Here is a 57,671-nt window from a genome sequence, read left to right as displayed (position 1 = left end):
CACGCGCAGAGGCGACACCATGTGGGTTCCGCCCCGCGGCATCCGGTCACAGCGCCGCGACTCCCACGCGATCGCGGCCACGCTCGACGAACTGGGCCTGGCCGAGAAGACGATCGGCGTGGTCGGGTTGGACGTCTACCCGCCCTGGCACCCCGAGGGCATCGTGCCCTACGGGCTCTGGAACAACATCCTGGAGAGGTTCCCCGGCGCCGACTTCAGGCCGGTGGCCCTGGCCCTGTCGCGGGTCGTCATGCCGCTGGGTCCCGAGGAGATCGCCGTCGTACGTCACTCGGCGGGCATCGGCGACGCCATGGCGCGTGCCATGGTCGGGACCGCCGCTGCCGGTGTCTCCGAGAGCGAGGTGTACGCGGCGGGCATGCACGCGGGATACGCGCGCGGAACCGTTCCCGCGGCCATGCACTTCTGGTCGGGCCCCGCTCCGCTGGCATCCGGGCTGCCGCAGTGGGGCTACCGCCCGCAGGCCCCGCGCATCCTGCGGGACGGTGACGTCATCTCCGCCGAGGTGTTCTGCAACTTCGGCGGACGTCACACACAGCACCAGGTCACGATCACCATCGGCGAGCCGCACGTGAACCTCCTGCGCGCCGCCAAGGTCGCTCGCGCGGCGTACGACGCGGGCCTGGCCGCGCTGCGCCCGGGACGGACGTTCGGCGACGTCGTGGACGCCATGCGTGAGCCGCTGGACGCGGCCGACGGCTGGGAGTTCGGCCCGTCGGTGCACGCGCTCAATCCGGCGGTCACGCTCAGCGGCTTCCCGGCGGACGCCGGCCGGAACATCGCGGGATCCGAGGCCTACCCGCCCGAGGCGGACCACCCGACGATCAACGGAGATCTGGAACTCCGCCCTGGGATGACCTTCGCTTTCGAGCCCAACTACGCCTTCGGGCAACACCTGGCCTACATAGGAGGGACGGTCGTCGTCGGCGAGGAGGGAGCGGTCGAGCTCAATCCCTACACGGCGCGGATTCTGCGAGCTGCAGGGGCAGTGACTCCCGCGGCGTGAGTCGACGCCGTCCTCGCGGGCGCCGGTCGGCCCGATCGCCCTGCCTGGCCGGCCGGTACCCTTTCGGAATGAGCCAGCCCCTTCTTCCGGACGTGAGACGGCCCGCGAACGGCGGTCCGAAGGTCGCCGCCCGCAACCGTGCCGCTCTGATCGCCGCCGCCCGGGAGATCTACGCGGCACAGGGACTGGACGCCCCGCTCTCCGCGATCGCACGGCGGGCAGGGGTCGGGCAGGGCGTTCTGTACCGGCACTTCCCCGACCGGGACGCGGTGGCGACCGCGGTCCTGGAGGAGAACGTGCGGCAGATCGAACAGGCCGCCGCGGCCGAGGACATGCTGTTCGCCGACGTCCTCGGCGTACTGACCTGGCACCTGACGGAGTCGGCGGCCTTCCTCGGCCTGCTGCACGTGCGCGGGTCCGTCGCCCGCTCCGAAGCACTCGCACACGCCCTGACCCTTTCGGACCGGGTCGAGCGTGCCCTGCGGGAGCGCCTCCCGGACGGGCACCGGCTGAGCGCGCGGAACGATCTCATGCTCGCCGTGGCCATGGTCTCCGGCGCCGCCAGCGGTCCCGCACGTGAGGTGCGGGAGCGCCGGGCGGCGGCGGCCTGGGGGCTGCTCGGCGTCGAGGTGGGTCCGGTACGGCCCTTCGACGCCTGAGGGCGGGGCGTCAGCCGCCGTTGGACTGCCGCACACCCTCCGCCAGGGCGTCGAAGGTGTACAGGTAGCCGCCGGCGGGTCCGCTGACGGTCATGTACGCCTTCGTCCCGCCGGGGGTGATCGCCACGTTCGTCGCCGACTCGAGCCCCCGGGCGCCGGCCGGGATCTCGATCGTCGCGAGCCGCTCGCCGTTCCTGTCGTACACGGCCATGGCGGCGCGGCCGTGCAGCGCCTGGTAGAGGTTGCCGTCCGCGTCCACGGCGATCGAGTCGGTCTGGGCGATCCCGGCGTCCACGCGGATGGCGGTGTGCCGGGAAGCCAGCCCTCCCTTTCCGTCGAGACGGAGGTAGGAGATCCGGTTCTCCGTGAGTTCGCTGATCCACAGGCCCTGGTAGCCCGTGTCGAACGAGATCCCGTTCACCGAGGCCAGCCCCCCGGCCAGGACGGTGGCCTTCGCTCCGTCGCGCCCGATGCGCACCACCCGGGCGTGGGCGTCCCCGGCGGACAGACTGCGTGAGTCGCTGACGTACAGGTTGCCCTCCTCGTCGAACGCGATGTCGTCGGGGTTCATCCGCGCACCGTCCACCTCGCCGGTGAAGAAGGTCCGCTGGTCGCCGCCGCCCGGGGCCAGGCTGACGATCTCGCCGTGTGCGTAGTCGGTGAGGTAGAGCCGTCCGTCGTACGGGCTGAACTGGGCCGAGGTGTAAGCCCCCCGGCCGTCCGTGTGGAACGCGTGCGCCTTCTTCTTCCTCACGTCGACACGCATCACCTTGGGCTTCCCCTCGGGTGCGGTGACGTCGACGACCAACAGGTCGCCGTTCTCGTCGAAGGTCGGGCCCTCAGGCAGGGTCATCCCGGTCTCTTCGTGCACCTTCGTCAACTGCATGACCTGGTGTGCGCGGATGGTGCTGTCCGAGCCGGCGGGGCCTTCGCCGCCGGCGGAGGCACTCGTCTCCGTACCGCATCCGGTGAGGGCGAGGGCGCCGACGGTGGCGAGTACGGCAAGGGACCGGACCGGAGATCGTCGCATGGGGGGATCACTCTTCCTGTCTGCGGGGGGGGGAGGGGCGCCGGCGGCCGAGAGGCCGACGGGCCCGAGCAGGGGTGCCGACACGCCCCGTACGGGTGCTTCCGGCCACCCGCACAGGCAACCGGACATTGTTGTCCGGTCGTTGCTACGGTAGCTGATGGCCGTTCAGCCGAGGGCGGCTGACCGATTGGAGTGAGACCCCCACATGACCACCACTCAAACGCCGGCCCCCGACGGACTCGCGGCACTGAGGCAGCGCTACGACCTGGAGCGCGAACGGCGCGTACGGCCCGACGGAGCGCGCCAGTACCTCGGCACGGACGCCGAGTTCGGCTACTACGCCGCCGATCCGTACGCGGGGGAGCCGGCCGGGCGCGAGGCGCTCCACGACACCGTGGACGTCGCCGTGATCGGCGGCGGGTTCGGCGGGATCCTCGCCGGGGCGCGGTTGCGGCAGCAGGGCGTGGAGCGGGTCCGCATCGTCGAGGCGGGCGGGGACTTCGGGGGCACCTGGTACTGGAACCGCTACCCGGGCATCCACTGCGACATCGAGTCGCACGTCTATCTGCCGATGCTCGACGAGACCGGCTACGTACCGGAATGGAAGTACTCCCCCGGCGAGGAGATCCGCCGCCACGCCGTGCGCATCGCGCGGAAGTACGACCTCTATCCGGACGCCCTTTTCTCCACCGCGGTCACCTCGCTCACCTGGGACGCCGCGTCCGAGACGTGGATCGTGGCCACCGACCGCGGCGACGCGTTCCACGCCACGTACGTCGTCACCGCCACCGGCACGCTGACCGAGCCGAAACTGCCCGGGATACCCGGGATCGAGACCTTCCGGGGCCACACGTTCCACACGTCTCGCTGGGACTACGCCTACACCGGCGGCACCCCGGACGGCGGCCTGACCGGGCTCGCCGGCAAGCGCGTGGGTATCGTCGGCACCGGCGCCACCGGCGTCCAGGTCATTCCGATGCTGGCCGAGGACGCCCAGCACGTGTACGTCTTCCAGCGCACCCCCTCCAGCGTGGATGTGCGCGCCAACCGCCGTACCACCGCGGAGGACGTGGGCGCCGACCGTGACGGCTGGGCCCGTGAGCGCCGCGAGAACTTCCTGCGCATCGTCTCCGGCGAGGCGGCCGACCGGGACCTCGTCGCCGACGGCTGGACCTCCTCGGCCGGACTCCTGGAGAAGCTCGTACCGAGCTACCGCCGCAAGGGCGACGTGGCGGCCTTCGAAGCGGCGTACGAGGTGGCCGACGCCGCGAAGATGAACGAGCTGCGCACCCGTGTCGAGCAGACCGTCACCGATGCCGGTACGGCGGAGAAGCTCAAGCCCTGGTACCGGTACGCCTGCAAGCGCCCCACCTTCTCCGACAAGTACTACTCGGCGTTCAACCGCGACAACGTCTCCCTGGTCGACACCGCGGACACCCACGGCATCGAGCGCGTCACCGAACACGGTGTCGTCGTCGGCAGCGAGACGTACGAACTCGACTGCCTGATCTTCGCCACGGGATTCTCCGTCGGGGTCTCCGGCATCCACTCCGGCAAGCTCCCCGTCCACGGCCGGGACGGCACCCAGCTCCTGCACGCGATGGCGCAGGAGGGCCCGCGCACCCTGCACGGTTTCACCAGCAACAACTTCCCGAACCTGATCCGGATGGGGTCGCTGCACAACGCCAGCAGCGTCAACTTCACGCACGTCCTCGACGAGCAGGCCGTCCACGCCGCGGCCCTCGTGGCGGCGGCCGAGGCCGGGGACGCCCTGCTGGAACCCTCACGCGCGTCCGAGGACGCCTGGACCTCCGTCATGGCCCAGGGCGCGCCCGACCACGAGTGGTTCCACGCCGGGTGCACCCCCGGCTACTACAACCGTGAAGGCCTCGGCCGTCCGAACTCCCCGAGCGCCTACCCTCATGGCGCCGTCGCCTTCCACGAACTGCTGAAGCAGTGGCGCGAGGAGTCCGTCGACGAGGTTCTGCGGCCCAGGACCGCCCCCCGGCCGGTGACCCGCACCGAGAGCCTCGTCCCCGACGGGAGCAGCAGCTGACGGAATGAAGCCGGCTGCCGGGGCGGGAGGCCTGTCCCGCCCCGGCGGTCCGGGAGCAGGCGTTCTCAACTCCGGCGGTCACGCTCCTGCTCCAGCAGGGCGTCGAGATCGCGGAGCCTGTCCAGCCCCCGCACCGCCTGGGTCATCCGCGCGTTGCGTTCGAACCGGTCGCGGTGGCGGTGCAAGAGATTCCAGTACCCGGCGGTGAAGGGGCATGCGTCCTCACCGACCCGTACGGACGGCTTGTACCGGCAGGAGCCGCAGAAGTCGCTCATGCGGTCGATGTACACGCCTCCGGACGTGTACGGCTTGGTGGTCATGCGGCCCCCGTCCGCGTACTGCGACATGCCCACCACGTTCGGGACCATGACCCAGTCGTAGCCGTCGACGAAGCTGCGGTGGAACCAGTCGGTGACGGCCCCGGGCTCCCACCCTCGCTGCAGGGCGAAGCTGCCCAGGATCATCAGGCGTGGAATGTGGTGCGTCCAGCCGGTCGTCCTGACCTGCTCCAGGACGTGGGTGAGGCAGTTCGCCTCCGTGCCGTCCGGGGACAGTTCCGTGAACCAGTCCGGCAGCGGCTCGTGGTGGCGCAGGGCGTTGCTCGCGCGGTATCGCTCGCCGAAGTACCAGTAGAGGTGCCACACGAACTCGCGCCATCCGGCGATCTGTCGCACGAATCCCTCGGCGCTGTTGAGCGGCACATCGCCGGACCGCCACTGCGCCTCCGCCCGTTCGACGCATTCCGCGGGGTCCAGCAGGCCGAGGTTGAGCGACGAGGAGAGCAGGCTGTGGCTCATCGTCGCGTCCCCGGCGAGAACCGCGTCCTCGTACGCGCCGAACGTGGCGAGCCGGTGCTCCACGAAGCGGCGGAGTGCGGCCAGCGCCTCCCGGCGGGTGGCGGGGAACGTGCGGGGTGCGTCCTCACCGACGAACTCGACGTGCCCGTCGCGCGACCAGCGGTCGAGGTCGGACCGCACCTCGGCGTCGATGTCGCTCTCCCGGGGGCGGTAGGCAGCCGGCACGCCCAGGTCGCTGACGCCGCGCGGCGGGGGCTGCCGGTTGTCGTGGTCCAGGTTCCACCGGCCGCCGACGGGGCGGTCGCCCTCCATCAGCAGGTCGTGCGTCCTGCGGACCCACCGGTAGAAGTCCTCCTGTCGGAGGTGCTTCTCGCCATGGCCGTCCGCCCAGCCCTTGAACTCGTCGTGCGTCACGAGAAAGCCGCGCGCCGGCAGAACGCTCACGGAGGGCATCGCGCGCACGAAGGCGTGGGCCGCGTGGGACGTGGGATGGTGCACGGTCACCGGGCCCTCCCCCACTGCCTCACGCAGGCCCTGACGGTAGGTGTCCGCCTTGACGTACCGCACACGGTCACCGAGCTCGGCGGCCCGATGGCGCATCGCGGACAGCACCAGGTGGGCCTTCGCACGGTGGAACCGCCGCCGTCGGAAAACGCCGCGGGCCTCGATCATGAGCAGCGGCGCGTTCCGCTGCGGGCCGCCCCGCGCCGGATCGACGAAATGGGGACCGAGCTGGTCGCCGAACAGCCAGTGGGTGGCGCCGGACTCTTCCTCAGCCATTCCGAGCGCTCCCTCGACGAACTGTCGCCCGGCCGCGGGCGGCGCGACGCTTTCCCTCACAGATCAAAACGCACGCCGGCGCGGGTGGCGCCCGGCACACGCCGGGGCGCCGCACTTCGCCATGGCGAAATCCGGCAGCCGGCATCCCGATCGAGGTCATCATGAGGGAGACGCGGGCACGCAGTGAGGGAGTACCGCGCCGTCTTCCGGCCCGAAGCTCAGGCAGAGGCCGGGACGAGTGCGCTGCGTACCGCTCGGCTCACCGGGCCGGATCCTGACCACCTCAGGCGCGTCTCAGCGCCTGAGGATCACGGTCCGGCCGTCCGAACCTGACGCCGGAGTCTCCTGGGACCGCTTGCCCTGGCGGAACTGCTGCGGGCTGACGCCTCGTTCTCGCTTGAACGCGGTGCTCAGCGCGAACGGCCCCGAATATCCGACCCGCTGAGCGATGCCGGCGATCGACAGGCCGGGGTCGCGCAGCAACTCCGAGGCGAGCGTCAGCCTCCATCCCGTCAGGTAGGACATCGGCGGCTCGCCGACGAGTTCGGCGAAGCGCCGGGCCAGCACCGCCCGGGAGATCCCGACGGAAGCCGCGAGCGAGGCGACGGTCCACGACTCGCTGAACCGTTCGTGCAACAGCTGCAGCGCCCGGCCCACCACAGGGTCGCTCTGCGCTCGGAACCAGAGCGGCGCACCCGTGCCCGGCTCCATGAGCCAGGAGCGCAGTACGTTGATGAGCAACAGGTCGAGCAGCCGGTCGAGGACGACCTCCTGGCCGATGTCCTCCCTGTCCATCTCGACGGCCAACATGCCGATCAGCGGGGTACGCGCGGCGGACGCAGGCTGGACGAGCAGTGCGGGCAGACAGGCGAGCAGCCTGCGTCCGACCTCGTTGGGTGCCTGGTAGGTGCCGCTGAGCATCACGGTCGACCCGGCGCGACGTGGCTCGCCCCAGGTGCGCACGCCCAAGGACATCGTCTCGGTGACATCCTCGCCGGCAGTGGTGTTACAGCGCTGATCGCTGTCCACGGTGATGCCCGGGGAGGTGGACGGGTCATCGACGAGCGTGTACGGCTCAGGGCCGCGCAGGACCGCCACGTCCCCCGCAGCGATCCTCACCGGGTCGGCGCCCTCGCGGAGCACCCATGCCGAGCCGTGCAGCATGATGGCGAGCGACAGGGGAGCACGGTCCTCGATGCGCAGCCCCCATGGCGGGTTGAACACCGATCTCAGCAGAAACGCGCCCCGCGCCTTGGGACTTTCCAGCAGACCGCTGAGCGCATCCACAACCTTCTCCTCGCACCGTCTCGCCGAGTCTGTCGCGGGGCGCTCGGCCCCGGCCGGCCGTACCCCTCCCCGCCCGGGGCCGGGCCCAGTCTGTCAACGCTTCCTGCCGACGCGCGGGGCGGCCGGCCCGGTCGGCCTCCGTGCCATACGGGCGGTGCGGTGGTCCAACGTCCGGGTAGCCCGGTCCGGCGGACCACCGCTGCGGAACACCCTCTCGTCAGGCGTCCCAGACACCGGTGGGCGCGGTCTCCTTGACGTAGTCCGCGAAGTCCTTGGGCTCCCGTCCCAGCGCATCCTGGACGCCGCGCACCAGGTTGGCGTTTCGGCCGTCGACGATGAGCGTGAAGAGGTCCGCGAACTCCTCCGGCTCACCCAGCTCGCGCAGCCCCGCGCGGTAGTCGTCCACGCTGACCGGGACGTAGGTGATGGTCCGCCCGGTGACCGCCGACAGCTCACGGGCCACGTCGTGGAAGCTCAGCAGCCGCGGCCCGGCCAACTCGTACGTCTTGCCGATGTGCCGGTCGTCGGAGAGGGCGGCGACCACCACGTCGGCGATGTCGTCGGCGTCGACGAACGGCTCGACGGCGTCGCCGGTGGGGAGCGCCAGCTCGCCGGAGAGGACCGGGTCGCGGAAGAAGCTTTCGCTGAAGTTCTGGTTGAACCAGCTGGCGCGGACGACGGTCCAGTCGCAGCCGGACGCCTTGAGGGCGTCCTCACCGGCGACGGCACCCTCCTCGCCCCGGCCGGAGAGCAGCACCAGGCGGCGGACGCCCCGCTCCACGGCCAACGCGGCGAACCGTCCGACGACTTCCTTCGCGCCGGGGAAGCCGAGGTCCGGGTAGTAGGTCACGTACGCGGCGGAAACCCCGTCGAGCGCGGCCTCCCAGGTGCTCTCGTCCTCCCAGACGAAGGGGATCCCGCTGCTGCGCGAACCGCTCCGGACCGGACGGCCGAGCCCTTGCAGACGCTCGACGACGCGTCGCCCGGTCTTACCGGTGCCGCCGATGACGAGGATGGGTGCGATGTTCTGTCCCTGAGTGCTCATGACTTCATTGAAGTCTCTGCGCCGCAGACGGTACATGGCTCTCAGGCTCACTTTCATACGCGATCGTCTCGACCTGTGAGCGCGAGGCACAGGCCCGCACCACCCTTCCCGCTCGGCGGGCGGGGCAGAATAATCCATGGCGCACGGGCCGACCTGCAACGAGACTTCACAGGTGAGCGACTCGTTCGAGGGCCCGGCAGCCGAGGCCCGCGTCCCGTGGCCCGGCGACCACTTGGTGCTCAGCTGGTGGGTCCCCGCCCTCTGGCGCCGCGACCACTCGGCGCCATGACGGTTACCTTCGTCATGCCCACCTGGATCGGCCATACCGACCTGCACCCGGAGAGGTGACCCATGCCGTTCCAGCACCCCGAGGAGATCGGCTACGGCTACGTGATCGAGCGCTACGTGACGCGGAAGGACTCGGACCACGCGCGCTACCGCGACCTGAAGAGCGGTCGCGCCCTGCGGCCCGGGTGGCCGCACGCCGAGCGCTTCACGCGTCAACTCGTCGACGACGCAGGCACGATCACCGACGCCGAGCTGGAGGCCCTCCTCGGCTACGAGTGGCGCTCACGCCTCACCGCCGCCTGGCTGATCGGCGTAGGCCGACGCGCCACGTTCCGCGAACGCATCGGCGACCTCCTCCTGGCCAGCGAGTTCTGCTTCTCCGGCGGCGCCTACTGCTTCGCCCTGGCCCGCTTCGGCACCCACGCGGACGCCGAGATTCTCGCCTCGTACCTGGACCGCTACCTCCCCCGCACCGACCTCCGATACGACCAGCCCGCAGCCCTCGGTGCCCTCCTCCGCCTCGACGCCCACCTCGGCACCCGACACGCCGACCGCTTCACCCAGCCCGACGGCCTCTGGGACCAGTGGGTCAACGCCCTCACCCACCTCCGGGGCGACCCCGGACACACCCCCGGCGCGCAGCGCCGCCGGACCGATGTCCAGTGCGACTTCGCCGACGGCTGGGTGTCCGTGACCTGAGCCCATGCCCTGCTTCCGCATGCTCATGGGGCGGCTACGGCTGTGGCGAGTGTCGCGGCGGACAGGCCCAGGAACAGCAGCGCACCGCCGAGCTGATGGTCGCGCACGCGCAGGTGGGTGATCACCGCGCCGATGAAGTACAGGACCAGGCCGGCCGCAGCCGCGATCCCGAAGGGCCGTACGACCAGGCCGGCCAGCAGGCCCAGCGAGCCCGCAGCCAGACAGGCGCCGAGCGGGTACATCCAGGACACCGGCACCTGGAGCCGCTCCGCAATGGCAACGATCGCGGGATGTCGGGTGAAGTCCATACAGGCGCCGATGCCCGTCGCGATGGCGGTCAGCAGGGTCAGGACGAGATACGCGGGATACATGGTGGTCCTTTCCGAATCACCTCCACCCTCGTGGGCCCCAACCGTGGCGGTCCAATACCTGCGTCCATAGCCTGATGGCATGGATGTGGACACCCGCCTGCTGCGTTACTTCGCCACGGTGGCCGACGAAGGCAACATCACCCGTGCCGCAGAACGCCTGTTCATGGCGCAACCGTCGCTGACCAAGCAGATCAAGCAGCTCGAGACGAAGCTGGGCGTGCGGCTCTTCATCCGCTCCCGGGCGGGCATGACCCTCACCGAGCCGGGCCGGGCACTGGCCGACCGTGTGCCGGCCCTGCTCGACGCGCTGCACGAGGCGGTACGGGAGACCAAGGCTGCCGCGAGCCGGGCGGAGCGGATTCTGCGGGTCGGCATCATGGGCAGCGGGGCCAACGAGGCGACCCCCGCGATTATCGCCACGTTCGGCGACCGCCGGCCGGGCTGGCGGGTGGAGCTGCGGCAGGGCGTGTGGTCCGAGCCGACGGCAGGGCTGGCGGACGGCGGCGTCGATGCCGCGCTGCTGTATCTGCCCTTCCCCGGCCAGGAACGCTGGCGGGTGACCGAGCTGTTCACCGAGCCTCGCTGCGTGCTGCTGCCATCCGGTCATCGGCTGGCGGACCGGGCGTCGATCGCCTTCCGGGAGCTCTGGGACGAGCCGTTCGTAGCGACCCCGCCGGAGGCCGGCGAATGGCGCGACTGGTGGCTGGCGACCGACGCACGCGAGGGCCACCCGCCCCGCATCGGCGCAGAGACGCGCCACCCGGACAACTGGCTGAACGCCATCGCCAACGGCTACGGCATCGCACTCGCCCCATCGGCGGCCGCCCGCTACTACCCCCGCCCCGGCATCACCCAGCGCCCCGTCACGGGCGTCGCCCCCTGCACGGTCGCCGTGGTCCGGCCCCCGGCCGCCGACGACAACCCGCTTACCGAGGACTTCGTCGACTCATGCCTGACCGTGGTCCGCCCACAGTGACGACTCCGATCCGGGACGAGCCGCGGTTCCGGCCCTGCGGACTGGCTGCGGACTGGCCCCAAGTGCCGAGACAGAGAAATCCATGGCACACCGGCGGGACCTCCAACGAGACCGCGCGGGTGAGTGGTGTCCTCCGACGAGGTGAGTTCCTGATGAGCGTGCAGCGCAGGCACGGTCGGAGGGCCCGCGTGCGAGTGACGAGGGCGGTTCTCGTTTCCGCCGCCGCCGACCTCGTGACCTGGATCTCACTGAGTCGCTACGGTTGAGCCATGACCGCACTGCCCGACTGGATGCGCCCGCCCCGCGCGGAAGGCTGGTTCGCGGAGGACCTGGACCGCCTCCCGGAAGCACCGCGCCACACCGAGCTGATCGACGGCGCCCTCGTATTCACGATGTCTCCGCAGCGGTAGTGGCACGGCCATCTCGTCACGATGCTCACCGTGGCTCTCATGGAGCAGGCGCCGGCCGACGTAAGGGTTGGACGGGAAATGACCATCAAACTCGATCAACGCAATCGGCCCGAGCCGGATCTGCTGGTGACGACGGCCGACTTCGACGGTGACCGCACCTGGCTCGCCCCGGATGAAGTACGACTCGCCGTCGAGGTGGTCTCCCCCGAGTCCGCACACCGGGACCGCACGGTAAAGCTCCACAAATATGCAGAGGCCGGCATCCCGCACTACTGGCGCATCGAGGACGAGGCCGGAGCACCCATCGTCCACGTCTACGAACTCGATGAGCCAACCGCCACCTATGTGCCCGTTGGCATCTTCAGGGGCACGCTCAACCGCCCGGTGCCCTTCGAGATCAACCTCGACCTGGAGAAGCTCGCTCCGCCCCGTCGCGACTGAGTCATCACCAAGTCAGCACGGAAACGCAGTCGGGGCCGGACTCACCCAAGTCCGACCCCGCTGGCCAGCATTCTTGACGAGACTGTCCAGCTTGCAGTAACCAGCCCGCTACACGTTGAACCTGAACTCCACCACAACTACTCTGACCTGCGGTTATGCGGGCGCATCCCAGCACCATCCCAGCACGAGATTCACTGCAAAGTACAAGAAGATCCAGGAGCGTCAAGATACGCGTCGACGCCCGCCTCGGATACAGGCCGCGCAGCGCTCAAGACGCTGTAATAGTTTCTGTACTAGACTTGTGGCCATGAAGTCACCCCGCCCCGGCGGCACGGAGAACCTCTCCGTGTCAATGCCCTCCGAACTTCTCGGTGCTCTGCGTACCCGTACCGGTAAGCGCGGCGTGTCCGCATACGTGACGGCGGCGGTCCGGCATCAGCTCGCCATGGACGGCCTCGCCGAGATCGTGGCTGCCTACGAAGCCGAGCACGAGCCGCTGAGCGAGGCCGAGATCCAGGCCGCGCGGAGCGAACTGTTCGGTGACGCTCCGGCGCCCTACGCTTCGAACGACAGCGCCGCATGAAGGAGCCCGCGGCCAGGTCCCTGGTGCTCGACTCCCAGGCGCTGTCACTGCTGTTGCGCAACGACCGCCAGATGATCACCCGGATCGAGGCCGCTCGGCGCGTGGGCGTGCCCGTCCTCGTATCGGCCCTGACCGTAGTGGAGGCCGTCTACGGGAAGACAGATACCGCCCGGCTGCGCTGGGTGCTCTCCCGCCTTCAAGTCCAAGAAGTCACCCAGGCGGACAGTCTCACTGCGGTGCAGCTCCTGAGCGACGCCGGCGGCCTGCACGGCCACAAGTACGCCATCGACGCCCTCGTAGCCGCGATGGCGCTCCGCTCCCCGGCACCCGTCCTCGTAATGACCTCGGACCGCGACGACTGGTCGAAACTGTGCGGCGACGGAGTACAGATCAAGGATGTCTGACCTTGGCGTTCACTCAGCTTGACTCGCACTGTCTCGCCAGCCCCGTGGCTAGGCCCAACGAACCCCGTGGGGCCATTTCGAAGGGCCCGGGAGGGTCAAGGTTGAGTGAGCGGTGCCACGGTCGGCTGCCCTAGGAATAGCGGATGAGCGGTGGCGGCGTACACGGGTTGCGCGAGGGTGCAGTCCTCTGGCATTGAGGGCCTTGGACAGTCGCCTCAGCGCGAGTAGTCCGCGAGGGTGAGTAGCAGGTGTGCCGACTCAGCGCGCACGTGATCGGAATGGGCGCCTGCCGGATTGAGGTGGCGCCCGCGAACATACACGTGGGAGGCGTCGATGTTGACGAAACGGTGGTCGAGCGCGGAGTGCGGGTACCGCTCGGCGAGTGGCAACAGAGGTGTGGTGAACACGGGCGCTGGCACCGGACCAATTCCGGAGTGTCCCCCGCACCCCCGTCATCCCGCCGCTCACCGCCCGCCTGCGAGCCACCGCCGCGGACAACGCCCCTGGCTGGCCCTCGACCCACTTCACCCAGATCATCAACGACCTGGTCGATCACTCCCAGGTGATCCGCTACTCCCAGTTCTGGCGAGTGGACGCCGGCCGCACGTACGGCATCGCGGACAACGGCCTGGACTGGCAACTCGACTGGAGTGTGCCCTGGGAGCACTTGGTCGAAGAGTCCCGCACCTGGTCCCTGCTGGAAGCCTCCGAAGCCCCGGTCGGCGACAACATCGTCGTCGCCCCCACCTGGATCGACCGCACCGACCTGTACCCGGAGAGGTGACCGATGCCATTCCAGCACCCCGAGGAAATCGGCTACGGCTACGTAATCGAGCGCTACGCGGCAAGGAAGGACTCAGGCCACGCGCGCTATCTCGTCCTGCAAAGTGGTCGGTTCCTACGGCCCGAGTGGCCTCACGCCGAACGTTTCGCCCATCACCTCATCGACGACTCGGCCACGATCACCGATGCCGAGCTGGAAGCCCTCCTCGGCTATGAGTGGCGCTCACGACTTACCGCCGCCTGGCTGATCGGCGTAGGCCGACGCGCCACGTTCCGCGAACGCATCGGCGACCTGCTCATGGCCAGCGAGTTCTGTTTCTCCGGCAGCTCCTACTGCTTCGCGCTGGCCCGCTTCGGCACCCACGCAGACGCCGAGATCCTCACCGCCTACCTCGACCGCTATCTCCCCCGCACCGACCTCCGCTACGACCAACCCGCAGCCCTCGGTGCACTCCTCCGCCTCGACGCCCACCTCGGCACCCACCACGCCGACCGCTTCACCGAGCCCGACTGCCCATGGGACCAGCGGGTCAACACCCTGGCCCACCTCCGCGACCACCCCGCTTACACCCCCACCGAGCTTCGCCGCTGGACAGACCTCCACCTTGGCCTCGGCAATGGCTGGTCCCGCGCTTAGGAGACCCCTACGTAGCAGCTTGTGACCGGGTGCGATACGCACTGTCAGTGGTGTCCTCCATACTGGAGGGCGAAACCGAGGCCAAGGGGGAATCGCCATATGGGCGGAGTCGATACGGCACGGGGCATGAGCTTTCAGACGGCGTGCGCCATTCTGCAGCTCATTCGCACTCCGGAGGAGTACCCAGAGGCCGAGACCTTCCGGGCCGAGGGGGCCGATGAGGCCATCGACTTCGAAGTACGCGACGCGCAGGGACGGCCGCTGCTGCTCGCACAGGCGAAGACACGCGTCGAGCCGGGCTCATGGTCAGGTCTGGAACTGGTACGGCTGGCTCGACGCTGGGGCTCCGCAGATCCCGAAGGCACGGCGGTACTGCGGTTCCTCTCAGATGCACCCGTGCACGCATCAGGACATGCCCTGCGGAACGCAGTGACACGTGCCCGGGCCGTGCCGGACCCTGCCAAATGGCTGGCAGAGTGCAGGGACGAAGTGCCGACCTCGATCGGGCTATCCGTCAACGACCACGCGTTGCTCCGCCGACTGGAGGTCGATACCCGGATCGGGCCGTGGGAGCAGATCCTCGACCAGGCCCGGCTGGAGTTGCTTCGCCTGTCACCCGTCGCCATGGCTGCGGAGGACGTCGACAGCACGGTCGACTCGCTGTTTGTAAAGATGTTTCAGTGGTCCGGAGACCACTTGCTTGCCCGGCGCACGTTCCGATTGGCCGAGCTTCCGAGCCTCCTACGCAGACGCCGCGCCACGCCTCATGCCGAGGCGGTCAAGCTGCCCGGGCCCGGCCGCGCACTCTTCCGTGAGGTCCCTTCGGCTGCCGGTGTGCGCGGCCGGAGCAGGGAGCTGACAACGCTCAGAGATCGATTCAGCACGGAACGCGATGCAGGCCCACCCCCGGTGGTGGTGTCCGGACTCGGAGGGATCGGCAAATCGAGCATCGCACGGCTGTATGCCCACCGACACCGGGACCAATACGACTTTGTTTGGTGGATCCCGTCCGACACTCGCGAGGACGTCATCGCCGCGTATCGGCGGATGGTCGCCGAGGAGCGGCAAGACACCGAACCGGCCACCGACGTGGAGATCCTCACTCAGGTCGGCCTCCGCCTGTCGCACCTAGGCACCAGACTGCTGATCGTCTACGACAACGTCGCGGACCGGGAGCAGCTGCAAGGTCTACTACCGACCTGCGAAGGCGCGCATGTGTTGGTCACCACCCGCGACTCGGCCTGGGCTGCGGCAGACGGCGGGCTAGTCGTTGAACGGATGACGGCCGAAGAGGCCACGGCCTGGGCGGGAGAACGGCTGCCGGATGCGTCCGAGTCCGAGGTGTCCGCGCTGGTCAACGCGGTGGAGGGCATCCCGCTCGGCATCGCCCAGGCCATCGGCTACATTGCGGCGACCCAGTGCCCGGTCAGCGTCTATCTGACTGAACTCGCCGATTGCCGAGCCCAGTTGCTCGACGAACGCGGCTTCGTGCCGCTCGACTACCGGGAGGGAGCGACGTTGACCGCGGCGGTCACCCTTAGCGTGAAAGGAGTGCTCGATCAGACGCTGCACTCGTCCAACGACTCGGGACGGCATCTCGCCGCTGCGCTGCTCGCCCGCTGTGCCCTGCTCGCCCCAGACTTCATTCCACTCCACCTCGCGACACTCGACCTGCCGACCGGGCCCGCCGTCTACAGAGCTGTGGGGGAGCTACGCAAATTCTCTCTGGTCGACTCCCGAGACGGATTTCTCGCAATCCACCGCATCGTCCAGGATGTCATCCGGGCGATGATGGACAGCGAGGCTGTCAATGCGATGCAAGGACGCTTCCAGCACGAGTTGGTGAAACGACTGGTGGACTGCCAGAAGCAGCACACATGGGCCGAGGCCGCCACCCTGATCGAGCATGCGGTTCATGTGGCGCACCGCGTGACCAGTAGCGGTTATGCGGACGCCAACACAGTGGCATTGCTGGCCAATGTCGCGGGAGCGATCTCAAACATCCACGGTGATCTGGTGCGCAGCGAGGGGCTGTTACGTGAGGCACTGACGATCGTTGAGCACGCCGACGAAGGGGCAATTGACGATCCCGTCTACCGCCGAGCCGCCACGACGACCACACTGGCCCAGTGTCTGATGAATCAGTCGCGGTTCGATGAGGCCGCACAGGCGGCACAGATTGCCTGGACTTTACTGGAAGGCATGGATGCACTCGACGCTGAGGGCGTCGAGCACCTGTTGTTGGCACACGTCGCCGACATGCGCGCGGCAGTGGCAACGGACCGCTTCGCTGACATCGCCCGCGCCAACGCCAGGCTGGAGGCGGTTCTGCAGCGCGAGGATGTGGCTCCCTCGGCAGCCCTCAGAATCCGGTTGGAACAGGTGCAGTCGCTCGTGTGGATCCAGAACTGGGACGACGCGGCAATGGCCATCGACCAGGCTAAGGCGGCGGCTCCGGCAGACGCCGAGACGAGCGCGGAACTACACTTCCTGGACGCCATCGTCAAAGCATCCACGGGTCGGCTAGAGGAGGCCCTCGCCGTCACCGCGGAAATCCCCGAGCCCGCCGAGCGGGAAGCCGTGAACATCATGCGCCACCACGCAGACCATATGGTGGACGTGGCCCATGCCCTGACGACGGGCAGCCTCCGCAGGCAGAAGAAGGGGCTACCCACTGATGTCTGGATCCTGAATGCCGCAGGGCTGTTGATCGACCAGGCTGAGACGTGGCTCGTAGCACACACCGAAGCCGGGCCGGACGTACTGGCCCATGTCACGCACCGACGCGCTGTGCTCGCCTGGACCCGACATCTTCTGGGGCATCCAGACAGTGACCCGGAGCTGTGCCGCGCCCTGATGCGAGAGAGCCTTGAGCTGTTCGAGGCTGCGGGGCAGAGCCACGTACCGCTCGCGGTCACCGCGCGCCAATTCCTAGAGCTGCATAAACAGGACTCCCATGACGAACCTCCCGAAACGGTGAGCCTGGAGGGGCCTCCTCACGTTCCGCTGCCGCCGTCTGGCGGCAGCGGAACGTATCTGGTCTCCGAATACCCGTGGCGTAGTGCCGTGGCTCTCAACCGGGCTGTTCCGCGAGATGCGCACTCGCTTTACAGCCTGCTCGGAGCCACCCTGTATCACCTGAGTGGGCAAGCGGCGCCCTCTCCTGCCTTCCTCGTTCTGGCGTTCACCACAGCGCTACGCGCCTCGGGACTGAAGTGCCGATTGATCCCTACCGCATTGCGAGTAACCCGTGGTGATGGCGGATCACTTGACCTGCCGGGCTGGCAACTTCCGCCGATGGTCATGAAAGACGGACAGATCCGGGGGCACGTAACCGTCTGGTGCGAGGAAGCCGCACGGCTAGTGGACCCAGCCCTACTGCTCGGTCAGAGCCGGTTCGCTCCCGACGCCGCAGAACGCGAGATCTTCCGGGCCCCCGTTGTCATGCCGGCGCCCGACTTAAACTCTCTACTCGGAATCAGCCCAGCTACCCACCGAGAAGGGCACCTACTCGCTTACGAGTTCCGTCTCGACTGGGAGGAGCACCTACGTGGGGCGATTGAGCACCTGGACGACGCGGCTGTAGCCAGCTTTGCGCAAGTACTGGCCGCTTCCGCCGCCTTGGCCGCCGACACCGGCCTGTATGCCTGAGGACGACTCCCCCAGGCTGAAGTTCTGCGGACAGCACGACTGCCTGACCTACATCGTCGCAGGTCAGGCCGCCTCTAGGTACGCGATCAGACGTTGAAGCGGAATGTCTGCGGGCCGATCCTGACCTGCAGCGGAGCCCCACCCATCGCCCTGACCAGGCAGTTCCCGTTGGCCTGCGTTGGCCACCGACGGACGCTTACGGGTGTCCTGCAGACTGCGTGCGGACTGACGATGTCGATCACAAACCCGTGGCCGTCCAGGATGAGCTGGGGCGGCAGCCACCATCCTCCAGCGCTGACGGCAGCCTCGACGGGTGCAGTGCCAAGATCGCGCACCGCACCCGCTTATCGCTACGCCCCTCCACCTTGCCGGCGGCGAGGCACCCACGGGGCACGGCCGGGGACGGCTGGCAGCCGCTGATTGTCCGCGGGGTCCAGCGCGCGGCCAACCCGCCCCTCACACCGGCGTACGGCATCAGCGCTGGTGGAGTCCGGCAACGTGATCAGTGCCAGATGCGTCCAGCTCTCCCGGCGCGAGGAGTCCTCGCCGAGGTGAGTCCGAAGCCGAGGAGCCAGGGCGGCGCTGCGGCGGTGCACACTGCCGACGTAGAGCACCATCGCGGTGATGGTGCACGGGATATAGACGGCAGTGCGTATCTCCGGCCACTGCCGCCGAGCCAGGACATCAGCCATGGGCATGAGAAGCGGGCGTGACCATCCAAGCACCACTCCGTGCGAGTTCGCTCCGTGTACGCGCCCAATGCCCGGAACCTCGATGCTCAGGAGCGCATGGATGTGATCGACCAAGTCCGGGGCAAAACGCCTGGGCGGCCTCACTGGGCATCCACTGCGGGCCGACGGTCGCGGTTGAGCACCCGGTGCAGCGTCTCCCAGTCTTCGAGCCGCTCCGTGATCTTCTTCAAGGCAGGGATCGTCTTGTGCGGGTCATGCCACCCACGATCCTCGACGTACGCCAGCTCCTCCTTGTCGTCCTTGTGCTGGCTCATGTCCTCGACCAAGGTCCCGAGCTCCCGTACCCGATCGTTAACACGGTCAGTATCTTCAGCCACCAGCGCAGAAGCCGTCGGGTCCTCGATCTCGATCTTCTGCGACAGCGCTAGATCCCGCAGGCCCGTCTTGGTGAGCTGGTACTCATCGAGACAGAGGTCCGAGCGATCTTCAGCCCGCTGCCCCTCCGGTACCACACGGACCGGGAACCCGCGACGACCGTCGTAGATGGCCTGACCGAGCTGTTCCAGGCCATCCTTACTGCTGGCCAGTCGGCGCAGGATCTCAGCCGGCTCCTGCGATTCACCCTTACCCGCGCCGTGAGGACTGCGCTGGAGCAGAGGCCCCTTGTTCCCCGTCCCACACGTGAGGTGGAAGGCAGCCCGCGCCGCAATCTGTGCAATGCAAGATCCGAGATCGAGCTTCTGCCCCTTCGAGCGTGCCTCCACGGCGTCCCCCAGCTCGTTCCGGGCAGACTCAAGCAGCTCGCCGATGGGACGCATGTCAACCTGAAGGCTTCGTAGCTCCGTCATCTGCAGAGCGCGTTCCAGCGCCGACCGGCGGCTGTCGCGCGCGCTGTCATCGGCGATGGCACGGGCAATGACCTGGGCCGTCAGTTCGGGTCGGGCGTGCGTACGAAGCGTTCCGGTGACACCGCGGGTCTTGAGCGCAGCGCCAATGACGCAGTCAGCCGAATTGCCGGGGATATGGAGCAGGGACGCCATCCCAATGGCTGCGATGTCGTCGGCGTGGCATTCGCCCTCGCTGATGGCTGCCTGCGGCTTGTCCAACCAGCTCTTCACCCGCGATGCCTCGACGCCCGGCGGAACCGCAAGCTTCCCCTTCATGTGGAGGGCGTGCAGGACAGCCTCTGCCCGCGTCTGCCACTCCGTGTCGACGCTGAATGGTGTCGGGCGATCCAGGTGCTGCTGTGCCACGAGGCGCCGCCGGACCTCATCCATCGGCAGCAGGCCATCCACGCGCAGGACGAGTTTGGTGCGTGGCATTACGGCGCGCAGGAGCATCCGCTCCTCCGCCTCGCTAAGTGTTGTGTTGCCGGCGAGCACCTTGCCGGAGATGGACAGCAGCTCCGCACGACGCTGTTGAAGGGGGTGCAGACGGAGTTCCCGGGCATCTGTGGGTACCACCCGCAACCACTCCAAGACCTGGCTGGCGGTGATCTTCTCGGCCTCCTGGATGAAGTACGTACGGCCGTAGCAGTCCGCCGTCTCCCACCCGCCGAGCCAGGGCTGCTCTGGAAGCCCGACGAGCAGGGGGAACAGCAGGCCGCCGATGCGCACGCCATTAACAACGATGTCGCTGCCGTACTTGTTGTTGGCGTCGATCTCCGCGTCGACCTTGTCCAACTCGGTGAACAGGAAGCGTGCGGTGTCATCCAGAGACCCGCGTGCTCGGAGATCGAAGGTGAGAGCGGTGTTGGCCGGTGTGGTCTGATACTGGGGCAGCTCGAACGAACCGCTATACCGCTTGTGCGTCATCCGCAGGTTCTCCGGCGCACGGACCAGTGCGGCCATCATGACGTCGATGTACAGCGTGATGCCGGTGACCCCGGGCACGAGAACTTCGTGGCGCAGACGCTTGAGTTCATCAATCATGGCCTGCGGGTCAGCGGCCAGCCATGGGGTCGTCGAGGCGATCTCATCAGGGAGCCCAAGATCAATCAGTCGCTGACGGATCTCCTGATACTGCTTCGAAGTCAACTTGTTGATCTGACTCGCCCGCACGCGGAGATCACCGGCTCGCGTGAATGCTTCATCTTCTGGGCCCGCTTCGCCGACGAAGGTTGCCGGGATCTTTTCAGGCGCTGGAAGCTCGAGTTGGGGCTGATCGTTCATCTGCCGCGTTCTCCAGGATCACGGCGTGCGAGCACCGGCACGCCACGGCGTGCGATCAACGCGCGGGCAGGCCACCTCATGCCTGTGCCTCAGCATTTCCGGCCGCACGGTGCGAGATCTGCTCGAACCTGACGGACGGAGCGCGCACGGGTTGACACGAATGTTTGGCAGCCATGGATAACCATGCTGGTCTCGTCGCCCGTGAATGGTCTTCACGACCGGCGCACTCGGTAGATCCCGGCGAACTATCGCCGAGTCAGATAGTAGCTTCACCGCCAAGGCGTGAGGGGTAAGTCTCTGCAAATATCGCGGAGTTATTCACCGGCAGCGCGCATCTAGCCCACGATGCACCGCTGCTCCTGTTCAACGCCAGCCGTCGAGGGAGACCTGAGCACCACCCTCAAGGTAGCGGCGGAGGGCACTGGCGGTGGTGTCCACGAACGCATCGGGGATGGCGTTGGCATCGATCCAGCGGACCTGGGCGTGCTTGCGGGGTTCGCGGTTTTCGGGTCTGCCAGTCCATTCGTGCGTGGCGAAGACGACCGTGAGAAAGCCATTGGGGGACTCAACGCCCCAGGCACCGTGGATGATGTGGGCGACCTTGAGGGACTCCGGCTTCACCGTGAGGCCGGTCTCCTCGTAGAGCTCGCGGACGGCGGTTTCGGTGATGGGCTCACCTGGTTCGCTCTTGCCGACGGGGAGGTCCCACATGCCCTGGGCAAACTTGGCGTTCTCGCTGCGCTGGAGGAGGACGACGCGGTTAGTGGCCTTGTCATGGACGATGACTGCGGCGACCAGCAGGGTCATGGATTCGAGTGCCGGCTTGAGGGCCTTCGGCTGGTCGTCGGTTTGCTGGGCCACGGGGTTCCCTTCGTTGGGCGGGTTGTTGGGCATGTTAGGCGAGGGCTTCGCGGGCTCGGCGGGCGAGATCGGCCGCGCCGGGGACGCGGCGGCGCTGGTAGACCGCGAGGGTGGAGCGGATCGAGGAGATGGCCTTGCGGGTGCGGTCGGAGGTCATGCCCTCCATGAGGATCAGGGCCTGGGTCCAGGCGGCGACGGCTTCGTCGGCGCGGGCCTGGGCGGCGAGGCTGTCGCCGAGGTCGGCGTGGGTGAGGGCATGGACGCGCTTGTACTTCTCGGGGTCCCAGCGGGTGAGGGCGTCGCGGTGCTGTTGCTCGGTGCCGATGTGGTCGGCGAGGTCGGTCAACGTGCGTGCGGTGTGGCTGGCCACGGTGCCGGCGGCGGGGCCGCTCACGCGGGAGTAGCTGGGTTGCGGGACGTCGTCACGTAGGAGGGCGTCCTCGGCGGCGAGCAGGGCGCGTGCGGCTGACGAACTTTCCGCCGTGGCGGCGTAGGCGCGGGCGTGGGTGATGTGGAGGAGGGCTTCCGTCTGGCCGTCGGCGTGGCCAAGGCCCCGGCGGAGAGCGCCTTCGACGAGGTCGACACAGTGGTGGGGCTGCTTGAGGCTCAGCGCCTGGTGGGCGAGGGCGCGCATCATCCATGCGGCGTGGCCATGGGGGTCGGCTTCCCAGGCGAGTTGGTAACCGACCTGGTAATAGCGCTGGGCGGCACCCTCCTGCCCGAGGTCGTGGTGCTTCCACCCGGCCAGGTAGGCGAGCTCGGCGACGGCTCCGAAGGCTGCCCGGCGTAAGACTTCGCTGGGGAAGCGCCCGCGAAGCATGGGTGCGGCGGTGTCAGCGAGGTACGCGCAGACGGTGGTCAGACCGTGCCCGCCGCCGAGGCGTTCGTCGGCAGCGCTGAAGGCGGTGGTGATCTGGCGTACGACGTCCACGTCCTCCGCGCCGACCAGGGACGTGCCGGTGCGGGCGCGGAGCATGCGGGCTGTGGCCTCGTGGTCGTGGCTGAGGGGCATGGCGACGCCGGCGGTGGTGAAGGCTGCGATGGCGAGGAAGCGGCGGCGTTCGACGTCGGCGCGGCCCAGGTCGGTGACGGCGAGGACCGGATCGGCCTCCGTCGGCTCTTCGGCATCACCGGCATACAGACCGATCTCGGTCCGGGTGATCGGGCGTCCTGCTCGCCGGGACAGCGCCTCGGCCAGGTACTGACCCACCTGCCCTGACGGGGCTCGGCTGCCGTTCACCCAGTGCGAGACGGCCGACTTGTTGGTCTGGAGCATCTCGCCGTTCTCGGCAGCCACGCGACGCACGTCTCTTGCGAGCGCCTCGTAGGTGCATCCGGCCGCGTCGATGGCATCCCGCAGGCGGGAGTTGGCCTCTCTCTGCGCCGCCACGACCACCTCCGACCTGGAGCTGTAAACCGCGTATACCGCTTCAACTGCCTCCTACCGTACCCACTGAGCGTGACCACCGGTTCACTTATCAGCAGCCGCCCGGAATGGCGTGACCGTGATCCAGGCTCCCCCTTGGTCCGGGCGGCACCCCGAAGTTCCGTACGCCCATGCCGGGTTCTGGCACTCCTGTGTCCGGACCCGGCCGATCAGAGACGGAGACACGGTGACCACCATCGACACCACGGCCATCACGGTCGAGCTGCCCGAGGCGTTCGACCCGCGCTGGAGCCGCCTGCCCGGCATCCAGGTCGACGGCCGGCGCATCACCATCGAACCGGCCGAGTACTTCTTCCGCTTCGAGTCGAACACCTGGCTCGTCGCCGACTAGGAGCTGGTCAAGACCCAGCTCCTGGAGGTGAACGAGACGACCGAGAGCGCGGTCGAGCAGCTCGCGCTCGACTTCACCAAGCACCACGGCGAGTCCACCTCCGACGCGGCCCGCGTGCTGGCCACCGCGTACGAGGTGTACGCGTACCTGTTCCGTGACGAGCACCTCGCCGGCCTCGGTCTCCCGCAGATCACCGCCGACCACCTGCGGATGCTCCGTGAGGCGGCCACGCTGATGGCGCTCAACAAGGTCGAGCTGGACGGGCACATCTCCAACGTCGCTCCGTGCTGGTTCTTCCCCGCCGCCACCTCCGTCGTCTTCGACCTGGACGACGAGTTGGGCGGGATGCTCGACGAGGTCTATCACGGCGGCTGGTTCAACGAGCACCGGCGGATTGAGTCGATCAAGGCCCACGCCGCGCTCGGGGGACGGCTCGTGCACGGCTGCCAGTCCGTGCCGGACCAGTCCGGCGGCGTGGTCGCACCCTACGGTGCCTCGATGGCCAGGTTCCGTGACGACCTCGCCGCGTTCAAGGCGGGCTGGATCGAGCAGGTCTACGCCCACCGCGTGAACCCCGCCGCGTAGCCCACCCGACCAGGCTCCGGGGCGGGCCGGCCTCCCTCGCCCGCCCCGGACGCCACCATCCCCCGGAGCCCTCACATGCCCACTAACCCCAACGCCGAACTCCTCGACAACCTGCTCACCGCGACCGGCCAGCCCACTGTCCGACGGGAGGAGGTGCGGGTGTGGTCGATGTCCGGAGTCGAGCGCGTCACCTTCCCCGACGGCTCCACGGCCATCTTCAAATACGCCAAGAAGCCCTTCGACAGCGAGGACCAAGCCCTCCGCCTCGCCCACACGCTCGGCGTCCCCGTCCCCCAGATCCACGGTTCCGTCGTTCTCGACGGCTGGCTCGGCATGCTCATGGAGGACCTCGGGCCGTCCGCCCGCGAGGCCGATGACCTCGATGGCGTCGTTGCGGCGGTGGTCCTGCACAGCACCCGTAGGGCTCCCGGCCTGCCGGTCCTCGACCAGGAGCGGCTGCGCGCGCTGCCCATCCGAGCGCTGGAGCATCTCGAACGGCTGCGCAAGGCCGACCGGTGGCAGGACGCCGACGATGTCGAGAAGGCGCTCGACCGGATCGCTCAGGCCGCGGAAGCTCGCTCGGCCGGAGCAACGCTGGCGCCCTTCGGATGGGTGCACTCGGAGTTCCACCCCACCAGCCTGCATGTCGGCGAGCGCGAGTGGCGGCTGCTCGACTTCGCCCGCGCCTTCACCGGCCCCGGCCTGCTCGACCTCGCCAGCTGGCACGGGACCATCGAGCGCCCGCATCTCCTGCGGCTGCGCGTCTTCCTGGAGCAGTACGTCGTTGCCGGCGGCACCCCGGACGCTCTCGCCTCGCGGGGCGGGCTGACCGCCGAGAACTGGGCCCTGGGCTGGCACCGCATGTGGGCCGTCGAGTGGTTCATGGAGCAGGCGGTTCGCTGGATCAACGACCCGTCCACCGACCCCGGCTACATCAAGGTCGTCCGCCGCCACCTCACCGATGTGCTCCACCTCCTGGAGATCTGACGTGCTCGCCCAGTCCTCGCCATGGCACGCCCACGCCATCCAGCGCACCGCCGCCGGACTCGACGAACCTCTGACGGTACCCGCCCGGATGGAATGGACCACGAGACCCGGCCAAGGCCCCGCCGCCGAGATCCTCGGCCCGGACCTGCGCGGCAAGAGACTCCTGGAACTCGGCTGCGGCCCCGGCCACAACGTCGCCCACCTCGCCACGCGCCACGGTGCTCACGTCACCGGCGTCGACTTCGTCGGCCTCCAGGTCCGCCGCGCCCGCTCCCACTACGGACGGCTGAACAACCTCGGTTTCGTCGCCGGGCACGCTCTGCACTACCTGCATGCCTCCGACGAGCAGTTCGACGCGATCTACTCCGTCTTCGGCGCGGTGGGGCTCGTCGCTCCCGAGCTCCTGCTGGTAGCCAGCGCTCAACGCCTCAAGCCCGGTCGGGTGCTCGCCTTCTCCGTTCCGCACCCGCAGCGCGGCGACCGCAGCGTTTCTGGCGATGACCGGCCTCGCCGCGACTTCGTCACGCTGCCCGACCGCACCCGTCTCCCCATCGCCCGCTGGGAGTTCGACGCCGACCGCTGGGAGCGGCACCTCAGCCGGGCCGGCCTCCGCCTCACCTCCGCACAGGAATTCCACGACCTTCACATGGGCCGCTCGCCCGCCACCCTGCTGATCCGCGCCCACAAACTGTGACCGCTGGAGGTACCGATGCGCCCGCCCTACCTGCTCCTCGACGTCGACGGCGTCCTCATACCCTTCCCCGCCGCGGATGACTCGACCCCGGCCCCCCCCATGCTCGCCACGACGTAGTCCCCGAAGGCCGGAGCGCCGACAACCCGGTCACCGTCTGGCTCAATCCCGAGCACGGCCGCCTGCTCCTGGACGTCATCCGCACCGGGCTGTTCACCCCGGTCTGGTACACCAGCTGGCGGCAGGACGCCGCCACTCTCATCGGCCCCCTCCTGGGTCTGCCAGACCTGCCGTACGTCGACCTCCCACGCCCACAGATCACAAGTAGCCATCCCAACGGCTACCTCTGGAAACGCGACCACGTCGACGCATGGCTGGAGGACGCTCCCGCTGTCTGGATCGACGACGACTTCACCAGCCTCGACCGTGAATGGGCGACCGAGCGCACTGCGAAGGGAGCGACGACCCTCCTTGTTCAGCCCGACCCACACCTCGGGCTGCGGCCTGAGCACCTGACCGAGGTCACGGCATGGGCCTCGCAGTTGCCCAGCCCGCGCCGCCTGACGACTGATGCCCTCGCTGTCACGATCAACGAGAGCATCAGGGTGCGTCGTGGCGCCCGACTACCCTGGGCGCGGCCAGGGGCCGAGACTCAACTCATGCGGAGCCCAATGCCCTGTCGGACCTGAGGATCGGAGACAGCCGCCATCCGTCACACCGAACGGTCAGGCGGATCGTCGAGTTCCAGCGACCGGAGTAAGGCCACGACGGCTAGATAGAAGAGCGACATCCTTCGGGTTGAAGCTCCGCTGGAGCCCCTTGAGAACGGCTTGTTGCGTCTCTGGCGTCCAGAAGATCCGCAGACGCTCACGCGCCCGAGTGACGGCCGTATAGAAGATGCTATGTGTGATGTCATTCTCGTTGGCGTCGGTGATGACGATCTTGACGGAGTCGTACTCGAGACCCTGTGCCTTGTGGATCGAAACTGCATAGGCCACCTGAAACGGCACGGTGGTGTTCAGTGAGTCATCGTCCTCGTCGCTGATGTCGTAGTCGTAGACAGAGAATCGCACGGTCGCGTCCCCCATCCACTCCAGTTCCTCACCGTCAACGTCGAACTCGCTTACCGTTCGGTCGAGTTCGACGTCGAACTGGATCCGCCCAGGGAAGCGCTCGATATCGACAATTCGGCCCTTCAGGTTGTTGTAGATCAGAGGCCGGAATCGCTCAGTCTCGTTAAAGAGAACCGGATCGCCGACCTTATACGTGGAGACGCGCCAAGCGGTCGCTGCACCAGGGTTGCTGCTCTGGAGAAAGCGGTTGATGTTATTGATGCCGTACAAGCCATCATAGTTCAGACACAAGATGATCTCGTCGTCGCGCTGGGCTTCGAACAGTGTCTTGTCGAGCACGGTCGAGTATCCGTTGCGAGCCATCACCTCGGCGATGTCATCGTTAGTGTTCCGTACCTTATCCCAAAAGCCTAGGAGTGATTCGTTTTTTGTTCTGAAGGGTGTTGTTAGTTCGAATACTGACGCGACCGGGATGAAGGATCGAATGATGCCGAACCAATTTCCGAACTGGATCGACTCAATCTGGTAGACGTCGCCCACGAGCACGAGCAACTTGAAGGACGTCTTCTCCAGCACCTTGAGAAGGTCAGTGTTGCTGACTGTGCTGCACTCATCGATGACGAGGAGGTCGCACTCCGGATCCATGGCGCTTCTGTAGATCTGGCTACTGATCGTCCGGAAAGTTGAGTTCTGCGCATTCACCTTTCGCTTGAGGTTGTCGATCGCCGGGTTGGTGTGCGCGAGAAAGAGTTTCTCCTTGTCGTTGAAGTATTTCGCGATGTGGTCCACCATCGTTGACTTTCCAGTGCCGGCCGCGCCGTAGATCAACGCCACGCGCGACTGGCTGAACAACCTTCTGAGCGCATCCTTCTTACCCTCGTCGTCCATTCCGCGAAGTGTCTCATCGAGCCAATGATCGACGGCTTGGCTGTAACCGTCGATTCCGGACGATGCACGCTCCTGGAGCTTCTCGACGATGGCGACGGTATCGTCCTCGTACCCACAGATAAAGACGTGTCCTTTATCCAGGACGAGTCGGCGATCTCTGTGCTTATAGTAGAGCTTTTTGTTGTAGGTAGAGATCAATTCGTTGACATCTCCGAGCTCCACGAGATCGGCCTCAGGAGTGTAGAGAATTCCGTGACGATCCACGTTGTTTTTCACACGCCGAGCGAGTAGTTCATGGCTTCGCCCGGTCATGCCGACGCTCTCAACAAGATCCCAATACCTCGGATTGTGTCCCGGCAGTGAGGTGCAGAGCGGCATAGTGTCGAACGGAATGCAGCCAAACTGGAGTTTCATCCCGGAGAGACGGCCGCATTCTTGCCAGGAATACTGCGGCTTCAGAACCTGGTTGTACATCCGCAGCATTAGATAACGGATTACGTTGTGGCCCGGAGTTGCTGACCTCACGATGCGGCGTGCTTCATCCAGCATGGAGAAAATCTGCGGCTGGCTAGCGCCAGCCGTACCTGTTGTCTTCGCCCTCGCGTACTCGTCGTCGGGCATGTCAATCAAGTCGAGCAAGTTGCCCGAACTCGCGGTCAGCCCATGCATCAGGTAGCGGTACTCCGGAGAGTTAGTCCGAACAGTTATGTCGATATCCAGAAGGCGAGCGAAGTTCTTGAACTCGCACGGACGGATGGAAACTTCCCACTCACGGATGATCGTGATCGGCATCGACTGACCGAGCACCTCGATCGAGTCGCTTTGGAGCGAAAGCATCGCCGCGTACTCGTCGGTCATGTCGATTTCGGTGAAGGCGATGATGCGGTCAAACTTGCTCACCTTATTGACAGCTCGATAGAAGGTGACCTCATAGAAGATTCGACCTCCGACGAAGAATGGGCGTGTCTTGTGGATGTAGTACCGGCTTCGTGCCCCGGCGTCCGACGTAGGTGTCGGACGAACCAAATCGATCCTCGCGGCGATTTTCTCGTGATACTCTCGCAGTGATGGATCGAGGTCGACCGGGAATGCCTCGAGATTCGTCAATGCTGCGATCCCGCAGCTGTCCTTGAGTAGGCTGCGGATGCGATGGAGATACTCGTAGTACTTGAGCATCAGCCGCTCGGAGGCATCCCCGTCCAGGGTGTAGTGGGAGGCGCTCATCTGGATGAGCTTGTGGAATTTTCCGAGGAAATTGAGCTTTGCCTTGGATTTAGCGAAGGCGAGTCCGGGCTCTACGGCCGCGTAGTTGAACTCGGCGTCAGACCGGCCAGTATGAAGACGTACCGAAACCCCCTCGACTAGATTGCGGAGCTGGGCGAGGACATTCTGTGAGAGCAGTGCCCGCTGGTCGGTGAGCGACGCGATATTCCGGCAGATTGCCTCATCCGCACTCTTGATCTGTTCATCAACGGTGGTCACGAGCGATACCCCTGCCCGTTCGGTGCCCCAAACTGTCGAGGCACTGCTGGCTTTGGCAATTGACGTCACGCAGTTGGGTGCGAGGGCGGTCATCATAACCTCGAACTGCATAGTGTTGCGGCGGAATTGTGAATGCAGCAGCTCGTGGACGACGACCTGTCGTGAAGCCCTCCGCCTCCGCGGTGAGATCCTCCGCGGAGTCACCCCCTCGGGCGCGGGAGCCCCCTGGCAACGTCACGCGCTGGGGTGGTTGCGTCGGTCTCCCCCAAGCCAGTCCCTTCATCGGGCTTCTGGCTAGGAGAGGCCGGGGCAGCTGCTTACCATGCGGCCTGTTCCGCCCGTCCCTTCGAGCTAGGTCGAAGGAGCCTGGCGCGAGTCTGGGACAGAAGGTCAGATGCCCTCGCCGCGACGGACAGCGAGGGCATCTGACCGGAGTCAGCGGCGCTGACCGCGTTCGGCGGGCCTCATAGCCATCGGTATTGCCGGAGGGTGCAGTGTGGTGGAGACGCACGAGGCGCCGCTGATGGTGCGTCGCCCGCGGGCGGCTTGCGCCCGTTTGTTCGGCTGCGCGGTGATGCGCCAGTTGAGGACCTCGGCGGGGTTCTCGGCGCTGTCGAGGTCCCGCTGGGAACTCACTTCGGCTAGGAGGTGTCGGGAGTTGTGGCCGTCGGTCTCGGCGCGGGCGAGGGTGGTGGTCAGCGCAGGCCAGGAGGGGTCGGCCATGATGCGGTCGGCGTGGTCGGGGAGGGCCGCGCGGAGGTCCTGCTCGAAGCGGCGGGCGGTCCCGGCCCGTGGTGTGCGGCGGGTCAGGTCTGCCAGGACGAGTGCGGCGGCCTGCTGGTAGCCAGCCTGGAGGTGGCGGAAGGCTTCGTCGGCTGCTGCGGCTTGCTGTTGGTGGCCGCGCTGCTCGTGCCACTTGGCGGCGGCGCGGGCCAGGTGCACGGTGGCGAAGAGCAGGGCGATGGCGAGTCCGCCGGGTTCGTTGGAGGCGTAGGCAAGTTCCTTGGCGGCTTGGCGCAGGGCGTGGGCTGCTTGGTGGTCGGCGCGGGTAGCGGATCGGCGGGCGCGGTTGAAGGCCGAGGCGGCGGCGCGTAGCTCTGCGCGGTGTGGGCCGGGTGTGGCGCTGGCGATGTTGTAGAGGGCCTCGCCGAAGGCGGCGAGGTGGGCCTGGGCGGTGGCATCGTCGTCGGAGTCGAGGGCGGTGTGCGCCGTCTGAATCGCGGTGACGGCGTGCTCCCACGGCCCGGCAGGGTCTCCCGCGAACCTGGGGCGGTCGGCTATCTCCTGGTCGGGGAGGCGTTCGCGGAGGCGGTTGATCGATAGGTCAGGTGCGAGCTTCGAGCCGCCGTACCAGACCGGTTCGCCAGCACTGTTCGTGTCGCTGGGTGCGGCGACGCTGTAGCCGATCACGTCGCCGCTCTCGGGGCCGAGACGCGTCTTGACCTTGATGCCGAGGGACTGCAGAACGGTGAAGTAGTCGGCCTCGGTGTGTACGGCGGCTGCGACCGCGTACGCCCGCTCGCGCAGCCACTGCCGTGCCGTCACGGTCTGGCCCTGGCGCTCGGCCTTGGCGCGTTCGGCGCCGGTGGGGGTTCGAGGCGCGGTGAGGTCGCCGGACTTCAGGCGGCGCAGTCCGAACTCGGTCTCGATCCTGCGGCACTCCGCCTGGGCCCGTCGGCCGTCCTGGTGGGTGCGTGGGCGGCGTCCGTCGGCGCGGACGGTGGTGGCCATGATGTGGATGTGGTCGTCGGCGTGGCGTACCGCGATCCATCGGCATGCCTTCTCGTCGCCGTCGGGGGCGATGCCCGTGGCGTGCACGACGCGGCGGGCGACTTCAGCCCATTCGGTGTCGGTGAGGTAGCGGTCGCCGGGGGCGGTGCGGACCGGGCAGTGCCAGACGTGCTGTGGTGGCTTCTTGCCGCCGAGCTCGCGGGTGCGGAGGTCGACGTGGTGGTCGAGTCGCCTGGCGAGCTGGGAGTAGGTGGCTGCTGGGTCGCGGCCGGGGTCCGGGGCGCCGGCCATGTCCCAGGCGGCGACGATGTGAGGGTTGGTGTGCTCGTCGCGGCGGCCGGGGCCGAAGAGGTAGGCGATCAGTCCGCGGCTGTCGGAACCGGTGGAGACATCAGGAACCATGAGCCGTGCCGTCCGCCAAGAGCTGGTCCATGAGGTGGAAGCTGTTCTGTGCCGCTTGCTGGACGCGGTGCTCACCCCGCCGTCGGATCAACCTCGACGAGGCGCTCGCCTTCTCCCGCGTCTTCGAACTGCCCCTCGAAGAGCTCATGTCACCGCCCTTGGAAGGGCTCGACATCGACAGCCGACGACTCGTCCAGGAAGCCGTCGAAGCGTTCTACGAAACTCGCGACGCCCGCGACCGCCTGCACCGCGCCGTGGTCGCCGTCGCCGACCACATCAAGGCACACCCCGACAGCTCACGCGCGATCAACGAGCAGTGCCTCCGCCTCATGGGCGACGAGCGGGACGCTCGCACCCTCACCAGCGACATCGAGGACGGCGGCCACTACTGACAGCCAGCACGAAGGAGAAGCCACTTGGCGAACATCCAGAAGCGACCCAACGGCAAATGGCGTGCCCGCTACCGCGATCTCGACGGCAAGGAACACGCCCGCCACTTCGACCGCAAGATCGACGCCCAGCGCTGGCTCGACGAGGTCACGACCAGCGTGGTCACCGGGCAGTACGTCGACCCGCGTTCGGCGAAGAAGCCCTTCAAGGAGTACGCGGAGGAGTGGCGGGCCAGCCAGCCGCACCGGCCGTCGACGGCCAAGGCCGTAGCCCAGCACCTGCGTTGCTACGCCTTCCCCGTCTGGGAGAAGCGAGCACTCGGCGCGATCAAGCCCGGTGACGTGCAGAGTTGGATCACCAGCCTGACAACCACCCACAAGCTCGCCGCGAGCACCTCACGCACCGTCTTCAACACGGTCAACGCCGTCTTCCGGGCAGCAGTCCGCGACCGCATGATTCCGCACAACCCCTGCACCGACGCGAAGCTGCCCTCAGTCCCGAGGAAAAAGGTCGTACCCCTGGCCGTCGAGCAGGTGCGGACGCTGGCCGAGGAGATACCCGGCCGCTACAGGGGCCTGGTCCTGCTGGGCGCATGCACGGGGCTCCGCCCCGGCGAACTCTTCGGCCTCCAGCTCCGGCACGTGGACCTGCTGCACGCCACCGTCTCGGTCGAGCAGCAGGTCCAGCAGACCGCCAAGCACGGCGTGTACGTCTGCCCGCCCAAGACCGCTCGATCACACCGCACGGTCCCGCTCCCCCGCATAGCGGTGGATGCGATGAAGGCCCACCTGCGGGACTTCCCCGCCGATGGGCCCGAGAGCTGGATCTTCACGGCGCCGCAGGGCGGGCCCGTGGTCTACACGCACTTCATGGACGGATCCTGGCGGCCCGCCTGCGCGAAGGCCGGCATACCGAAGGGCACCGGACCCCACGACGCCCTCCGGCACCATTACGCCAGCCTGCTGATCAAGCACGGCGAGTCCGTGAAGACGGTCTCCGAGCGCCTCGGCCACACCAACGCGGCCATGACGCTGAACATCTACACCCACCTGTGGCCCGACTCCGAGGAGCGGACCCGGGCTGCCGTCGACAAGGCGTACGCGGACCAGTCCGCCGATACCCAGCCGCAGGTCGACGAAGCGGCATAGCCGCTCCCCCGCGCGCTGACCGAAGTCAGCACGCTGCGGACTCCGTGCGGACCGCAAAGGCCGCCCAACCCGCTCCGTCGCAGGTCAGACGGCCTTTGGCCGAACGTATTAGACGTTGAAGCGGAACTCCACGACGTCGCCGTCCTGCATCACGTAGTCCTTGCCCTCCATGCGCGCCTTGCCCTTGGAGCGGGCCTCCGCGACCGAGCCCGTCTCGACGAGGTCGTCGAAGGAGACGATCTCCGCCTTGATGAAGCCCTTCTGGAAGTCGGTGTGGATCACACCGGCCGCCTCCGGAGCCGTGGCGCCCTTCTTGATCGTCCAGGCGCGGGCTTCCTTCGGGCCTGCCGTGAGGTAGGTCTGGAGGCCCAGGGTGTCGAAGCCGACGCGGCCGAGGGTGGCCAGGCCGGGCTCCTCCTGGCCCATGGACTGGAGGAGTTCGAGGGCCTCGTCGTCGTCGAGCTCGATCAGCTCGGACTCGATCTTGGCGTTGAGGAAGATGGCCTCCGCCGGGGCGACCAGGGCGCGCTGCTCGTTCTTGAAGTCCTCGTCGACGAGCTCGTCCTCGTCGACGTTGAACACGTACAGGAAGGGCTTCGTCGTGAGCAGGTGCAGCTCGTGGAGCAGGCGGCCCTTCTCGGTGCCGGCCGTGATGCCCTGGGAGAAGAGCGTGTCGCCCGCCTCGAGGATCTTCTGGGCGTCCTCGACCGCGGCGAGGACCGCGACCTTGTCCTTCTGGAGGCGGGCCTCCTTCGTCAGGCGCGGGACGGCCTTCTCGACGGACTGGAGGTCGGCGAGGATCAGCTCGGTGTTGATCGTCTCGATGTCGTCCTTGGGCGAGACCTTGCCGTCGACGTGGACGACGTTCTCGTCCTTGAAGGCGCGGATGACCTGGCAGATCGCATCGGACTCGCGGATGTTCGCGAGGAACTTGTTGCCCAGGCCCTCGCCCTCGCTCGCGCCCCGCACGATGCCCGCGATGTCGACGAAGTCGACCGTGGCGGGGAGCAGCTTCTGCGAGCTGAAGATCTCGGCGAGCTTGTTCAGGCGCGGGTCGGGGACGCCCACGACGCCGACGTTCGGCTCGATGGTGGCGAACGGGTAGTTGGCCGCCAGCACGTCGTTCTTGGTCAGGGCGTTGAAAAGGGTCGACTTGCCGACATTCGGCAGGCCGACGATTCCGATCGTGAGCGACACTTTGGCGACTTCCTGAAGTGAGGAGAGGGGCTGTGCGGGCGGGCCGGGGGTGGACCGATTCTCCAGTTTACGGGCGGGGCCGGTCGGCCCGTCACGGGTGCGGGGACGGGGATCGGGGAAGGGCCCGCCGGGAGCCGGTCCAGGGCCGAACGGTCATGTTTCGGCCGTGCGGTATCGAACGCAACGCCAAGGTCACCCAAAGCGCGTGTCCAACGCCCGAAAGAGTGCACCCGGCGTCCTAGGTTGTCGGGGTGGAGCAGCACAGGACACGTACCCCGCAGCGCACCCAGTCCCCGCAGGGCCGGCCGGCACCGCCCGGCGGCCTCGGCGAGGTGACGGGTGCGGCCGGTTATCCGGTGGCGGTTGCGGTCGCCCCGGCGCCGGCGGCCGGCCCGGGCCCAGGGCCCCGGCGCGGGGCCCCGCCCGTGGTCCTGGCGCTGCGCAGATTCCCCAACCCCCGGCTGACCGGCATCGGCGCCGGTCTCTTCGCGGCCCTGACGATGTTCCTGCTGGCCTGCGTCGGCCGGCTGCTCTTCGGCGGTTCGGAGCTCGTGTACGGGCTGCTCTTCCTGCCCGTCAGCGCCCTGACCGCCCTCTGGGTGCGGCCCGCCGACCTGGTGACCGCCCCGATCATCGTGCCCATCGCCTTCGCGGTCGGCGTGGTCCCCGTCGCCGGGGGCACGGGCGGCTTCGGCGGACAGGCGATGGCCGTCGTGACCGCGCTCGCCGTCCAGGCGGGCTGGCTGTACGGGGGCACGCTCATCGCGGGTCTCATCGCCTCCGTACGGAAGATCCGGCAGATGCGGGAGCGGCAGCGGCACCTGGTCAGGGCCGACCGGGCGGCCCGCCGCCCCCGCGCCTAGAAGCTACTTGCCGGCGGCCGCCATGGCCGCTCCGACGATGCCCGCGTTGTTCTGCAGCTGGGCCGGGACCATCTCGGCCCGTACGTGTTCGATGAGCGGCAGGAACTTCTCCGCCTTACGGCTGACGCCCCCGCCGATGATGAAGAGCTCGGGCGAGAACAGCATCTCCACGTGGACCAGGTATTTCTGCACCCGGTGCGCCCAGTGGTGCCAGCTGAGGTCCTCGTCCTCCTTGGCCTTCGTGGATGCGCGCTTCTCCGCGTCGTGGCCGTGCAGTTCCAGGTGGCCGAGCTCCGTGTTGGGGACGAGCTGCCCGTCGGTGAAGACCGCGCTGCCGATGCCCGTACCGAGGGTCAGCATGATGACCGTGCCCTTGCGGTCGCGGCCCGCCCCGAACGTCATCTCGGCGACACCCGCCGCGTCGGCGTCGTTGAGGATCGTGACGGACTGCCCGATACGGTCACTGAGCAGCGCCCGGGCGTCCTTGTCGACCCAGCCCTTGTCCACGTTGGCCGCGGTCCTGGTGATGCCGCCGGTGACGACTCCGGGGAACGTGATGCCGACCGGCCCCCGCCAGTCGAAATGGCCGACGACCTCGGCCACACCGTCGGCCACGCTCTCGGGCGTGGCCGGGTGAGGTGTCAGTACCTTGTGGCGCTCCTGCGCCAGTTCTCCGCGGTCCAGGTCAACGGGCGCACCCTTGATCCCCGAACCGCCGATATCCACACCGAAGATCTCCATGTGATCCACGGTACGGGCAGGTGGCGAGGATCACTCCCCGGAAGGGCGATCCGGCGGGTGTACCCGGGGCGCCCGGCCTGCAGCCGGGCGCGCCCCGGTCACTTCGCGGAGAGCGCGGCTGCCTCGGCCCGCAGGTCGCGCCGGAGCTCCTTGGGCAGCGAGAAGGTGATCGACTCGTCGGCCGTCTTCACCGTCTCCACGTCCGCGTAACCCCGCTCGCCCAGCCACTCCAGCACGCCGTCGACGAGGACGTCGGGCACCGAGGCGCCGGAGGTGAGTCCGACGGTGGTGACGCCCTCCAGCCACGCCTCGTCGATCTCGGCGGCGAAGTCCACGAGGTGGGCGGCGGGGGCGCCGGCGTCCAGGGCGACCTCGACCATGCGGATCGAGTTGGAGGAGTTCTTCGAGCCGACGACGATGACCAGCTCGGCGTCCTCGGCCAGCTTCTTCACCGCGATCTGGCGGTTCTGCGTGGCGTAGCAGATGTCGTCGCTAGGCGGGGAGAGGAGGTTCGGGAACTTCTGCTTGAGCGCGCCGACGGTCTCCATCGTCTCGTCGACGGAGAGCGTGGTCTGGGAGAGCCAGACGACCTTCGACTCGTCGCGGACCTCGACGTTCGCCACGTCGTCGGGGCCGTCGACCAGCGTGATGTGGTCGGGGGCCTCGCCGCTCGTGCCGATGACTTCCTCGTGGCCCTCGTGGCCGATCAGGAGGATGTCGTAGTCCTCCTTGGCGTAGCGGACGGCTTCCTTGTGGACCTTGGTGACCAGCGGGCAGGTCGCGTCGATCGTGGCGAGCTTGCGCTCGGCGGCCTCGGCGTGGACGGTCGGGGCGACCCCGTGTGCGGAGAACATCACGATGGAGCCCTCGGGCACCTCCGCGGTCACGTCGACGAAGATCGCGCCCTTCTTCTCGAGGGTCTGCACGACGTACTTGTTGTGCACGATCTCGTGACGGACGTAGACCGGGGCACCGTACTGCTCCAGTGCTTTCTCGACGGCGATCACGGCGCGGTCCACGCCCGCGCAGTAGCCACGGGGCGCTGCGAGCAGGACACGGCGGGCAGGAGAAGCAGTCATGCGTCCCATCGTAAGGCCGTACCGAACAGGCGCCGGGTCGGTGGGGTCGCGAGACTGATGCGTACGCAACCAGCGACGGAGGGTTCATGGCGGGGAGCAGCGCGGAAGAGGGAAAGCTGCGGCGGACACTCGGGTTCCGGGACCTGGTGGTCTACGGGCTGCTGTTCATCGCACCCATGGCCCCGGTCGGAGTCTTCGGCACCCTGGACGCCAGGTCCGACGGTGCCGTGGCGCTGGTGTATCTCGTGGCGACGGTGGTGATGGCCTTCACCGCGTTCAGCTACGCCCAGATGGTGCGCGTGGCCCCGCTCGCCGGGTCGGTCTTCGCGTACGCCCGCAAGGGGCTCGGGGAGGGGCCGGGGTTCATCGCCGGCTGGATGGCGATGCTCGACTACCTGCTCATCCCGGCCGTCGCCTATCTCTTCTCCGGGATCGCGATGAACGCGCTGGTCCCCGAGGTGTCGCGGTGGGTGTGGACGGCGATCGCGGTCGTGGTGACGACGCTGCTCAACCTGTGGGGCGTACGGGCGGCGGCCCGGGTGGGCTTCGCGGTGCTCGCCATGGAGATCGTGGTGCTGCTGGTGTTCGTGGTGTCGGCGGTGGTGGTGCTGGCCAGGGACGGGGCGCAGCGCGGCTGGCTGACGCCGCTCACCGGGGACACCGGGTTCTCGATGACGGCGGTGCTGGGCGCGGTGTCCGTCGCGGTGCTGTCCTATCTGGGGTTCGACGCGATCGCCTCGTTCGCCGAGGAGGTGACGGGGGGTTCGGCGAAGGTGGCGCGGGCGGTCCTGTTCTGCCTGGTGCTCGCCGGGGCGCTGTTCGTGGCCCAGTCGTATCTGGCGGCGCTGCTGGAACCGGTGAGCTCGGCGGAGCTGGCCGCGGATCCGGTGAAGCAGGGGTCCGCGTTCTACGACGCGGTGGACGCCTCGGTCGGCTCCTGGCTGCATGATCTGGTGGCCGTCAGCAAGGCGATCGGCGCGGCTTTCGCGGCGCTGGCGGGGCAGGCGGCGGCCGGCCGGCTGGTGTTCGCGATGGGGCGGGAGGGGCGGCTGCCGTCGTTCCTGTCCCGGGTCGACAGCCGGTCCGGGGTGCCGCGTGTCGCGGTCGCGTGCGCCGCGGTCGTGACGCTGGTGGCGGCGGTGTGGGCGGCCCGGCGCGACGACGGCCTCGACCACCTGGTGTCGGTCGTGAACGTGGGCGCGCTCACCGCGTTCGTGCTGCTGCACGCGTCGGTGGTCGGCTGGTTCGCCGTACGCCGGATGGAAGGGCCGCCGAGCTGGTGGCGCCACATCGTGGTGCCGGTGGTGGGCGCGGGTGTGCTGGTCGCGGTGATCCTGGAGGCGACGACGAGCGCCCAGCTGGTGGGGGTGTGCTGGCTGGGGATCGGACTGGTGGTCCTCGCGGTGCAGTGGGGGCGGCGGGCGGCCTGATTGTCCGTACCGGCCGATACGCTCGCCCGTATGGCTCTCACTACGTCCCCGGAAGCCCCGCTGCCCGTCGGCGACGTGTCCCGGCTGATCGGCGGCTGGATCGACCGGCTCGGTGCCGTCTGGGTCGAGGGGCAGATCACCCAGCTGTCACGCCGGCCCGGCGCCGGGGTCGTGTTCCTGACGCTGCGCGACCCCTCCCACGACATCTCGGTGAGCGTGACCTGCTTCCGGCAGGTCTTCGACCGGATCGCCGATGTGGTGACGGAGGGCGCGCGGGTGGTCGTCCTCGCCAAGCCCGAGTGGTACGCCCCGCGCGGGCAGCTGTCCCTGCGGGCCACGGAGATACGGCCGGTGGGCATCGGCGAGCTGCTGGTGCGGCTGGAGCAGCTGAAGAAGTCGCTGGCCTCCGAGGGGCTCTTCGCCCTGGACCGGAAGAAGCCGCTGCCCTTCCTGCCGCAGCTGATCGGCCTGGTCTCAGGACGGGCGTCGGCGGCGGAGCGCGATGTGCTGGAGAACGCCAGGCGGCGCTGGCCGGCGGTGCGCTTCGAGGTGCGCAACACCGCGGTGCAGGGTGTGCACGCCGTGAACCAGGTGGTCCAGGCGGTCCATGAGCTGGACGGGCTGCCCGAGGTCGACGTGATCGTGGTCGCCCGTGGTGGCGGCAGCGTCGAGGACCTGCTGCCGTTCTCCGACGAGGCGCTGATCCGGGCGGTGGCGGCGTGCCGCACACCGGTGGTCTCCGCGATCGGTCACGAACCTGACTCCCCCCTGCTCGACCTGGTGGCCGATGTGCGGGCGTCGACGCCGACGGACGCGGCGAAGAAGGTCGTGCCGGACGTGGGTGAGGAGCTCGACCGTGTCCAGCAGCTCCGGGACCGGGCGCTGCGGACCGTGCGGGGGCTGATCGACCGGGAGGAGCGGGGGCTGGCGCATGCGCTGGGCAGGTCCTCCATGGAGCGGCCGCAGCGGATGGTGGACGAGCGGGAAGCGGAGGTCGACGCACTGGTGGGGCGGAGCCGCAGGGTCCTCGGGCACCTGCTGGACCGCGCCGACTCGGAGCTCGCGCACACCCGGGCCCGGGTCGTGGCGCTCTCGCCGGCGGCGACGCTGGAGCGGGGATACGCGGTGCTGCAGCGGCCGGACGGCCATGTGGTGCGCTCCCCCGCGGATGCCGGGGCGCCGGGCGAGGAGCTGCGGGCGCGGGTCTCCGAGGGCGAGTTCACCGTACGGGTCGCGGAGTGAGCGGCCGGGTTTGTCCGACCCCGCGCATAGGGTGGTCGGCATGACGGACGACGGGACGACGACGGCTGCCGCGACGGGCACGCTCGGGTACGAGCAGGCGCGGGACGAGCTGATCGAGGTCGTACGCCGCCTGGAGGCGGGCGGCACGACGCTGGAGGAGTCGCTGGCCCTGTGGGAGCGCGGCGAGGAGCTGGCGAAGGTGTGCCGGCACTGGCTGGAGGGTGCGCGGGCCCGGCTGGACGCGGCGCTGGCACGCCCCGAGGAGCCCTCGGAGGCCGGTGGCGACACGGAGTAGACGTTCCGGCAGCGCTTCGGGGGTCGCTGTGCGGTGGATCACTCCGGGACAGATTTAGTTGAACTTTAATCTATCCCTCGGTTACGGTGATCGTGTCGCTTGACCCGTACTGCCCGGAAGGTAACGCTCCAGATGTCCCTCGTTCTTGACCCCGCCGCCCAGGACCTCCTCTTCCGTGAGGCCCGCACTGCCAACACGTTCACCGACGAGCCGGTGACCGACGAGCAGGTCCAGGCGATCTACGACCTGGTCAAGTACGGCCCCACGGCCTTCAACCAGTCGCCGCTGCGCGTCGTCCTGGTCCGTACGCCGGAGGGCCGCGAGCGCCTCGTGAAGCACATGGCCGAGGGCAACCGGCCGAAGACCTCCGCCGCCCCGCTGGTCGCGCTGCTGGTGGCGGACCACGAGTTCCACGAGGAACTCCCGGCACTCCTGCCGCACTTCCCGCAGGCCAAGGACGCGTTCTTCTCCGAGCGCCCGGTCCGCGAGCAGTCGGCCGCGCTCAACGCCACGCTGCAGGCCGCCTACTTCATCATCGGCGTCCGCGCCGCCGGCCTGGCCGCCGGCCCGATGACCGGCTTCGACGCCGCGGGCATCGAGAAGGAGTTCCTGGACGGCGACCACAAGCTGATCATGGCCGTCAACATCGGCAAGCCGGGCGAGGACGCCTGGTTCCCGCGTCTGCCGCGTCTGTCCTACGACGAGGTCATCACGACTGTCTGATCCCCTCCCCGGAGGCGGCCGGCCTCCTGGGAACAGCGGACCGTACCACCGGAAGAGCCCCACGACGCTCGGCGTCGTGGGGCTCTTCCGGTGGTACGGGGCAGTCAGGAAGCGGCGGGAGCGCCGGAGGCGGCGGGGGCCGTCTTCAGCGCGGCGGCCATCTCCGCGAGCCGGTCCGCGGGGGCCGAGCCGGTGACCACCGTCGTCACACCCTCGGCGTGCAGCACCAGCGCGTCGTACTTCGGCCCGTCCCAGATCTCCCAGTCCCGGCCCGAGACCTCGCGCGTGCGCCCGGTGTTCTCGGCGTCCCGGCTGACCTCGGGGACGTACTTCTTCGCCGGGGTCGTCGACTGCTCGACGGCCACGTACTTCTCGTCCGGGTCGAGGAAACCGAGGTGCCATCCCGAGCCGTTCTGCCCCTCGTACGAGACGGAGGTCGGCTTCCAGTCTCCGGGCAGCCCTGCCGGGGCGGCCACGGGGTACGGCGCGGCGCGACGGGCCGTCGCGAGCTCGACCCGGTAGTCGACCGCCTTGAGGGGGTCGGCCTTGTCGTCGTGCGGGATGAAGATGTAGACGACGCCCGCCACTGCGGTGATCACGAGCATCGACAGGATCATGTCCCGGACGGTCTGCTTGCCTCGCTTGCTTGCCACGGACTCAATGGTGGCATGGGCCGCCGGGCGTCCGGCCAGCGGGCACCCGCTCATACGTGACCCGCTCTGCTCATTTTATCGACCTACCGATAGAGTCACAGCACCCTCTTTTCCGGTCGTCGTCGTACAGAAAGGTGCGCTCCGATGTCCGAGCATCATCTGCCGTCCCAGCTCGAGGTCTCCCCCGAGGCCCCCGACCGCAACCTGGCCCTGGAGTTGGTGCGGGTCACCGAGGCCGCCGCCATGGCCGCCGGGCGCTGGGTCGGCCGCGGCGACAAGATCGGCGCCGACGGCGCCGCGGTCAAAGCCATGCGCACGCTCGTCTCCACGGTGTCGATGAACGGCATCGTCGTCATCGGTGAAGGCGAGAAGGACGAAGCCCCCATGCTGTTCAACGGCGAGCGCGTCGGCGACGGCACCGGAGCCGAGGTCGACATCGCCGTCGACCCGATCGACGGCACCACGCTCAACGCGAAGGGCATGCCCAACGCGATCGCCGTACTGGCCGCCGCGGACCGCGGCGCGATGTTCGACCCTTCCGCCGTCTTCTACATGGACAAGCTGGTCACCGGCCCCGAGGCCGCCGACTTCGTCGACATCAACGCTCCCGTGTCCGTGAACATCCGGCGCGTCGCGAAGGCCAAGAGCTCGGCCCCGGAGGACGTCACCGTCGTCATCCTGGACCGGCCCCGGCACGAGAACGTGGTCAGGGAGATCCGGGAGACCGGCGCCCGGATCAAGTTCATCTCCGACGGCGACGTCGCCGGGTCGATCATGGCGGCCCGCGAGGGGACCGGCGTCGACCTGCTCATGGGCATCGGCGGCACCCCGGAGGGCATCATCTCGGCCTGCGCCATAAAGTGCCTGGGCGGTGTCATCCAGGGCAAGCTCTGGCCCAAGGACGAGGCCGAGCGGCAGCGGGCCCTGGACGCCGGCCACGACCTGGACCGGGTCCTGTCGACGGACGACCTCGTCAGCGGGGACAACGTCTTCTTCGTCGCCACGGGGATCACCGACGGCGAACTCCTGCGCGGTGTGCGGTACCGCGGAGAGACGGCCGGCACGGAGTCCCTGGTGATGCGGTCCAAGTCGGGCACGATCCGCAGGATCGACTCGACGCACCGGCTGTCGAAGCTGCGCGCCTACAGCGCGATCGACTTCGACCGCGCGAAGTAGCCCCGACGCGCACGGAGGGGGGCCGCCCGGCCGGGCGGCCCCCCTCCGTGCGCGCGGACCTCAGCCGGCTATGCGTCCCGTCGGGGCCGCGGCCTTGAGCTCCATGTCGCGCCTGCGGCGCCGGGCGAGCACCACGCGGCGTTCGGCGGCGGTGAGGCCGCCCCACACCCCGTAGGGCTCGGGCTGCAGGAGCGCGTGCTCCCGGCACTCCACCATCACCGGGCACCTCGCACAGACCTGTTTCGCGGCCTCCTCACGGGCGAGCCGGGCAGCGGTCGGCTCCTTCGACGGGGCGAAGAACAGCCCGGCTTCGTCCCGGCGGCACACAGCCTCCGAGTGCCAGGGCCCCGCCTGGTCCTCCCGCGCGGGTGTGCGCTGGGACGGCACGGCGGCGACCTGCAGGGGCTGATGCGGCATGTGCAGCACGGTCCACTCCTGACGACGGCTTCGACTTCGTGAGCGAGAGGCGATGCAGCTCTCCCTACCCGCTGTACGCACGCCTATGCACTGAGTGGCGCCGCCTTCCGGCCCCCCGCAACGCCATCACGTCGCCCGCTGGCCGGAATTCGCGGTGCTGCGGCCTCAGTGGCCGAGGTGTTTGCGCAACTGCCGTTGGAGGTTGGTGATGAGCTTGCCACGCTTGGGCTTTGCCTCGACGTTCCCGAATACGGAGTAGCCGTTCACGACGACCACCGGCGCCTCGGGGTCGGTGGATTCCAGCGTGTCGACCTCGAAATTGCCGAAAATGCCCGTTCCGCTGCCGCGCAGCGAGATGTTCTCGGGGACCTTGATCTCGACACTGCCGAAGATGGACGTCGCGTTGATGACCGTCAGACGCTGGCCGAACAGCGCCTCGGTCAGGTCGATCTCCACGCTGCCGAAGAGCGAGAAGGCGTTCGTACGCCCGCCGACACGCCAACGGCCCCTGCGGGTGGAGCTGCTGAAGACCGCCACCAGATTCTCGGCGGGCCCGGTCGCCGCCTCGGGGCCGTAACCGTAGGGCGAGGCGGCCGGGCGGGCGGCGCCGCCCGTCACCGGCAGGTCCTGGACCAGTGGCTCGAGCTCGCCGACGGTCTTGGCCCGGTAGACCAGGTCGACCCGCTCGGAGTGCTCCTCGGCCGTCAGCCGGCCCTCCGCCATGGCGTCCCGCAGGATGTCCGCGATCCGGTCGCGGTCCGCGTCGGATGCGCGGATCCCGGCGGGCGCGGGACCGGCCGGAGCGACGGGCTGCTGGGGCTGCTTCTCGAGGTCCACCGGGACAGCGTACCGAAACGCGATAGATCGCGACAGCACCTCTCCGGCCCCGCACGGCATCCGCCGCATGTGAATCCGCCGTGCGGGAGCAAGCGTTCCGGGGTGAGCCCTACCTCACAGGCTCGGCGCGCCGACGGCGTTCTACCCTGGTTGATGCGCTGCCCAAGGGTGGTCAGCCGCTGTCGCCGAGTGAGGAATGGCCGTAATGCCAGAGTTTGCGTACTCCGATCTGCTCCCCCTGGGAGAGGACACCACGCCGTACCGGCTGGTGACCGCCGACGGCGTCTCGACCTTCGAGGCCGACGGCCGTACGTTCCTCAAGGTGGCTCCGGAGGCCCTGCGCACCCTCGCCGCCGAGGCCATGCACGACATCTCGCACTATCTGCGGCCCGCCCACCTGGCGCAGCTGCGCCGCATCGTGGACGACCCCGAGGCGTCGTCGAACGACAAGTTCGTCGCGCTGGACCTCCTGAAGAACGCGAACATCGCCGCCGCGGGTGTCCTGCCGATGTGCCAGGACACCGGTACGGCGATCGTCATGGGCAAGCGCGGGCAGAACGTCCTGACCGAGGGCGGTGACGAGGAGGCCCTGTCGCACGGCATCTTCGACGCGTACACGAAGCTCAACCTGCGTTACTCGCAGATGGCCCCGCTGAACATGTGGGACGAGAAGAACACCGGCTCGAACCTCCCGGCCCAGATCGAGCTGTACGCGACGGACGGCGGCGCGTACAAGTTCCTCTTCATGGCCAAGGGCGGCGGCTCGGCCAACAAGTCGTTCCTCTTCCAGGAGACCAAGGCGGTCCTCAACGAGGCCTCCATGATGAAGTTCCTGGAGGAGAAGATCCGCTCCCTGGGCACGGCGGCCTGCCCGCCGTACCACCTGGCGATCGTCGTCGGCGGCACGTCCGCCGAGTTCGCGCTGAAGACCGCGAAGTACGCCTCCGCGCACTACCTCGACGAGCTGCCCGCCGAGGGCTCCCCGACCGGCCACGGCTTCCGGGACAAGGAGCTGGAGGAGAAGGTCTTCGAGCTGACGCAGAAGATCGGCATCGGCGCCCAGTTCGGCGGGAAGTACTTCTGCCACGACGTGCGCGTGGTCCGCCTCCCCCGGCACGGCGCCTCGCTGCCCGTCGCCATCGCCGTGTCGTGCTCGGCCGACCGCCAGGCCACCGCGAAGATCACCGCCGAGGGCGTCTTCCTGGAGCAGCTGGAGAAGGACCCGGCGCGCTTCCTCCCGGACACCACGGACGAGCACCTCGACGAGGCGGGTGACGTCGTACGGATCGACCTCAACCGGCCGATGGACGACATCCTCGCCGAGCTGACCAAGTACCCGGTCAAGACCCGGCTCTCGCTGACCGGCCCGCTGGTCGTGGCGCGCGACATCGCGCACGCCAAGATCAAGGAGCGGCTCGACGCGGGCGAGGAGATGCCGCAGTACCTCAAGGACCACCCGGTCTACTACGCGGGCCCGGCGAAGACCCCCGAGGGCTACGCCTCCGGCTCCTTCGGCCCGACGACGGCCGGCCGCATGGACAGCTACGTCGCGCAGTTCCAGGCGGCGGGCGGCTCCAAGGTGATGCTCGCCAAGGGCAACCGCTCCAAGCAGGTCACTGACGCCTGCGACGCGCACGGCGGCTTCTACCTCGGCTCGATCGGCGGCCCCGCCGCGCGCCTCGCGCAGGACTGCATCAAGAAGGTCGAGGTCGTCGAGTACGAGGAGCTCGGCATGGAGGCGGTCTGGCGCATCGAGGTCGAGGACTTCCCCGCGTTCGTCGTGGTCGACGACAAGGGCAACGACTTCTTCACCGAGCCCGCCCCGGCCCCGACCTTCACCAGCATCCCGGTCCGCGGCCCCGGCCTCGGCTGACCGCACACCCCGCCGAAGGGGCGCCCCGGCCACCGGGTGCGCCCCTTCGGCATGTGCGGGCGCACCGGCGGCGGCTCCGGTGGACGCGTGAACGTCGCGGCCGGGCGTGATCCGTCCGGCGGTCCGGGGCAGGAGTAGCGGAATACGGCGGGCGCCGACCGCGCTCGTTCCAGCAGGAGGTAACAACACCATGGGCGAACCGGCCGAGGACACGCAGTACCGCGTCGAGCACGACTCGATGGGCGAGGTGAAGGTGCCCGCCCACGCGAAGTGGCGGGCACAGACACAGCGCGCGGTGGAGAACTTCCCCATCTCCGGGCAGCGGCTGGAGCGGGCCCACATCGAGGCCCTGGCCCGGATCAAGGCAGCGGCGGCCAAGGTCAACGCCGAGCTGAAGGTGCTGGATCCGGACATCGCGGACGCGATCCAGGAAGCCGCGGCGGAGGTGGTGGCGGGGCGCTGGGACGAGCACTTCCCCGTCGACGTGTTCCAGACGGGTTCCGGCACCTCGTCCAACATGAACACCAACGAGGTCGTGGCCACACTCGCCACGGAGCGGCTCGGGCGCGAGGTCCACCCCAACGACCACGTCAACGCCTCCCAGTCGTCGAACGACGTGTTCCCATCGTCGATCCACATCGCCGCGACCGCCGCGGTCACCGCCGACCTGATCCCGGCGCTCGAACACCTGGCCACCGCCCTGGAGCGGAAATCGGCCGAATTCTCGGAGGTCGTGAAGTCGGGCCGTACGCATCTGATGGACGCCACCCCCGTCACCCTGGGGCAGGAGTTCGGCGGCTACGCGGCGCAGATCCGTCACGGCGTGGAGCGGCTGCACGCCTCGCTGCCCCGCCTCGCCGAACTCCCCCTGGGCGGCACGGCGGTGGGCACGGGGATCAACACCCCGCCCGGGTTCTCCGCCGCGGTGATCGCGGAGGTCGCCCGCACGACGGGTCTGCCGCTCACCGAGGCCCGCAACCACTTCGAGGCGCAGGGGGCCAGGGACGGGCTCGTCGAGGCGTCGGGCCAGCTCCGCACGGTCGGCGTGTCGCTCACCAAGATCTCCAACGACCTCCGCTGGATGGCCTCCGGGCCCCGCACCGGGCTGGCCGAGATCAACCTGCCCGACCTGCAGCCGGGCTCGTCGATCATGCCGGGGAAGGTCAATCCGGTCATCCCGGAGGCCGTGCTGATGGTCGCGGCCCAGGTGACGGGCAACGACGCCACGGTCGCCGCGGCGGGAGCGGCCGGCAACTTCGAGCTCAACGTCATGCTTCCGGTCATCGCGAAGAACCTGCTGGAGTCCGTGCGGCTCCTCGCCAACGCCTCCCGCCTGCTCGCCGACCGCACGGTCGACGGCATCACGGCGAACGTGGAGCGGGCCCGGCAGTACGCGGAGTCCTCGCCCTCGGTCGTGACCCCGCTGAACAAGTACATCGGCTACGAGCAGGCGGCGAAGGTCGCCAAGAAGTCCCTGGCCGACGGCACGACGATCCGGGAGACGGTGCTGGCCGGAGGCTACGTCGAGCGCGGTGACCTGACGACGGAACAGCTCGACGAGGCCCTGGACGTGCTGCGTATGACCCGGCCCTGACGCGTAACGCACTGTGCGGCCGGGGAGCCGTCCCTAAGATCTCTTCATGACAGCGACGGAAGCGGGCACGGGAGCGGGCACCGGGGCGGGTGCGGGGGACGGCGGGCGCTGGTCGCCGGGGGACCGGATCCTCTGGCGGTACCGGGACAACGGAAGACCGGGCGACGGTGAGGGACACGCGGTCCACATCTGCCGGCCGGTCACCGTCGTCCAGGACACCGACGAACTGCTCGCCGTGTGGATGGCGTCCGGCACCGAGTGTGTGAGGCCGGTCCTCGCCGACGGCACCCAGGTGCACGCCGAGCCGCTCGCCACCCGCTACACACGCCCACGCACCACGGTGCGGTCCCGGTGGTTCGGCTCGGGTGTGCTGAAGCTCGCCAGACCGGGCGACCCCTGGTCGGTCTGGCTGTTCTGGGACCGCGGCTGGCTGTTCCGCAACTGGTACGTCAACCTCGAGGAGCCGCGCTCACGCTGGTCGGGCGGGGTGGATTCGCAGGACCACTTCCTCGACATCTCGGTGCGTCCCGACCACAGCTGGGAGTGGCTCGACGAGGACGAGTTCGCGCAGGCGCAGGCGGTCGGGCTGATGGACGACGCCACCGCCCGGCGGGTGCGCGAGGCGGGGCTCGCGGCCGTCGAGGTGATCCAGCGCTGGGGAGCACCGTTCAGCGACGGATGGGAGCACTGGCGGCCCGACCCCAGGTGGCAGGTCCCCCCGCTGCCTGATGACTGGGACCGCACCACCGCCCCCACGCCGTCGTGAGACCCTTGATGCACCCCAGGGGGGCAAACGTAGGATCACCCTCCATGAACCGCTCCGCCGGACCGACGCGCCACAACCGGCGTGACCGGTCAGGGGCCTGACCACCAGTCACCGAACGCACCGCATGGGGCACACGGCTTACGGAGCCGGGTGGACCGTGCGGACGCACGAACCACTACGAGGGGTGGAGACGTGTTCGCTGTCCGCTGCCCGGCCACCGGAAGACCCCTTACCGGTCGCCCTGGTGGCCGTACGGTTTCGGCCCCTTTTCCAGGGGCATCCGGTGACAGCCGTTGTTCTCACCGCTCTTGCCGGGGCACAGTGGCGCCTCACAAGGTGATTGCCTCATACAACCGGCCCGGACGGACGGAATCCCACGCGTGACGGAGCACCCCACCTCCCACGAAGGCCGGCAGCCCCTCGCCGCCCGGCCGCAGGAACGCGCCCGGCCCCGGCAGGAGGAGGCCCCGCCGGGCGCCGCTGCCACCGCCGCGATCCCCGGCCCCTCCCCGGTGCCGCATCCGGCGAACGGCCCGGTGGCGAACGCCGTACCGACTCCCGCGCCCGGCGCGGACGCGGCCGCTCCCGTCGCCGACACCCAGACGGTCACCCGGCGCGAAGGGGACCGGCTGCGGTTCGTCGGTGCGGCGACCCGACGGATCGCGCGGGGCATAGACCTGGACGAGATCGTGCTGGGCCTCTGCCGGGCGAGCGTGCCCACGTTCTCCGACGCCATACTCGTCTACCTCCGGGACCCGCTCCCGGTGGGTGACGAGAGGCCCGTCAACCCCTTCGTGCTGCGGCTGCGGCGTACCGACAGGCTGCGGCTGGCCGACGAGGAGAGCGAGAGCGGGCCGGAGGGCGAGCGGCTGCGGCTGTCCGTCACCGACCCGCAGGCCGGGCTGCTGCCGGCCGCCGACCTGTGCGAGATCCGGGCGGGCGGCGCGCTCGCCGAGGTGCTCCGCGGGGTGCGGCCGGTCTTCGGGGACTCCGCCGCGGCCCGCGTCGCCCTGCCCGAGCTGCTGGGGGCCGGCCGGACCGTACCGACCGGGCACCGCGCGATCCTGGCTCCGCTGCGGGGCCGGCGCCGGGTGATCGGCGCCGCCGTCTTCCTGCGCGGCACGGACCGTCCGCCGTTCGAGGCGAACGACCTCCTGGTGGCGGCCCAGCTGGCCACGCACACCGCGCTCGGCATCGACAAGGCCGTGCTGTACGGCCGCGAGGCGTACATCGCCGACGAGCTCCAGCGCACGATGCTGCCCGACTCCCTGCCGCAGCCCACGGGCGTACGCCTGGCCTCGCGCTACCTCCCGGCCGCCGAGACGGCCCGGGTCGGCGGCGACTGGTACGACGCGATCCCGCTGCCCGGCAGCCGGGTCGCCCTGGTCGTCGGTGACGTGATGGGCCACTCCATGACGTCCGCGGCGATCATGGGCCAGCTGCGCACCACCGCGCAGACCCTGGCCGGCCTCGATCTGCCCCCGCAGGAGGTCCTGCACCATCTGGACGAGCAAGCGCAGCGGCTCGGCAGCGACCGCATGGCGACCTGCCTCTACGCGGTGTACGACCCCGTCGCGCACCGCATCACCATCGCCAACGCCGGCCATCCGCCGCCGGTGCTGCTCCACCTGGGCGGCCGGGCCGAGGTGCTGCGGGTGCCGCCGGGCGCGCCGATCGGTGTCGGCGGGGTCGACTTCGAGGCCGTCGAGCTGGACGCCCCGGCCGGGGCCACGCTGCTGCTGTACACGGACGGCCTGGTGGAGTCCCGGATACGGGACGTCTGGACGGGCATCGAGATCCTGCGGGAGCGGCTCGCCGCCACCGCCCAGCTGACGGGCCCTGACCATTCGCCGCCGCTGGAAGCGCTCTGCGACGACGTGCTGGACATGCTCGGTCCCGGCGACCGGGACGACGACATCGCCCTGCTGGCGGCGCGGTTCGACGGGATCGCGCCGAGCGATGTCGCGTACTGGTTCCTGGAGCCGGAGGACGCGGCGCCCGGCCGGGCCCGCAGGCTGGCCCGCAGGGCGCTGAGCCGGTGGGGTCTGGACGACCTGTCGGACGAGGTGGAGCTGCTGGTCAGCGAGGTGGTGACCAATGCTGTGCGCTATGCGGAGCGGCCGGTGACGCTGCGGCTGCTGCGCACGGACATCCTGCGCTGCGAGGTCGGCGACGACTCCCCGCAGCTGCCCCGGCAGCGGCGCGCACGGGAGACGGACGAGGGCGGCCGCGGACTGTTCCTGGTCAACCGTCTGGCCAGGCGGTGGGGGGCGACCCGGCTGTCGACGGGCAAGGTGGTCTGGTTCGAGATGGCCACCCCCTAGGGAACGGCCAGGGCAACCCGGGCCACCCCGGCCACGGTAGGCCGACGGCGGCCGGCGCCGGACGTGTGTGAGGGGCGGGTGCCGGCTCGGCACCCGCCCCTCACGCGTCACTACTGCCCCAGCACGCCCTCACTGCCTGGCCGCTCGCCCGGCGGCCAGTCACCGTCCTCGGGGTCCTCCGTCGTGCTGGGTGACCCGCTCGGCGACCCCGAGGGGGTCTCGCTCGGCGTCTCGGCCGGGGGCGACTCCTCGCTGGGGGTCTCGCTCGGCGTCTCGCTGGGCGTCTCGGGCTCCTCGGACGGGGTCTCCGACGGCTCCTCGGTCTCGGACGGGGTGGCCGAGGGGGTCTCGGTCACCGGCGTCTCGCCCTCTTCGACTCCTTGCAGGTCGAATGTGGCGTCGGAGCCTCCCCCGAGCGCGCCCAGGGTGTAGTCGGCCCAGATCTTGGCGGGGAACCCGCCACCGTTGGCCCGGCCGGAGTTGGCCGTGCCGGTGAGGCTGACCTGGCCGCCGCCCTCGGCGGTGGACTCACCGAAGAGAGCCACAGCCGTGGTGAGCTCCGGGGTGTAGGCCGTGAACCAGGCCGCCTTGTTGTCCTCGGAGGTGCCGGTCTTGCCGGCCGCGTCGTAGGCGGAGGTGTTGGCCTCCCGGCCCGAACCGATGTCGACGACCTCGGTCAGCGCCTTCGTCACGGTGTCGGCGGACGCCCGGCTGATCGCCTGGCCGCCCACGCCGTCCACGGGCTCCATGGCGCGGTCGCGGTGCTCGGCGGACTTCACGATGGTCGGGGTGACCTTCTTGCCGTGGTTGGCGAGCGTGGCGTACACCCCGGCCATGTCCCACGTCGAGGCGTTCATCGTGCCGAGCGTGATCGCGGGACGCTCCGGGAAGTTCTTGTCCGGTACGCCCATGTCCAGCGCGGTCTTCTTCACGGCGCTCGGGGAGACGTCGACGACCATCTGCGCGAAGACGGAGTTGATCGACTTGTCCATCGCCCTCTGGACGGTCGGACTGTCGTAGCTGATGTCGTCCTCGTTCTGCGGGGCGAACGGGGTGTCGCTGCCGACGACCGGGCGCTTGCTGGTGCCGTCGTAGACCGTGTTCAGGCCGATCAGGTTGCCGTCCTGGGTGACCGACTCGTTCTCCAGGGCGGAGGCGAGCACCAGCGGCTTGAAGGTGGAGGCCGGCTGGTAGTCCTGGCGGGTGGCGTTGGAGATGTAGTGCTCGGTCGCGCCGACACCGCCGTACATCGCGACCACCTTGCCCGTCTTCGGGTCCACGGAGGTGGCACCGGCCTGGACGGTGGCGTCGACCTTGCTGTTCTTGCGGTCGAGCTGGTTCTCCAGCTGGTCGGCGACCGACTTCTCGAGCTGCTTCTGCCGCTTCTTGTCGATGTTGAGGGTGACCGTCCAGCCGCCGGCGTCCAGCTCCTCCTCGGTGACGCCCTGCCGCTTCATCTCGTCGTTCGCGGCCTCGACGAGGTAGCCGGTCTGGCCCTCCATGCCGGGGGCCGCCTTGGGCGCGTCCGGGACGGGGAAGGTCATCTTGTCCCGCTCGGCCTTGTCCAGCCAGCCCTCGTCCACCATGTTGTTCAGGGTGTAGGCCCAGCGTTCCTTGACGAGCTTCTTGCCGCCGGGGGTGGCGTTCGCCCAGTCGTACTGGCTGGGGGCCTGGAGCAGGGCCGCGAGATAGGCGCCCTGGGCGGTGTCGAGATCCTTGGCGTCGACCCCGTAGTAGGCCTGCGCCGCCGCCTGGATGCCGCTCGCGCCGCGTCCGTAGTAGACCGTGTTGAGGTACCCGGCGAGGATGTCGTCCTTCTTCATGCGCTGGTCGACCTTGAGGGAGATCACCAGCTCCTTGAGCTTGCGGCTGACCGTCTGGTCCTGCGTGAGGTAGTAGTTCTTCACGTACTGCTGGGTGATCGTGGATCCACCCTGCTTGCCCTTGCCGGAGAGCGTGTTGAGCAGGCCGCGCGTGGTGCCCTTGAGGTCGACGCCCTGGTCCCGGTAGAAGGACTTGTTCTCGGCGGCGACGAAGGAGTGCTGGACCGCCTTCGGCACGACGTCCAGGTCGACTATCTCCCGGTTGACCTCGGAGTTGCTCCGGGCGAGGAGCGTGCCGTCGCTGTACTTGTAGACGTTGCTCTGCTTCTGGGCCTGGGCGTTGGCCTCAGGCACGTCCACGTACACGTAGAGGGCCGCGAAGGCGCCCATCACGAGCAGGCAGAGACCGAAGAAGGTGCCCAGGATCTTCTGCCAGGTGAAGAGCCGGCGTATGCCGCCGCTCCGGGCGGCCCGGCGCGCTCCCCGCCCCTGGGCTCGTCGCGCATCCGCTCGACCCATCGCTGTGGTGCTCCTGTTCGTCTGCTCGTACCGATCCGGTCAGACCTGCCAGCTAACACTGAAAGCCCGGACAAATGGCAAGCGATCCGGTCTTTTCCGGGCGTGAGAATCAGCACCCACTCCTGCAGGAACCGACTCGTGAGGGGTGCACAAGGTTGCGAGGAGCGTTAATGTGTAATCACATTGCTAGCGCGGCGCTATGCCGTACGAAACGGGGGACCCATGTCCGCACCACACGACCTGCCCGGCACCACCGGCCCCGGCGCCGACCTGACGCCCGACGCCCCTGAGATGCCCGCACCCCAGGTCAGGGAGGTGACCGCCCACTCCATCCCCGGCGGTCTCGGCCTGCTCCTGACCGTCCTCGGGGTGTTCCTCGGCGTGGCCCTGGCCATCATCGGCGGCGTCCTCGGCTCCGACGGCCACAACGGAGTCGGCATCCCGCTCTTCGTCCTCGGGCTGCTCCTGACCGTCACCTCCTTCTTCTGCATGAGCGGTGTGAAGATGGTCGCTCCGGGCGAGGCCCGGGTCATCCAGCTCTTCGGCCGTTACGTCGGCACGATCCGCGCGGACGGCCTGCGCTGGATCAACCCGCTGACGTCCAGCCGCAAGATCTCCACCCGGGTCCGCAACCACGAGACGGCCGTCCTGAAGGTCAACGACGCCTACGGCAACCCGATCGAACTCGCGGCGATTGTCGTCTGGAAGGTCGAGGACACCGCGCAGGCGCTCTTCGAGGTCGACGACTTCCTGGAGTTCGTCGCCACGCAGACCGAGGCAGCGGTCCGGCACATCGCGATCGAGTACCCGTACGACGCCCACGAGGAGGGCGGGCTCTCCCTGCGGGGCAACGCCGAGGAGATCACCGAGAAGCTCGCGGTCGAGCTCACCGCGCGGGTGCAGGCGGCGGGGGTACGCATCATCGAGTCCCGCTTCAGCCACCTCGCGTACGCCCCCGAGATCGCCTCGGCGATGCTCCAGCGGCAGCAGGCGGGTGCGGTCGTCGCGGCACGCCAGCAGATCGTCGAGGGCGCGGTGGGCATGGTCGAGATGGCGCTGACCCGGATCGCGGAGCAGGACATCGTCGAGCTCGACTCCGAGCGGAAGGCGGCGATGGTCAGCAACCTGATGGTCGTGCTGTGCGGCGACCGTGCGGCGCAGCCGGTCCTGAACACGGGCACGCTCTACCAGTGACCGACGACGCGGCCCCTCCCCCCGGCCGGCCGGCCCGGCGCGGCCCCGCCCGCAAGCAGATGCTGCTGCGGCTCGATCCGGCGGTGCACGACGCGCTGGCCCGCTGGGCGTCGGACGAGCTCCGCAGCGCGAACGCGCAGATCGAGTTCCTGCTGCGGCGGGCGCTGGCGGAGGCGGGCCGGCTCCCGGGCGGCGCGGCGCCGATCCCGCGCCGGGGCCGCCCCCCGAAGAGCCCGCCCCCGGAGCGGCCCGAACCACCGGAGTGACCCCGGCCGAGCTCGATTCGGCCCCCCGAGCCAGGGGGTGTCCGCCCCTGCACCCACCCGGCACAGGCCCGGCACACCTGAGCCCCGCCGGCGATTGAGGCGCGGGGGTTCGGGGGCGGAGCCCCTGAGGCGGCCCGCCTCGCGCCCTCGGAGTCGTATGCATGCCGCGTATACATGCCATGTATAGTGCGCGCCATGTCAATCGGTCACACCCTCCTCGGGCTCCTCGAGTCCGGCCCCCGCCACGGCTACGACCTCAAGCGCGCCTTCGACGAGAAGTTCGGGCACGATCGTCCCCTGCACTACGGCCAGGTCTACGCGACCATGTCCCGCCTGCTCAAGAACGGGCTCGTCGAGGTCGACGGCGTCGAGACGGACGGCGGGCCCGAGCGCAAGCGGTACGCCATCACCGACGCGGGCATCACCGACGTCAGCTCCTGGCTCGCGCAGCCCGAGAAGCCCGAGCCGTATCTGCAGTCGACCCTGTACACGAAGGTCGTCCTCGCGCTGCTCACCGGCCGCGACGCCGCCGACATCCTGGACGCCCAGCGCTCCGAGCACCTGCGCCTGATGCGCATCCTCACCGACCGCAAGCGCCAGGGCGACCTCGCCGACCAGCTGATCTGCGACCACGCCCTGTTCCACCTCGAAGCCGATCTGCGCTGGCTGGAACTGACCGCCGCCCGGCTCGGCAAGCTCGCCGAGGTGGTCGCCCCGTGACCCCCGCCGGCTCCCTGCTCGCCGCCCACGACCTCCACAAGGTCTACGGTTCGACCCCCGCGCTCGACGGCGCCTCCTTCTCCGTCCACCCCGGCGAGGTCGTCGCCGTCATGGGCCCCTCCGGCTCCGGCAAGTCGACGCTGCTGCACTGCCTCGCCGGGATCGTCACCCCCGACTCGGGCACCATCAGCTACGGCGGCCGTGAGCTGTCCGCGATGTCCGACGCCGAGCGCAGCGCCCTGCGCCGCAGCGACTTCGGCTTCGTCTTCCAGTTCGGTCAGCTCGTCCCCGAGCTGACCTGCGTGGAGAACGTCGCCCTGCCGCTCCGCCTCAACGGCGTCAAGCGCAAGGAGGCCGAACGCACCGCCCGGGGATGGCTGGAGCGCCTGGAGGTCGAAGACCTCGCCGCGCAGCGCCCCGGCCAGGTGTCCGGCGGCCAGGGCCAGCGCGTCGCCGTGGCCCGCGCCCTGGTCGCCTCCCCCAAGGTGATCTTCGCCGACGAGCCGACGGGGGCGCTGGACTCCCTCAACGGCGAGCGCGTGATGGAGCTGCTCACCGAGTCCGCGCGCCTGGCGAACACAGCCGTCGTGCTCGTCACGCACGAGGCGCGGGTCGCCGCGTACTCGGACCGCGACGTCGTCGTACGCGACGGCCGGTGCCGCGATCTGGAGTACGCCGTATGACCTGGCTGCGTGACCTCGGCCTCGGCATACGCTTCGCCGCCGCGGGCGGACGCGAGGGCTGGGCGCGGACCGCGCTCACGGCTGTCGGGGTCGGCCTCGGTGTGGCGCTGCTGCTGGTCGCCTCGTCGGTCCCCCATCTGCTGGACGAGCGCTCCGCACGCGACCGCGCCCGGGCGGAGGGCGCGGCCTCCTGGAACGGGAAGGTCGAGAAGTCCGACACCACCGTGCTGCGGATCGGCGCGGAGACCGAGTTCCGGGGACAGGTCGTCACCGGCTTCCTGATGCGGCCCGACGGCGCGCACCCGGTCACCCCTCCCGGAGTCGGGTCCCTCCCCGCCCCGGGCGAGATGGTCGCCTCACCCGCCCTGAAGGAGCTGCTGGCCTCGCCGGAGGGCAGCCTCCTCAAGGAACGCCTCCCGTACCGGATCTCCGCGACGATCGGTGACGCGGGCCTGCTCTCCCCGGGAGAGCTGTACTACTACGCGGGCAGCGACACCCTGACCCCGGCCACCGGCGGTCACCGGGTGGGCGGTTACGGGGACAGGGACTGGAGCGACGAGCTGCCGCCCGCCCTGGTCGTCCTGGTCATCATCATCTGCGTCGTGCTCCTCGTCCCCGTAGCGATCTTCATCGCCACCGCCGTACGGTTCGGCGGCGAACGCCGGGACCGCCGGCTGGCCGCCCTGCGCCTGGTCGGTACGGACATCCGGGCGACCCGCAGGATCGCGGCGGGTGAGGCCCTGTTCGGCTCGCTGCTCGGCCTGCTGGCGGGGGCGGTGTTCTTCCTGGCCGGCCGCAGGTTCGTGGGCGAGGTGGAACTGTGGGGCCACAGCGCCTTCCCGTCCGACCTGGTCCCCGCTGGGTGGCTGGCCGCGCTGATCGCGATGGCGGTCCCCCTCGCCGCGGTGCTCGTCACCCTCGCCGCCCTGCGCTCCGTGGTCATCGAACCGCTCGGCGTCGTGCGCAACGCCGTCGGCCGACGGCGCCGTCTCTGGTGGCGGCTGCTGGTACCGGCCACGGGAATCGCCGTGCTGGCACTGACCGGGCGGGTCGACGAGTTCACCCCCGTCAACCCGTACCCGATCGCGGCCGGCGCCGTGCTGATCCTGGTCGGGCTCGCGCTGCTGCTCCCCTGGCTGGTCGAGGCGGTCGTGGAACGGCTGCGCGGCGGGCCCCTCCCCTGGCAGCTCGCCGTCCGCAGGCTCCAGCTGACCAGCGGGGCCGCGTCGCGCGCGGTCAGCGGCATCACGGTCGCGGTGGCGGGCGCGGTCGCCCTGCAGATGCTGTTCGCCGCCGTGGGGGACGATTTCGAGCGGATGACCGGGCAGGACCCGTCACGGGCGCAGTTCACCACCTTCTCCGAGGACGTGAGCGGGGAGGCCGCCACCAGGACCATCGAGGACTTCCGGGCCACCGAAGGCGTCGAGACGGTCATCGGCACGGTCGAGACGTACGTGACCAGGCCGGGGACGTACGGGCAGGACGAGATCCAGCCCACCACCACCCTGACCGTCGGCGACTGCGCCACCCTGAAGGAGCTGGCGCCGATCGGCTCCTGCAAGGAGGGGGATGTCTTCGTCGCCCACCCGAAGGGCGACAAGGAGCAGGCCGACTGGGTCGACGAGACGGCCCGCAAGGGCAAGGAGATCGAGCTCAACTCCGGCCACGGCCTGGAGCCGGGCGCCAAGTCGATGCTCTGGACCCTGCCGGCCGGCGCCCGGACCGTGCGGACCGGGCTCGACCCGCTCGGCAAGGAGCACTGGGGCATCATGGCGACGCCCGGCGCGATCGACCCGGGCACCCTGCCCAACGCCCAGATCACGGCCCAGATCCGGGTCGACCAGGGCGTGGACGACGTCGCCGAGCACGTGCGGAACACGGCGGCCAGGATCGACCCCGCGATGCGGGTCGCCACCCTGACCTCCGTGGCGCGCGACCGCCAGTACTCCAGCGTGCAGACGGCGTTGCGGCTGGGCGCGGTGGCCACTCTGATGCTGATCGCCGCGTCCATGCTGGTCTCGCAGCTGGAACAGCTCCGGGAGCGCAAGCGGCTGCTGTCGGTGCTGGTCGCCTTCGGCACCAGGCGGGTCACCCTCGGCTGGTCGGTGCTCTGGCAGACCGCCCTCCCCGTGGTCGTCGGCCTGCTGGTCGCGACGGCCGGCGGCCTGGGGCTGGGGGCCGTGCTGACGTGGATGCTGGCCAAGTCGGTCACCCAGTGGTGGCTGTTCCTGCCGATGGCGGGCGCGGGCGGGGCCCTCATCGTGGCCGTGACCGCGCTCTCCCTGCCCTTGCTGTGGCGACTGATGCGCCCGGACGGGCTGCGTACGGAGTGATGGCGGGGGGTGGGGGGGCCGGGGGGGGGGCCCCCCCCCCCCCCGGGCCCCCCCCCCCGCCTGGCCCCCAGGCCCCCGGCCCCGCGGCCGCGCGCCGACGCCAAAACACCAGCCCCGCCGCCC

At 69.2% G+C, this 57,671-nt stretch carries 45 protein-coding genes and 4 pseudogenes (1 of these 49 running past the window's edge); 32 read left to right on the top strand and 17 right to left on the bottom strand.

The genetic code is table 11. The annotated features are described in order from the left end of the window. On the top strand, window positions 1–1,024 hold the 3' portion of the coding sequence (locus ACIQM3_RS04100) for a M24 family metallopeptidase (protein ID WP_401618444.1). The gene continues 257 nt to the left of window position 1, outside the view; the window shows 1,024 of its 1,281 coding nt (coding positions 258–1,281); its start codon lies off the left edge, out of view; the stop codon is at window positions 1,022–1,024. A gap of 68 nt (window positions 1,025–1,092) precedes the next feature. Then, window positions 1,093–1,683, top strand: a complete 591-nt coding sequence (locus tag ACIQM3_RS04095) for a TetR/AcrR family transcriptional regulator (RefSeq protein ID WP_401618441.1) — start codon at window positions 1,093–1,095, stop codon at window positions 1,681–1,683. A 10-nt stretch (window positions 1,684–1,693) separates the two neighbouring features. On the opposite strand, the gene ACIQM3_RS04090 is transcribed toward ACIQM3_RS04095, so the two are convergent. Further along, window positions 1,694–2,713 carry an SMP-30/gluconolactonase/LRE family protein gene (locus ACIQM3_RS04090; protein WP_401618439.1) on the bottom strand — a complete coding sequence of 340 codons (1,020 nt, stop codon included), beginning with the start codon at window positions 2,711–2,713 and terminating at the stop codon, window positions 1,694–1,696. Window positions 2,714–2,918: 205 nt separating this feature from the next. Between ACIQM3_RS04090 and ACIQM3_RS04085 the strand changes: the two genes are divergently transcribed. Then, the gene (locus ACIQM3_RS04085; RefSeq protein ID WP_401618437.1) at window positions 2,919–4,769 is read left to right on the top strand and encodes a flavin-containing monooxygenase; all 1,851 of its coding nucleotides are present in this window, start codon (window positions 2,919–2,921) and stop codon (window positions 4,767–4,769) included. Between the two features lie 65 nt (window positions 4,770–4,834). Here ACIQM3_RS04085 and ACIQM3_RS04080 read toward each other — a convergent pair whose 3' ends face one another. From ACIQM3_RS04080 to ACIQM3_RS04070, 3 genes are all read right to left on the bottom strand, one after another. Continuing rightward, complete coding sequence (locus ACIQM3_RS04080) at window positions 4,835–6,346, bottom strand: cryptochrome/photolyase family protein (protein WP_401618434.1); 1,512 nt, start codon at window positions 6,344–6,346, stop codon at window positions 4,835–4,837. Window positions 6,347–6,640: 294 nt separating this feature from the next. Next, window positions 6,641–7,633, bottom strand: coding sequence for an AraC family transcriptional regulator (locus ACIQM3_RS04075; protein WP_401618431.1), 993 nt, complete (start codon window positions 7,631–7,633; stop codon window positions 6,641–6,643). 217 nt (window positions 7,634–7,850) lie between these two features. Next, the gene (locus tag ACIQM3_RS04070) at window positions 7,851–8,678 is read right to left on the bottom strand and encodes an NmrA family NAD(P)-binding protein (protein WP_401618428.1); all 828 of its coding nucleotides are present in this window, start codon (window positions 8,676–8,678) and stop codon (window positions 7,851–7,853) included. 351 nt (window positions 8,679–9,029) lie between these two features. On the opposite strand from ACIQM3_RS04070, the gene ACIQM3_RS04065 reads away from it, so the two are divergent. Next, entirely contained in the window at window positions 9,030–9,665 is a 636-nt protein-coding gene (locus ACIQM3_RS04065) for a DUF6000 family protein (RefSeq protein WP_401618425.1), read from the top strand. 23 nt (window positions 9,666–9,688) lie between these two features. Here the strand turns inward: ACIQM3_RS04065 and ACIQM3_RS04060 are convergent, their stop codons facing one another. After that, a complete protein-coding gene (locus ACIQM3_RS04060) occupies window positions 9,689–10,036 on the bottom strand; it encodes a DoxX family protein (RefSeq protein WP_401618422.1) in 348 nt (115 codons plus the stop codon). Window positions 10,037–10,115: 79 nt separating this feature from the next. Here ACIQM3_RS04060 and ACIQM3_RS04055 point away from each other — a divergent pair, with 79 nt between their 5' ends. The 7 genes and pseudogenes from ACIQM3_RS04055 to ACIQM3_RS04025 all read left to right on the top strand — a co-directional run bounded on the left by ACIQM3_RS04055 (window position 10,116) and on the right by ACIQM3_RS04025 (window position 17,921). After that, window positions 10,116–11,012: a LysR family transcriptional regulator gene (locus ACIQM3_RS04055; protein WP_401618419.1), complete on the top strand. Its 897-nt coding sequence runs from the start codon at window positions 10,116–10,118 to the stop codon at window positions 11,010–11,012. A gap of 269 nt (window positions 11,013–11,281) precedes the next feature. After that, window positions 11,282–11,863: pseudogene (locus tag ACIQM3_RS04050) on the top strand (Uma2 family endonuclease). A gap of 307 nt (window positions 11,864–12,170) precedes the next feature. Next, window positions 12,171–12,446 carry a hypothetical protein gene (locus ACIQM3_RS04045; RefSeq protein ID WP_401618416.1) on the top strand — a complete coding sequence of 92 codons (276 nt, stop codon included), beginning with the start codon at window positions 12,171–12,173 and terminating at the stop codon, window positions 12,444–12,446. Continuing rightward, window positions 12,443–12,850 (top strand): PIN domain-containing protein, encoded by a 408-nt coding sequence (locus ACIQM3_RS04040; protein ID WP_366392585.1) that lies wholly within the window; start codon window positions 12,443–12,445, stop codon window positions 12,848–12,850. Before ACIQM3_RS04045 ends, ACIQM3_RS04040 begins: the two co-directional genes overlap by 4 nt. A 562-nt stretch (window positions 12,851–13,412) precedes the next feature. Further along, a complete protein-coding gene (locus ACIQM3_RS04035) occupies window positions 13,413–13,634 on the top strand; it encodes a hypothetical protein (RefSeq protein ID WP_401618413.1) in 222 nt (73 codons plus the stop codon). Between the two features lie 3 nt (window positions 13,635–13,637). Continuing rightward, window positions 13,638–14,270, top strand: a complete 633-nt coding sequence (locus tag ACIQM3_RS04030) for a DUF6000 family protein (RefSeq protein ID WP_401618410.1) — start codon at window positions 13,638–13,640, stop codon at window positions 14,268–14,270. 126 nt (window positions 14,271–14,396) lie between these two features. Beyond that, the gene (locus ACIQM3_RS04025; protein WP_401618407.1) at window positions 14,397–17,921 is read left to right on the top strand and encodes an AAA family ATPase; all 3,525 of its coding nucleotides are present in this window, start codon (window positions 14,397–14,399) and stop codon (window positions 17,919–17,921) included. 832 nt (window positions 17,922–18,753) lie between these two features. Here the strand turns inward: ACIQM3_RS04025 and ACIQM3_RS04020 are convergent. The 3 genes from ACIQM3_RS04020 to ACIQM3_RS04010 all read right to left on the bottom strand — a co-directional run bounded on the left by ACIQM3_RS04020 (window position 18,754) and on the right by ACIQM3_RS04010 (window position 23,035). Further along, window positions 18,754–20,784, bottom strand: coding sequence for a hypothetical protein (locus tag ACIQM3_RS04020; protein ID WP_401618404.1), 2,031 nt, complete (start codon window positions 20,782–20,784; stop codon window positions 18,754–18,756). Window positions 20,785–21,147: 363 nt separating this feature from the next. Beyond that, entirely contained in the window at window positions 21,148–21,678 is a 531-nt protein-coding gene (locus tag ACIQM3_RS04015; protein ID WP_401618401.1) for an NUDIX domain-containing protein, read from the bottom strand. Between the two features lies 1 nt (window position 21,679). Then, entirely contained in the window at window positions 21,680–23,035 is a 1,356-nt protein-coding gene (locus ACIQM3_RS04010) for a tetratricopeptide repeat protein (protein WP_401618398.1), read from the bottom strand. A gap of 223 nt (window positions 23,036–23,258) precedes the next feature. Here ACIQM3_RS04010 and ACIQM3_RS04005 point away from each other — a divergent pair. The 4 genes and pseudogenes from ACIQM3_RS04005 to ACIQM3_RS03990 all read left to right on the top strand — a co-directional run. Next, window positions 23,259–24,008, top strand: a pseudogene (locus tag ACIQM3_RS04005) (hypothetical protein). A 75-nt stretch (window positions 24,009–24,083) separates the two neighbouring features. After that, window positions 24,084–24,995: an aminoglycoside phosphotransferase family protein gene (locus ACIQM3_RS04000; RefSeq protein ID WP_401618396.1), complete on the top strand. Its 912-nt coding sequence runs from the start codon at window positions 24,084–24,086 to the stop codon at window positions 24,993–24,995. A 1-nt stretch (window position 24,996) separates the two neighbouring features. Then, window positions 24,997–25,689, top strand: a complete 693-nt coding sequence (locus tag ACIQM3_RS03995; protein ID WP_401618393.1) for a class I SAM-dependent methyltransferase — start codon at window positions 24,997–24,999, stop codon at window positions 25,687–25,689. Window positions 25,690–25,704: 15 nt separating this feature from the next. Beyond that, window positions 25,705–26,243: pseudogene (locus tag ACIQM3_RS03990) on the top strand (HAD domain-containing protein); the annotation flags it as partial. A gap of 168 nt (window positions 26,244–26,411) precedes the next feature. Here the strand turns inward: ACIQM3_RS03990 and ACIQM3_RS03985 are convergent. Together ACIQM3_RS03985 and ACIQM3_RS03980 are read right to left on the bottom strand one after the other, a co-directional pair. Further along, the gene (locus tag ACIQM3_RS03985; protein WP_401618390.1) at window positions 26,412–29,240 is read right to left on the bottom strand and encodes an ATP-dependent RecD-like DNA helicase; all 2,829 of its coding nucleotides are present in this window, start codon (window positions 29,238–29,240) and stop codon (window positions 26,412–26,414) included. A 324-nt stretch (window positions 29,241–29,564) separates the two neighbouring features. Beyond that, entirely contained in the window at window positions 29,565–31,262 is a 1,698-nt protein-coding gene (locus tag ACIQM3_RS03980; RefSeq protein WP_401618387.1) for a relaxase/mobilization nuclease domain-containing protein, read from the bottom strand. Between the two features lie 71 nt (window positions 31,263–31,333). On the opposite strand from ACIQM3_RS03980, the pseudogene ACIQM3_RS03975 reads away from it, so the two are divergent. Beyond that, window positions 31,334–31,654: pseudogene (locus ACIQM3_RS03975) on the top strand (XRE family transcriptional regulator); the annotation flags it as partial. A gap of 24 nt (window positions 31,655–31,678) precedes the next feature. Beyond that, window positions 31,679–32,800, top strand: a complete 1,122-nt coding sequence (locus tag ACIQM3_RS03970; protein ID WP_401618384.1) for a tyrosine-type recombinase/integrase — start codon at window positions 31,679–31,681, stop codon at window positions 32,798–32,800. Window positions 32,801–32,908: 108 nt separating this feature from the next. On the opposite strand, the gene ychF is transcribed toward ACIQM3_RS03970, so the two are convergent. After that, window positions 32,909–33,997, bottom strand: coding sequence for a redox-regulated ATPase YchF (ychF, locus tag ACIQM3_RS03965; protein ID WP_401618381.1), 1,089 nt, complete (start codon window positions 33,995–33,997; stop codon window positions 32,909–32,911). A 251-nt stretch (window positions 33,998–34,248) separates the two neighbouring features. Between ychF and ACIQM3_RS03960 the strand changes: the two genes are divergently transcribed. Then, entirely contained in the window at window positions 34,249–34,860 is a 612-nt protein-coding gene (locus ACIQM3_RS03960) for a DUF6542 domain-containing protein (RefSeq protein WP_401618378.1), read from the top strand. Window positions 34,861–34,863: 3 nt separating this feature from the next. On the opposite strand, the gene ppgK is transcribed toward ACIQM3_RS03960, so the two are convergent. After that, window positions 34,864–35,601, bottom strand: a complete 738-nt coding sequence (gene ppgK, locus ACIQM3_RS03955; protein WP_401618375.1) for a polyphosphate--glucose phosphotransferase — start codon at window positions 35,599–35,601, stop codon at window positions 34,864–34,866. 98 nt (window positions 35,602–35,699) lie between these two features. Then, window positions 35,700–36,689 carry a 4-hydroxy-3-methylbut-2-enyl diphosphate reductase gene (locus ACIQM3_RS03950; protein ID WP_401618372.1) on the bottom strand — a complete coding sequence of 330 codons (990 nt, stop codon included), beginning with the start codon at window positions 36,687–36,689 and terminating at the stop codon, window positions 35,700–35,702. 77 nt (window positions 36,690–36,766) lie between these two features. On the opposite strand from ACIQM3_RS03950, the gene ACIQM3_RS03945 reads away from it, so the two are divergent. The 4 genes from ACIQM3_RS03945 (at window position 36,767) to ACIQM3_RS03930 (ending at window position 40,370) form a co-directional block, all read left to right on the top strand. Next, window positions 36,767–38,110, top strand: a complete 1,344-nt coding sequence (locus tag ACIQM3_RS03945; protein WP_401618369.1) for an APC family permease — start codon at window positions 36,767–36,769, stop codon at window positions 38,108–38,110. A 30-nt stretch (window positions 38,111–38,140) separates the two neighbouring features. After that, window positions 38,141–39,352 (top strand): exodeoxyribonuclease VII large subunit, encoded by a 1,212-nt coding sequence (gene xseA / locus ACIQM3_RS03940; protein ID WP_401618366.1) that lies wholly within the window; start codon window positions 38,141–38,143, stop codon window positions 39,350–39,352. A 40-nt stretch (window positions 39,353–39,392) separates the two neighbouring features. After that, window positions 39,393–39,647 (top strand): exodeoxyribonuclease VII small subunit, encoded by a 255-nt coding sequence (locus ACIQM3_RS03935; RefSeq protein ID WP_401618363.1) that lies wholly within the window; start codon window positions 39,393–39,395, stop codon window positions 39,645–39,647. A 132-nt stretch (window positions 39,648–39,779) separates the two neighbouring features. Continuing rightward, complete coding sequence (locus tag ACIQM3_RS03930) at window positions 39,780–40,370, top strand: malonic semialdehyde reductase (protein ID WP_393764470.1); 591 nt, start codon at window positions 39,780–39,782, stop codon at window positions 40,368–40,370. A gap of 104 nt (window positions 40,371–40,474) precedes the next feature. On the opposite strand, the gene ACIQM3_RS03925 is transcribed toward ACIQM3_RS03930, so the two are convergent. Then, entirely contained in the window at window positions 40,475–41,023 is a 549-nt protein-coding gene (locus ACIQM3_RS03925) for a DUF4245 domain-containing protein (protein ID WP_401618360.1), read from the bottom strand. A 144-nt stretch (window positions 41,024–41,167) separates the two neighbouring features. Here ACIQM3_RS03925 and glpX point away from each other — a divergent pair, with 144 nt between their 5' ends. After that, complete coding sequence (glpX, locus tag ACIQM3_RS03920; protein WP_401618357.1) at window positions 41,168–42,199, top strand: class II fructose-bisphosphatase; 1,032 nt, start codon at window positions 41,168–41,170, stop codon at window positions 42,197–42,199. 60 nt (window positions 42,200–42,259) lie between these two features. Here glpX and ACIQM3_RS03915 read toward each other — a convergent pair whose 3' ends face one another. Next, the gene (locus ACIQM3_RS03915; protein WP_401618354.1) at window positions 42,260–42,625 is read right to left on the bottom strand and encodes a WhiB family transcriptional regulator; all 366 of its coding nucleotides are present in this window, start codon (window positions 42,623–42,625) and stop codon (window positions 42,260–42,262) included. A 156-nt stretch (window positions 42,626–42,781) separates the two neighbouring features. Next, window positions 42,782–43,453 carry a DUF1707 domain-containing protein gene (locus tag ACIQM3_RS03910; protein WP_401618351.1) on the bottom strand — a complete coding sequence of 224 codons (672 nt, stop codon included), beginning with the start codon at window positions 43,451–43,453 and terminating at the stop codon, window positions 42,782–42,784. A 205-nt stretch (window positions 43,454–43,658) separates the two neighbouring features. Here ACIQM3_RS03910 and ACIQM3_RS03905 point away from each other — a divergent pair, with 205 nt between their 5' ends. The 4 genes from ACIQM3_RS03905 to ACIQM3_RS03890 all read left to right on the top strand — a co-directional run bounded on the left by ACIQM3_RS03905 (window position 43,659) and on the right by ACIQM3_RS03890 (window position 50,010). Beyond that, window positions 43,659–45,326, top strand: a complete 1,668-nt coding sequence (locus tag ACIQM3_RS03905; protein ID WP_401618349.1) for a fumarate hydratase — start codon at window positions 43,659–43,661, stop codon at window positions 45,324–45,326. A gap of 190 nt (window positions 45,327–45,516) precedes the next feature. Further along, window positions 45,517–46,920 carry a class II fumarate hydratase gene (locus tag ACIQM3_RS03900; protein ID WP_401618346.1) on the top strand — a complete coding sequence of 468 codons (1,404 nt, stop codon included), beginning with the start codon at window positions 45,517–45,519 and terminating at the stop codon, window positions 46,918–46,920. 46 nt (window positions 46,921–46,966) lie between these two features. Next, entirely contained in the window at window positions 46,967–47,686 is a 720-nt protein-coding gene (locus ACIQM3_RS03895; protein ID WP_401618343.1) for a DUF402 domain-containing protein, read from the top strand. Window positions 47,687–48,066: 380 nt separating this feature from the next. Beyond that, window positions 48,067–50,010 (top strand): SpoIIE family protein phosphatase, encoded by a 1,944-nt coding sequence (locus ACIQM3_RS03890; protein ID WP_401618340.1) that lies wholly within the window; start codon window positions 48,067–48,069, stop codon window positions 50,008–50,010. A gap of 110 nt (window positions 50,011–50,120) precedes the next feature. Here ACIQM3_RS03890 and ACIQM3_RS03885 read toward each other — a convergent pair whose 3' ends face one another. Beyond that, the gene (locus tag ACIQM3_RS03885) at window positions 50,121–52,352 is read right to left on the bottom strand and encodes a transglycosylase domain-containing protein (RefSeq protein WP_401618337.1); all 2,232 of its coding nucleotides are present in this window, start codon (window positions 52,350–52,352) and stop codon (window positions 50,121–50,123) included. Between the two features lie 222 nt (window positions 52,353–52,574). Between ACIQM3_RS03885 and ACIQM3_RS03880 the strand changes: the two genes are divergently transcribed. The 5 genes from ACIQM3_RS03880 to ACIQM3_RS03860 all read left to right on the top strand — a co-directional run bounded on the left by ACIQM3_RS03880 (window position 52,575) and on the right by ACIQM3_RS03860 (window position 57,548). Then, window positions 52,575–53,546 carry an SPFH domain-containing protein gene (locus ACIQM3_RS03880; protein WP_401618334.1) on the top strand — a complete coding sequence of 324 codons (972 nt, stop codon included), beginning with the start codon at window positions 52,575–52,577 and terminating at the stop codon, window positions 53,544–53,546. Further along, on the top strand, window positions 53,543–53,812 hold the full coding sequence (locus ACIQM3_RS03875) for a hypothetical protein (RefSeq protein WP_401618331.1): 270 nt from the start codon (window positions 53,543–53,545) through the stop codon (window positions 53,810–53,812). The genes ACIQM3_RS03880 and ACIQM3_RS03875 overlap by 4 nt, the downstream gene beginning before the upstream one ends. Window positions 53,813–54,007: 195 nt before the next feature. Then, window positions 54,008–54,532 carry a PadR family transcriptional regulator gene (locus tag ACIQM3_RS03870; protein WP_104788700.1) on the top strand — a complete coding sequence of 175 codons (525 nt, stop codon included), beginning with the start codon at window positions 54,008–54,010 and terminating at the stop codon, window positions 54,530–54,532. Further along, complete coding sequence (locus ACIQM3_RS03865) at window positions 54,529–55,215, top strand: ABC transporter ATP-binding protein (RefSeq protein ID WP_401618326.1); 687 nt, start codon at window positions 54,529–54,531, stop codon at window positions 55,213–55,215. The genes ACIQM3_RS03870 and ACIQM3_RS03865 overlap by 4 nt, the downstream gene beginning before the upstream one ends. Further along, window positions 55,212–57,548, top strand: a complete 2,337-nt coding sequence (locus ACIQM3_RS03860) for an ABC transporter permease (protein WP_401618324.1) — start codon at window positions 55,212–55,214, stop codon at window positions 57,546–57,548. Before ACIQM3_RS03865 ends, ACIQM3_RS03860 begins: the two co-directional genes overlap by 4 nt. Window positions 57,549–57,671 lie beyond the last annotated feature (123 nt).

Origin of the sequence: Streptomyces sp. NPDC091271, from assembly GCF_044757505.1 — a bacterium.
Classification (GTDB): domain Bacteria; phylum Actinomycetota; class Actinomycetes; order Streptomycetales; family Streptomycetaceae; genus Streptomyces.
Note: the sequence above shows the minus strand (reverse complement) of the source record. Positions and strands in the feature narration are given on the sequence as shown.

Coding starts and splice junctions, on each gene's coding strand:
- ACIQM3_RS03980 (WP_401618387.1), bottom strand. CDS start 31,262: ATGGTTCCTGATGTCTCCACCGGTTCCGACAGCCGCGGACTGATCGCC.
- ACIQM3_RS03870 (WP_104788700.1), top strand. CDS start 54,008: ATGTCAATCGGTCACACCCTCCTCGGGCTCCTCGAGTCCGGCCCCCGC.
- ACIQM3_RS04090 (WP_401618439.1), bottom strand. CDS start 2,713: ATGCGACGATCTCCGGTCCGGTCCCTTGCCGTACTCGCCACCGTCGGC.
- ACIQM3_RS03885 (WP_401618337.1), bottom strand. CDS start 52,352: ATGGGTCGAGCGGATGCGCGACGAGCCCAGGGGCGGGGAGCGCGCCGG.
- ACIQM3_RS03950 (WP_401618372.1), bottom strand. CDS start 36,689: ATGGGACGCATGACTGCTTCTCCTGCCCGCCGTGTCCTGCTCGCAGCG.
- ACIQM3_RS03945 (WP_401618369.1), top strand. CDS start 36,767: ATGGCGGGGAGCAGCGCGGAAGAGGGAAAGCTGCGGCGGACACTCGGG.
- ACIQM3_RS04080 (WP_401618434.1), bottom strand. CDS start 6,346: ATGGCTGAGGAAGAGTCCGGCGCCACCCACTGGCTGTTCGGCGACCAG.
- ACIQM3_RS04000 (WP_401618396.1), top strand. CDS start 24,084: ATGCCCACTAACCCCAACGCCGAACTCCTCGACAACCTGCTCACCGCG.
- glpX (WP_401618357.1), top strand. CDS start 41,168: ATGTCCGAGCATCATCTGCCGTCCCAGCTCGAGGTCTCCCCCGAGGCC.
- ACIQM3_RS04095 (WP_401618441.1), top strand. CDS start 1,093: ATGAGCCAGCCCCTTCTTCCGGACGTGAGACGGCCCGCGAACGGCGGT.
- ppgK (WP_401618375.1), bottom strand. CDS start 35,601: ATGGAGATCTTCGGTGTGGATATCGGCGGTTCGGGGATCAAGGGTGCG.
- ACIQM3_RS03905 (WP_401618349.1), top strand. CDS start 43,659: ATGCCAGAGTTTGCGTACTCCGATCTGCTCCCCCTGGGAGAGGACACC.
- ACIQM3_RS04070 (WP_401618428.1), bottom strand. CDS start 8,678: ATGAGCACTCAGGGACAGAACATCGCACCCATCCTCGTCATCGGCGGC.
- ACIQM3_RS04045 (WP_401618416.1), top strand. CDS start 12,171: ATGAAGTCACCCCGCCCCGGCGGCACGGAGAACCTCTCCGTGTCAATG.
- ACIQM3_RS03860 (WP_401618324.1), top strand. CDS start 55,212: ATGACCTGGCTGCGTGACCTCGGCCTCGGCATACGCTTCGCCGCCGCG.
- xseA (WP_401618366.1), top strand. CDS start 38,141: ATGGCTCTCACTACGTCCCCGGAAGCCCCGCTGCCCGTCGGCGACGTG.
- ACIQM3_RS03935 (WP_401618363.1), top strand. CDS start 39,393: ATGACGGACGACGGGACGACGACGGCTGCCGCGACGGGCACGCTCGGG.
- ACIQM3_RS03985 (WP_401618390.1), bottom strand. CDS start 29,240: ATGCAGTTCGAGGTTATGATGACCGCCCTCGCACCCAACTGCGTGACG.
- ACIQM3_RS04030 (WP_401618410.1), top strand. CDS start 13,638: ATGCCATTCCAGCACCCCGAGGAAATCGGCTACGGCTACGTAATCGAG.
- ACIQM3_RS04060 (WP_401618422.1), bottom strand. CDS start 10,036: ATGTATCCCGCGTATCTCGTCCTGACCCTGCTGACCGCCATCGCGACG.
- ACIQM3_RS03880 (WP_401618334.1), top strand. CDS start 52,575: ATGTCCGCACCACACGACCTGCCCGGCACCACCGGCCCCGGCGCCGAC.
- ACIQM3_RS04020 (WP_401618404.1), bottom strand. CDS start 20,784: ATGAACGATCAGCCCCAACTCGAGCTTCCAGCGCCTGAAAAGATCCCG.
- ACIQM3_RS04055 (WP_401618419.1), top strand. CDS start 10,116: ATGGATGTGGACACCCGCCTGCTGCGTTACTTCGCCACGGTGGCCGAC.
- ACIQM3_RS03930 (WP_393764470.1), top strand. CDS start 39,780: ATGTCCCTCGTTCTTGACCCCGCCGCCCAGGACCTCCTCTTCCGTGAG.
- ACIQM3_RS04040 (WP_366392585.1), top strand. CDS start 12,443: ATGAAGGAGCCCGCGGCCAGGTCCCTGGTGCTCGACTCCCAGGCGCTG.
- ACIQM3_RS04025 (WP_401618407.1), top strand. CDS start 14,397: ATGAGCTTTCAGACGGCGTGCGCCATTCTGCAGCTCATTCGCACTCCG.
- ACIQM3_RS03900 (WP_401618346.1), top strand. CDS start 45,517: ATGGGCGAACCGGCCGAGGACACGCAGTACCGCGTCGAGCACGACTCG.
- ACIQM3_RS04085 (WP_401618437.1), top strand. CDS start 2,919: ATGACCACCACTCAAACGCCGGCCCCCGACGGACTCGCGGCACTGAGG.
- ACIQM3_RS03895 (WP_401618343.1), top strand. CDS start 46,967: ATGACAGCGACGGAAGCGGGCACGGGAGCGGGCACCGGGGCGGGTGCG.
- ACIQM3_RS04015 (WP_401618401.1), bottom strand. CDS start 21,678: ATGCCCAACAACCCGCCCAACGAAGGGAACCCCGTGGCCCAGCAAACC.
- ACIQM3_RS04065 (WP_401618425.1), top strand. CDS start 9,030: ATGCCGTTCCAGCACCCCGAGGAGATCGGCTACGGCTACGTGATCGAG.